Raw genomic sequence first — 56,610 nt, forward strand, 5'->3', positions numbered from 1 at the left:
AAATGTCACAAGTCTCATGTTCGTTCCTCGTTCGCGCTTTTGAAGTTGGTTCATGAATGGGCGTGCGGTGAAACACACGCCTGTAGGGTGTCTCTACCGGGGTGAGGCCTCAGGCATGAGGCGACGTATAGACGGGTTCCGGCTGCGCAAAGAAGGCGTGCAGGATGTGATACACCATCATGTAGTTCTTCTGCTGAAATGACGCGTGGGCGATTCCCGGCATCACGCTGAACTGCTTGTCCGGGTTGGGAAGCCGCGTGAAAAACTCGATGAGATCTCCGAAGCTCGCGATGCCGTCGAACTCGCCGCGGATGATGATCGTCGGCATCGTGATCTTCTCGGGACTGACCACGGGCAGTTTCGAGCACATGTCGACATAGGTTCCGGTCGGCACGGAATCGTCGAGCGACAGTATGGCCTTTGCAAAGGCCTCGACGACCCGATCGTCCGCCGTTCCTGGATGGTCGCGGGTGAAGATGCTCCTGACGAAATTCATATCGATGGGCCGGCGGTTCTTCGCCTGGTACTCCGGCAGTTTCTTGGTGCGTTCCGCCAGCGTCGGACTGCCCTGGCCGGTCCACACAAAGGCATCGAGTGCAAGCCGCTTGACGCGCTCGGGATGGCGCTCGGCGAAGAGTGCGGCGCGGAGGGCCCCCGAGGAGATCCCGTAGACGAGCAGGGGGCCACAGTTCCGCGTGCGGAGGATATAATCGGAGGCCGCAGAGAGGTCATCCGCACCATTTGCGATGTCGCAGTTGATATTCCTGTGCTTGTCCGATCGGCCATAGCCCTCCATGTCGACACACCAGGTGTCGAATCCCTTGCTTACGAACCAGTCCATCACCGACGAATAGGGGCGCCCCTCGACCTGCAGGTCGAAAGTCGGCTGTGAAGCCATTGACGACCCGTGCACGAAGAGGATGGTTCCTTTGGGTTCGTTCTGCCGCTGGGACTTTTCGAACAGAAACAGCCTGACGTCGCCCTTGTTGGTCCAGTGCTCGCGTCCTGTCACGACGGCTTTCGTAGAGTCTTCATTCACGGCAATCTCCCTGAGTGGTTGATCTGTTCGGCTACATTCCGGTCTGCGCTCGGGTCATGCGGCCTCTGAGTGGACGAAGCCGCTGTGGCGAAGAGCGGCCGTTCCTTCTGAGCCCCCGAGCAGATCGAGGAATGCCTTTGCGTCCTCTCGATCCGACAATGTCGCGGCCTGATAGCAGGTCCAGAGCTGATAGGGCTCCGGGAACAGCCCCAGGAACGAAACCTCGGGCCGGGGCACGATTTCCGTGGCCTGGCTGACGGCGATCTCGACCTCGCCGCGAGACACGGCCGAGACGGCATCGACACCGAAGGCAAAGACACTCAGCCGATCACGTAGCCGTACTGTCAGGCCGAGTTGATCGAGCGTACGCGCGAATTGTGTCCCAGCCGTTGCGCCTCGGGCCGGGTCGGCATAGCCGATGGAGTGTGCGTTGAGCAGGAGGTCGCGAAAGCTTTCCGGCGTTGCAATGTCCGTAGGTTCACGCCCTGCAGCTCCGGCAAGGCCGATGCCGGTCCGCCCAAGATCACGCGTCACGCGCAAAGTTCTGGGCAAAGCCTCGTCGACCACCCGCATGGCCGTATCGCTGAGGATCAGGATATCCGCCGGCTCGCCCTGCAAGGCGCGGTCGCGAAGTGCGCCAACCGTATCGAACGTGACATCCAGCATCTGCCCAAAGCGTGATTGGTGAAGAGGAGCGAGAGTCGAGACGACGGCTTTCGCCGCACCGGCAGCAAGCACACGAAGAGGTACGCGACGTTCGGGCAGATCATTTGGCAACGCTGTCTCCTGGAGTTACATCATGAGCCGAGTCGAGACCCAAGGGCATCGTGAAGGCGAGTGAACTTCGCGAGGTCGCAGTCGACAGAACTCGAATTGACGGCCTCCTGCGCTCTGGTAATTCCGGTCGGATCAGGGGAATCTCGGCGGAAGTCGATGCGTATGGGCGTTCGTCGAACAAGCAAGGAGCCAGCAGCCGGGTCATGACCCCTGGATTCGTCTTCGTCATCGGGCTCGTGGTTCTCGGCACCTCCTTCCTTTCCGGCATCTTCGGAATGGCGGGCGGCATGATCCTGATGGGTCTTCTGCTGATGCTGATGTCCGTTCCCGCTGCGATGATTCTCCATGGAATCACGCAGGCGGCCTCGAACGGGTGGCGCGCGTTCCTCTGGCGCGCCTATGTCGATTGGGCAATCCTCGCCCGCTACGGAGTGGGATCGGCGATCGCGTTCGGCCTTTTCATGGCCGTGCAATTCGTCCCTGACCGCGCGCTCGTCTTCATCCTGATGGGATTGATGCCGTTTCTGATTGCGGCGTTGCCCCATCGGTTCTCGCCGAGGGCGGATCGGCCCCTGGGAGCGGAGGCCTGCGGATTCATCGGCACGGCGTTGCAGCTTCTCTCCGGCGTCTCGGGGCCGGCTCTCGACATCTTCTTTGTCCGGACTCTGCTCGACCGGCGTTCGGTGGTGGCGACGAAGGCTGTCTGCCAAGTTGCCACGCACCTGATCAAGCTCGTCTACTTCGGGGGAGTCATCAGCGGTAACATCGCCGAGACCGGCTGGCCCGTGCTCGGTATTTCGGTCGCCACGGCCCTCGCGGGGACGAGCCTCAGCAGGGCCATTCTGGAGCGGCTGACGGACGTCCAGTTCCGTCTCTGGACGCAGAGACTCGTCCTGGCGGTCGGAGCGGTATATCTCATTCAGGGTCTGGCGGCCTTCGCGGGCGGCTGAGCGGGTGGGTGCTCCGCCGCTTTGGTGAAGGATCGCCTTTCGTCGCGCTGCGAGGTGGAGATGATCAGTCGCCGGCTTGGACCCACGGGTCTTCGCGTGTCCGCCATCGGACTCGGCTGTTCGGGAATGACTTCGGATTACGGTGTGCCTGATGATGTGGAATCGACCGCCACGATCCACCGTGCGATTGAGCTCGGGATCACCCTGTTCGATACCTCGGATGCTTACGGTGCCGGACGGAACGAGGAGCTTCTCGGGGCGGCGATACGCGACCGTCGAAATCGCCTGATGATCTGCACGAAGTTCGGCAATATTCGTGGACCGAACGGCGAGCGAGGCGGCACCAATGGACGACCGGATTATGTGCCGGTCGCCTGCGAGCGGAGTCTCCGCCGGCTCGGAATGGACGTGATCGACCTCTATTACATCCACCGGATCGATCCGACCGTTCCCATCGAGGACACGGTCGGGGCCATGGCTCGTCTCGTCGACCAGGGCAAGGTGCGGTTTCTCGGCCTCTGCGAGGCTGGCGCGAATACGATCAGACGCGCACACCGCGTCCACCCGATCAGCGCGCTTCAGACCGAATATTCGCTGTGGTCGCGGGACGTGGAAGCCGAAATCCTTCCCTTGCTGCGCGAACTTGGGATCGGGCTGGTTCCCTACAGTCCGCTCGGCCGCGGTTTCCTCACGGGGAGCTTTCGAAGTCGCCAAGACCTCATTCCCACGGATCGAAGGCACGCCCATCCCCGATTCCAGGAGGGCAATTTCGAGCGCAATCTCGCTCTCCTCGAGCCGCTGGCCAGGATCGCCTCGGCGAATGGGTGTTCTCCGGCTCAGGTGGTGCTCGCCTGGTTGCTTTCCCGCGACGAAGATCTTGTGCCCATCCCGGGTACAAAGCGGCGGCGATTTCTCGAGGAGAACGTGTCGGCCGTCGACGTCGCCTTGAGCGAACCCGAAATTGCGGAACTCGAGTCTGCCTTTCCGGTCGGCATTGCGGCCGGGCCTCGCTATCCGGAGGCGCAACTCAAGGGCCTGGGAATATAGATCGGCGGGAGCACGCCTCGTCATAACCCCAGGCGCTTCATCTGTGGTTCCGGATAGCGGGTGCCCGCAGCGATGCCCGGCGGGAAGGCTCGTGCGAGTTCCGCGAGACTTCGGTCCGACAATGCGATGTCGGCGGCCGACACGTTCTCCTCCAGCCAGCGCCTCTGCTTCGTGCCGGGGAGCGGCACGATGAAATCGCGCTGCGCGAGCAGCCAGGCAATGGCCACCTGCGCTGGCGTGCAGCGTTCCCGGGCCGCGACGGCGCGGATTGTGTCGAGGAGAGCCAGATTCCGTTGCAGATTTTCGCCCTGGAACCGCGGCATGTCTCTGCGCCGGTCGTCGGGCCCCAGAGAGTCCAGCCCCTCGACCGTTCCGGTCAGGAAGCCCCGACCGAGTGGCGCATAGGCGACATAGCCGATCCCAAGCTCCTCGCAGGTCAGGATCAGGTCCTGCTCGGCATCGCGGGTCCAGAGCGAATATTCGGTCTGAAGCGCTGAAATCGGATGGGTCGCGTGCGCGCGTCGCAGCGTTTCGACACCGGCTTCGGAAATCCCGAGGGCCCGAACTTTTCCCTGCTCCACCAGTCGCGCCATCGCGCCGACCGTGTCCTCGATCGGCACGGTGGGATCCACGCGGTGGATGTAATAGAGATCGATGACGTTCGTGCCGAGGCGGCGCAGGCTGGCCTCGCAGGCCGCGGTCACATATTCGGGCCGACCGTCGACAGCCGTCCGGCCGTCCGGGTGCCGGATATTCCCGAACTTGGTGGCCAGAATGACCTTGTCTCGAAACCCCTGCAGGGCGCGGCCAACGAGGTCTTCATTCGTTCCGAAGCCGTAGGCATCCGACGTATCGATCAGATTGATCCCGAGTTCTACGGCGCGGCGGAGCGTGGCGATCGCCTCGGGTTCGCTCGGCTCGCCGTAGATGGGCGTCATACTCATGCAGCCGAGCCCGATGGCGGATACTTCGAGATCTCCCAGATAGCGCCTCTTCATCTCACGATCTCCCGACCATGATCGGCTTCGGAGTCGGGCCGAGGCGGATCCGGATGATCACGCCGGACTCCGGCTCGGGATGAGTCCTCCGAGGCAGATTCCGGATCTTCGAAATGCTGCTGCTTCAGCAGGTTGCGCTCGACGGAGCGCAGGTGGGTGCGCATGGCCCCTGCCGCTTTCAGCATGTCGCGATTCTCGATCGCATCGACGATCGCTTCGTGCTCGGCGAAGCTGTGGTGGTCCGCAGCCGGGCGAACGGGGTGAGCCCGCAAGCGCCCCCAGGTCACCGCCTGGCGAACTGCGCTCAAAGTATCGAAGAGGCCAAGCAGCAGACTGTTCTGAGTGGCCTCTGCGACGAGGCGGTGCAGACGTCCGTCGTAGCTCTCGTATTGACGCCAGGTCGCCGCGCGCCGCGATTTTGCGATATAGCCCCGCATATCGGCGATCTGAGCCGGTGTGGCGTTCAGAGCGGCCATTCGGGCTAGTTCCGGCTCTATGGCGAGCCGGGCATTCATGACTTCGGCTGGATTGGTGCGGCGCGCCATGGCGGCCGCATCCAGGGCGGCGTCAGCAGGACGACTGCCGAGAAAGGTTCCCTTTCCGACGTGGCGCCAGACCTGGCCTTCTGCGGCGAGCGTCGCAAGCGCCTTCCGGAGCTCACCGCGCGTGAAACCGAGCGCCATGGCGAGTTCCCGCTCGGGTGGGAGCCGCTCGGTGCCGCCGAGTTGTGCTTGCGCGAGATAAGCCCGCAAGCGCACCAGCACGCCGCTGTTCTCCGATTCTTCCGCCGCCATTTCAGGTGACCATTTGCGAATTGGTTCGGTCATGCCGCCAACGAGCATGACCTTGACACAGGCAGACTTGTGCTGATCAATGTCAACCAAGACGCGATTGGTTTCAAGACGGGTGAATGGGACGTGCTTGGTCCTGGCTCATTCCTTGGGCATTGAAATTTCGAAGGAGCTCGGTCCGAAGTCTGAGTGCTGTTTTCGCGGGTAGCGAGGAAACCCTCCTGTGCATGCAGGCAGGTGGCGTGATGCTCGTGCTAGGCTACCCGGATACTCTTCTGCGAATGGAGACGCCAGACCGTTCGCGATGGGGCCGTCCTCACTGTGTCGAAGATCCCAGGTGATCCTCGATCCAGGGGCAGCATGACATGAATGCGGCGGCAAAGATCGCTCGCACATCGAAGGGAGAGAGACATGATCACAACGACCTTGTCACGTCGTGGATTCCTCGCGGGAGCGGCTGCAACGACCGGCCTTCTGGCCAGTGGAACGCTTGGCTTGGCTCAAGGCTATCCCGAACGCAATTTCCGTGTGATCATTCCGACAGGGCAGGGCGGCGGCGCAGAGCGGCTTGCGCGTGCTTTCGACGATGCCTGGTCGAAGCTCCTCGGCCGGAAATTCGAGTATTCCTTCCATCCCGGTGCCGCGGGGCAAATTGGTTACGAACTCTTCGTGAAGCGGAACCCTCGGGATGGCTATAACATGCTCTTCGGGAATATGGGTCCCGAGATGATCATGTACGCGGTCCAGAAGCCCGATTACAAGTTCCCGGAGGACTACATCTACTTCAGCCGCATGGACATCGACGACAGCTGTATTTTCGTGAAGCGGGACTCGCCTCTCAACGATGCGAAGGCGATCGTGGAGGCGGCGAAGAAGAAACCGCTGAATGTCGCAGTCAGCCGGATCCCTCACCCAGCCTCGATCGGGATGCTCGCGCTCGGAGAGGCTACCGGCGCGCAGTTCAACCTCATCCCATATGGCGGCGGGAATCCCACTTACATTGCTGTTCTGAATGGCGAGGCGGATATCGGAGCGCTTCCCATAGCCGGCGTTCTCGCGCTCAGCGATCGTCTCAAGGTGGTTGGCGTCTTCAACAGAGAAAATATCTTTGCCGCCGATACCGAGAACGCACCAACGATCAACGCAACGTTCGGCACGAACATTCCTGACCTCTACTCATCCAGAGCCTGGGCAGTTCACACGGAATGGGCCGACGCCCATCCGGCCGACTTCGACAAACTGCAGAAGACATCGGAGCAGGCTCATCAGGATCCTGTCTTCAGGGACGCGTTCGAGAAGTCTGGTGCGCCCGTTCGGGCGCTCAAATACGGTGACCGCAAGACCTGCACGGAATATGCAACCGCTATGGTTGACCTCGCCAAGCGGTACGAGAAGGTGCTGAGCGCGAGCAAATAGAGCGGAATCGAGCGTTCCATGAGCGGACCCGAAACGAACCCGATAACCGAGGAGAGCAGGCCAGGGCTCGGAGCCGACCTCATTATCCCGGCTCTCGCCGCAGCGTTTACGATCTACTACTTGGTCTCGACTTCCGGACTTGTATGGGAGGCCCGCGCCACCGGCACACTCATCGGCGTGTGCCTGCTGGTGCTGACTTTCCTGCAAATCCTGAAAGTGGTGGTGCAGGCCCGTTCGGGTCGCGCTACGCTCGGTTTTGGGTCACTCTTCGAACGCTCGACAGTTCAATCCCAGCGTCTTGCAATCCTGCTCATCCTGATCGTTTTCGTCGCGGTGATTCCCTGGCTCGGCACGACCCTGGGTTTATTCCTCGTCATGATGGCATCGATGTGGGTGCTCGGCGTCCGCGAATGGCGAACGCTCATAGGTATCGCTTTCGCGGTTGCTGCAACGGTCTATATCCTTTTCATTGCGCTTCTTGACTCACGCCTGCCGACCGGGCTGGTCGAGCGACTGCTCTCTTCACTTCTCGGATGAGGTGGCGCCGGTCATGGTTTGGACGGAGTGCACTTTGCCGAACCGATGATCAACGCGTTCGCGCTAGATCGGGATTCACATCAATCCTGCTCAATCGGCTAGCCCGACCCTGGTTCTCGCCAACACAATCTGTGTCGTCACGACGCAACACAATTGAAGGGCCTGCCGCATGACCACCGTAACGCTCTCCAGAAACCTGCGTCGCGTGGCCCATCTCGATCTCCCCGGCGGCGGACAGGTCGTGGTGCAGGGTGGATACGCCTATGTCGGGCATATGAAGCCGCCTCACGGGACCAGCATCATCGACGTCCGTGATCCCGCAAATCCGCGGCTCGCAACGACGCTCGAACTCTCCGACGACCGCTCCCATACCCACAAGGTCCGCGTGGTCGGCGACATCATGATTGCGAATGTCGAGCAGAATGATCGACATGCTCTGAGGAGAGGGCAGGCGCTTCGACAGGTGGAGGCGAAGCTGCGGGCAGAGAGCGGGCGGGAGCCTAGCGACGCGGAACTCGCGACGGTCCTGAATGTACCCGAGAATCTCCTCCCGCGCCTTCGCCACACCCTCGAGCACGGTTATCGCGATGGTGGGTTCCGGGTCTTCGATGTGTCGGACAAGACGCGTCCGCGGGAACTCGCCTATGTGCAGACATATGGCGTCGGAGTGCACCGCTTCGACATGGATGGGCGCTACGCCTACATCTCCACCGAGATGGAGGGATTTCTCGGCAATATCCTGGTTGTCTACGATATTGCCGACCCATCGCGTCCCACCGAGGTGTCGCGGTGGTGGATGCCCGGCCAGAACACGGCCAGAGGCGAGACGCCGCACTGGAAAGGGCTGTCGCACCGATTGCATCATGCAATGAGGTTTGGAGACGAGCTCTGGGCTGCCGTCTGGTATGCGGGCATCCGCGTCATCGATGCCCGCGACATCACGAATCTGAGGACTGCGGGCGAGTTCAACTACCACCCGCCCTTCCCGGAGCCGACGCATACCGTCGTTCCAGTTCCGGTTCGCTGGCAGGGACGGCAGGTCGCGGTTGCCGTTGACGAGGAACATGACCATCGCAAGGGGCAGCTTCATGGCGGCCTTTGGTTGCTCGACGTAGAGAATCGCAGCGAGATCAAACCGCTCGGGATGTTTCATCTGAGCGAACTTGACTCGCCTTTCAGCAGGATCGGGCGCTTCGGTGCCCATCAGTTCCAAGAACATGTAAAGGGCGATCGCCTATATTGTGCCTGGTTCTCGGGTGGCCTGCGGATGATCGACATCTCGGATCCGACGGCGCCGGAGGAGATCGGATGGTTCATCCCCGAGCCTGCTTCTGGGCAGGAGAGCCCGCAGAGTAATGACGTCTACGTCGATGAGCGCGGGCTCGTCTATGTCATCGATCGGAATGTCGGCTTGGATATACTCGAACCGGTCATTTAATTCGCGTCGTCCATTGCCCGATAAATTTTGGGGTGAGGAATGCTCGTATCCAGCGCAATGATCTATGACGTATTCGTGCAATCGATATCCCTCTGGTGGGTCATCGTGCCAGGGATGCTCCTGGGCATCATCGTCGGAATCCTGCCTGGCTTCAGCGCGCAGAACACCCTCATCATTCTACTACCGCTTACGCTCGAGATGAGCATCGAGGCCGCGATGGCCTTCATGATCTCGCTGTACTGCACGACGCAACTCGGAGGCGGCATACCGGCCATCCTGTTCAACATGCCCGGTGAAGGAGGTGCCGCTGCGACGACGCTCGACGGCTATCCGATGACGAAGAAGGGCCAGGCACAGCAGGCCCTCGTCCTGTGCTTCGCCGCCTCGGCCTTCGGAGGTCTCATCACGACAATTGGCGCGATGGTGCTTCTGCCGGCCCTTGGTCAACTCGGCTTCTACTTCAGAAGCGTCGAGATGGTCGTAGTCACGGTGTTCGGACTCACGCTGATTGCCGCGATTGCGGCCAAGGACATGGTCAGGGGTCTCATTGCCGGAGCCCTTGGGCTCATGATCGGCGCCGTAGGAGCGGATCCGATCTTCGGAACAGGCCGCGCAACCTTTGGAATGCTCGAACTGTATGACGGGGTGCCGATGATCCCCGTGCTGATCGGCCTTTTCGCGATCTCCGAAGCGTTCGTGATGATCGAGCACGAAACGATCGTGGACACGGCAGACCTGTCGGCAGCAAAAAGCGCCCGATGGAGCGACACGCTCGAAGGGTTGGTGATGACCGCCCGGTACTGGTGGCAGACCGTCTGGACGTCCATAATAGGCCTGATCATCGGCATTCTGCCGGGTGCCGGTTCAACGATTGCCGCGTTCCTCGCCTATCACTATTCCAAGGCCTGTTCCAAGACGCCGGAACTCTACGGGACGGGGCACCCGCCGGGGGTGATCGCTCCTGAATCGGCGAACAATGGCGTAACCTCCGGAACCCTGGTTCCAGTCCTGGCTCTCGGGATACCGGGTGGTACGACGGGCGCGATCATGATGGTCGTTCTCACCTACCAGGGAGTGCTTCTGGGGCCCCGGTTGTTCATCGAGCGTCCGGAACTCGTCTACTCGATCTACATGCAGATGCTGGTCTGCTACTGCTTCATGACGCTCATGATCCTGCCCCTGGCCCGGTACATGAGCCGGGTCGTCTGGGTCCCGACACGCTTCCTGGTCCCGCTCATTCTCTCAATGATCACGATCGCGGCATTCTCGGAGCGTGAATACATCTTCGACATGGGCCTGGCTCTCTTCTTCGGCGTGATCGGTTACATTGCGCGGAAGACCCAGTACGAAGTCACGGCTATTCTTGTCGGTGTGATCATGGGTCCGCTGTTCGAGCAGTACCTGCTTCGCTCGCTGCGCGTCGCCCAGGGCGATCTCACGGTCCTTTTCTCATCGACTCTCGGAAACCTGCTCTGGCTCATGGTGATTGCGACATTGGTGCTTCCATGGCTTCGGAACCGCCGGAAGGAGGGTGTCCTCGCCCGCACGGTTCAGGCCGGATACGAGTGACGTGACGAGGGCCGCCCGGTTGATGTGACAGGGCGCCCAGGCCGGCTCCTGAATTTTCAGGGGCCCTTTACCGCGAAGTCTGGTCAGACAGATGCCTCTCGAGGGCGAGAGCACTTGGCTGGCGGTACCGGCTCAATTTGAGAGAAGCAGTGGAACAGGGCACTTCTTCAGGAGAGATTGAGTCACACCTCCGAGGACCATCTGGCGCAGACGGTGGTGGACGTAAGCGCCCATCACGATCAAGTCGGCTTGGGAGAGAGCTGCCCGCCTGCGCAGCGTCTCCGCCACATCGCCGTTCTCGACGTCGAGCTCGATTACTGAGACGCTTACGCCGTGCCGTACGAGATGCGGAGCGACTTCCGCGCCGGGGACGCTCGTGCTGAGGTCCTTCTCGCCGGAAATGGAGACGAGTTCGACCTCTTCGGCCGCCTGCAGGAAGGGGAGGGCGTCATTCATGGCCCTTGCAGCCTTGGCGCTTCCGTCCCAGGCCACGATGACACGCCTGGTGCTGAAGGTGTCGCGACCCGGTGGAACCACGATCAGGGGACGGCCACTCTCGAACAGCATTTGCTCAATGAGACCGCGATCGAGAGCGATCGCGATCGGCTCCGCATCCAGTACCGTCAGGTCGTGGACCCTGGCTTGCGCCGTAAAGGATCGAAGCAGATCCGGGTAGGTGAGCTGGGGAGCCTCCGAGGTGGAGAGCACCCCCTCCGCCTCGGCGTCTCGGCGGGCTTTGTCCGCGGCCGCTTCTGCGAGCGCCCGAAGCCTCTGATTTTCGGCGGCAACGAGCCCCGCGGCAAATCTGCTCACGAAGGCTTGCGTCACGACGAGCTTGAGGGCCGCAGCCTGGATCGTCGCGTGAGCCCCGGCCTCTCGAGCAAGGGTAATTCCGTAACGCATGGCCGACGAGACCTCCCTCTCGTTGCCTTCCTCGGTGACCCCAATGAGGACACTCTTGATCTGCTGCAGCATACCGACCTTCTCCTTGCGTTCGCTGGCAGTCTAGCGGCGCAGCCGCGCCCAGCTTTGATCGATATCAAGAAGCCCGTCGGGGCGGTTCGCATCCTGCCCAGGATGGGCTGCGCTGCCGGTTAGCAGACATTCCAAAGCCACGCCTTCCCGGGCGAGAGGCTCGCCGACTTTTCTGGCCTTGTCGAATCCCCACCGCCCGAGAGCGCTCTACGTCTTTCCTGTGCTTCCACCGGAAGCGCCGGAGAGGCCCGCGCCGAGAGCGCGGGCGAGTAGGGAGGTGAGGATGAGTGGAGCGAAAGCCCTCGGGATTGCCGCGTCGGCGGCCCTCGTGTTGTCGGTAGCCGGTAGTATCGCGCAGGCCCAGGACAGTGCCGGCGCCGCGAACATGACATTCTTCGTAACCAGTGTGGGTTCAGGAAAGGGAGCCGACCTCGGCGGTCTCGAGGGTGCGGATCGCCATTGCCAAAATCTCGCCCAGGCCGTGGGAGCGGGCGGGAAGACCTGGCGCGCCTATTTGTCCACCCAGGCAACAGGCGGCGGCACGGCCGTGAACGCGCGGGATCGTATCGGGCGGGGACCCTGGCAGAATGCCAAGGGCGTCGTCATCGCGAAGGATGTGGCCGAGCTGCACGGCGCCAACAACCTCACGAAGCAAACGGCGATCACCGAGAAGGGCGAGATTGTCAAAGGACGTGGCGACACGCCCAACACGCATGACATCCTAACGGGATCTCAGCCCGACGGGACGGCCTTCGCGGCCGGCGAGGACCGTACCTGCGGGAACTGGACGAAGAGCGGCACGGAGGGAGCCGCCATGGTGGGTCATCACGATCGGATCGGCCTCGACGAGCAGCCGCCGGCGAAGTCGTGGAATTCGTCGCATTCGACCCGCGGTGGGTGCAGCCAGGAGGCGCTTCGCGGCACGGGCGGGGCCGGCTTGCTCTACTGCTTTGCCGCCAACTGACGGGAGCGAGGCAGCTTCGGCGATATCAATTGATTGCAATGCGGGCGGACAGGCTGACGCCTGTCCGCCCCAGGCGGCTCGAACGTTCCAACTGCCACGAAATCGACCAAGATTTCCCCCCAAGGTGCCGGGCTCACCCGTCGTTCATGAACGCGACGCTAACGTGACCGCCCCCGAATTCTCGAGCCCAATAGCGGAATGAGATCCCCGGAAATCACGCGCGAGGAGGAAGCCGCCCTTGCCGCCCTCGAGCCGCGCCTCGGACGGTTGCACGTCCGGCAGCGGCTCGGGCTGGAGCACGATTTCGAGGCGCAGGTCTTTCGAGAGGGCACGCATTTCTTTCACGTAGAGAACTGGTACTCTTTCCATGGCCTGATCCGCGGGAGCCTGCGTTTGACCGGCCTCCACCGGCGGGGACGTCGTAACGCGCTCGATATCAAGGTTCGCACGAACGAAGTGCCGATCCGGAATCTCCCGCCGGCATTCGACGGTTTCACGCTTCTCCAGCTTTCCGACCTTCACCTGGACATGAACACCAGGTTTCTCGATGCCTTGATCGAACGCGTTCGGCCGCTGGAATACGACATCTGCGTGCTGACGGGAGATTATCGCGCCCGGACCTATGGGAAATTCGGCGCCGTCCTGGATGGGCTCGAACGCCTGCGCCCGGTCATCAAGACATCTGCCTATGCAGTGCTGGGCAACCACGACACGATCCGACTCGTGCCGCGAATGGAAGCGGTGGGGTATCAACTTCTGCTGAACGAATGGACCAAGCTGGTCCGTGATGGCGAGGCGATCTATCTCGCCGGCATCGACGATGCGCACTACTACCGCATGGAGAACTTCCATCGCGCCGCACACGACATTCCGGGTGGCGCGGTCTCGGTTCTTCTCTCGCACACCCCGGAGGCTTACAGGCATGCGGCCCATGCCGGGTTCGACCTGATGCTGTGCGGCCATACCCACGGAGGCCAGATCTGTCTGCCCGGCGGGGTCCCGGTGCTGACCGATGCCGACAGCCCACGAAAGCTTGCTCGCGGCCCGTGGAGTTATCACGGCATGCTCGGCTATACCTCCGTCGGGGCCGGCACCTCTCTCGTCGATGTGCGCCTCAACTGCCCGCCCGAGGTCACCTTGCACCGGCTTCGGCGGAGCGCCAGCCGGTGAGACACGTTCAGTAGGGGTGGTCGCGAATGCGCAGCCTGAATAGAATCCGAGAGAGCAGGATCTCCAGCACGACAAAGACTACGACCAGGACGCAGATCTCCCACCAACTCAGATTCAATGGCGCCCTGAACACCAGGAGCGGCAGGAGGGCTTCGGGGACCTGATCGAGTCCGAAGGCCTGGGCGTGCGGCGGCAGTCGAAGCCGACGCTTGATGAAGCTCGATGCGAGATCGCCGAGCATCGACGAGGCCGCAATTCCGGCGCCGATCCGCCATTCCAGCCCCAGCAGCTCTGCCGCGAGCGCCGTGCATGCGACCGAGACGATGAGGCCACGAATGGTCTTACCTCGACCGAACAGCGGCTGGCCGTCAGGCAGGATCAGACCAAGATCGAGAGGCGTCACAAGCTTCTGCCCGAGAAGCTTCTTGGTGAAGATCGGAGCACCATTGGCAATGCCGAGGAGAAGGAGAAGGACGAGATACAGTTCAAGATCGTCCATGTCGGTGAGTTGCTAGGAGACGGGGGGCCTGCGAAAGAAGTAGTGCACCTGAGTTCACAGGATGAGGGTCGATCTCGAAGACTCCTGATGGATGCGGCAGTAGGCGTATCCGCGAAGCATTGAATCGGATATGCCGGCACTGGCAGAGTCTGCAGGATGTCTTTTCCCTCGAGCCGTTTTTGCAGACGGCGAGCATCTACTCTGGCCGATAGAGCGTTATCGCTTTGGCTATCGCACCCGGCCGTTCGGTGCCGCCGCCTTACGTCGGGAGGAATGATTCCCCCTATCGGTGACTCCCGAGGCGAGGTCCACACGGGTCACAGGCGGCGTGCCAAGGAGGACTTGCTCATGGAAACGTGGCGTCAGGTTTACGACCCCTTCGGCAACACGACCCTCTCGACGATCGCGGCCGCCGTTCCGGTCGTGATCCTTCTGGGCCTGATCGCTTCGGGCAAGGTAAAGGCCCATATCGCCGCGCTGATCGCCCTCGTGGCTGCTCTCGCAGTCGCCGTATTCCTGTTCGGCATGCCGAGCAGCTTGGCCTTACGCGTCACCGCTCTCGGCGGGATGACCGGCCTGTTCCCGATCGGCTGGATTATTCTGAATGTCATCTTCCTCTACCGCCTGACAGTGGAGAAAGGCTGGTTCCAGACCCTTCAGCAATCGATTGGTGGAATTTCAACGGACCGCCGCCTGCAATTGCTTCTCATTGCTTTCTCGTTCGGCGCGTTCTTCGAGGGAGCCTCGGGCTTCGGAACCCCTGTCGCCGTGACGGGCGCGATCCTGATCGGGCTCGGCTTCTCCCCACTTGCTGCGTCCGGGCTCTCGCTCATCGCCAACACGGCCCCCGTCGCCTATGGTGCGCTCGGCACGCCGATCCAGGGCCTCGCGTCGGTCACAGGCCTGGACCCTTATCTCCTTGGCGCCATGGTGGGACGGCAACTGCCGTTCTTTTCGCTTATCGTACCGTTTTGGCTCATCTGGGCCTTTGCGGGATGGCGCGGCATGGTCCAGATCTGGCCCGCCGTCCTGGTCTGCGGCGTTTCCTTCGCGATCCCGCAGTTCCTGATTTCGAACTACGTCAACCCCTGGGTCGTCGATATCGGAGCTTCCATTATTTCGATGGTTTGTCTCGTGGGATTCCTCAGGATCTGGCAACCGACGGAGCTTTGGACGTCTCCGGCGCTGCGGACGCGCGATGAATCCGCTGCCACCATGCCGGCACCCGTCCCGCCGGCGCGCCAGGCGACCCGGAACGAAGTGATCTGGTCGTGGGTGCCCTGGATCATCCTGTCCGTCATCGTCGTGATTTGGGGAGGCCAGTGGTTCAAGAACCTGGTCAATCCGATCTTCACCTGGAACTATCCGGTTCCTGGACTGCACAACGCAATCATCAAGACGGCGCCGGTCGTCTCGAAGGATGCTCCGGAGGCGGCGGTCTTCGCCTTCACCTACTTGTCCTATACGGGGACGGGTATCCTCATCGCCGCGATAGTGGCAGGCCTCGTGATGCGCTTCTCACCGCTTCGCCTGATCCAGGCCTATGGCGAGACGTTGTGGGTGGTGCGTTATTCGCTGATCACCATTGTCGCAATGCTGGCGATTGGCACTCTCACCCGCTATTCCGGCATCGATGCGACCCTTGGACTCGCCTTCGCGGGCACGGGCGTGCTGTATCCGTTCTTCGGGACTCTGCTGGGCTGGCTCGGCGTAGCGCTGACCGGGTCGGACACTGCATCCAACGTATTGTTCGGCAATCTGCAAAGGATCACCTCTGAGAAACTTGGACTATCGCCGATCCTGATGGCGGCGGCCAATTCGTCCGGCGGTGTCATGGGCAAGATGATCGATGCCCAGTCGATCGTTGTCGCCTCGACCGCGACCAACTGGTTCGGCCATGAAGGATCGATCCTGCGGTTCGTGTTCTGGCATTCGGTGGTGCTCGCCTGCCTCGTCGGCGGCTTTATCATGCTGCAGGCCTACGTTTCTCCGTTCACGGCCATGGTCATACACCCATGATCGAAGGGGTTTCCCGCTCCGGCGCAATGGCTCGGACCATGTAGCTCGTGGTCCAGTAGCCTCGGAGCTTTCAGCCAAAGACGGGTGGTCAACTGGGCGGAATCCGAAGCATCGCCAGAGTGGCATGGATTCATTGGCCGCAACGAGGGACGCGTTCGGGAGCCCCATTGCCTGTGCGTGTTGTTCAATCAGCATCGATTTGCTGGGCGGAGTAGCCCCGGACCCGCGTGAGATACAACGATAGAGATAGGTCAGGCCATAGAGGCCAGTGCTCATTACGAAGCTGAAGGCCGATCCGGCTGGTAAGTGGCGGTCGGCGAGGCGCGCAGGTCAACGACTGGATTTGGCGCCGTGTGAAGACACGGAAGAAAAAGGCAAGCGCCGAGCCTCCGCTCAGAATTGCGAGCGCAATACGATCTCGTCCTGGAACCAGTCATTCGCCGGTCCGTCTTCGAACACGTATTCGAGCGAGCCAAGGAAGAGCGCCATGAACCTGAGTCCGGTTCAATCGAAGCCCCGAACAGGCTGAAATCGGGCTCGTCGAAACCGACAGGAGATGCCGGTGCTGGAAGAGGAGGGTGGCCGGAGGCCGAAGCCTAGGTGCTTCCGGCCTCTGCCCGCCTTAGGTCATCTGCCTCTCGGCCGCTCGCTCTGCTTGGACCTCGTGCCGCGCGAGATCCGGGCGGCTGCTCGGCGAGCGGTAGACGAGCACCGGGATGATCGAATGCGTGAGGACTTTGACCGTTTCACTCCCCAGCACCAAGGCTGAGACTCCGCGGCGGCCATGCGACGCCATGGCGATGAGATCGCAGCCCCTCTCCTCAACGGTGCGGATGATGGCTTGGTAGGGCTGATCGTCTTCCGTCTGGATCACCTCGTGCGCCACGCCGGCAGTCGTCGCAACTCTGGCGGCCTCGGCCAGAATGCGTGTGGCGCGTTCCTGCATGTTCGTTTGATAGGTATCCGCCGTCTCCTGGAGTTGATCGACACCGAAGGAGAAGGTGTGGAATGGCTCGATGACCGTGAGGAACGTGACCTTGGCGCCGGTTTCGGCCGCGAGCGCGACGCCATGCCTGATCGCCTCATCGGAGAGGGGAGATCCGTCCGTTGGAATGAGAAGGTGGTTGTACATGTGCTCCTCCCGTGGGGAACCGCCCCACACGAACAGCACACCACGATCTGCCGGATAGCGCGTTGCGTTAAGTCAAAAACCGCTGGATCCGAAGGGAGCACGAAGGGCGGAGTGGGGCCGCCTCTATCCCCCCGCGCGGAAAAGGTGCCCCTTTTCCGTCACGGCGATGATCACGAGCGTGAGGGCGCCAAGCAGAAGAAAGCCGGTGCTCAGCGGGATTAGCGTGTGGTCATAGGCATGCCCCACGACCGACCCGATGCTGGCCGCGATCAGCGTCGTGATCGATCCGAAGAGGGAGGATGCCGTGCCCGCGATATGCCCCTGTGGCTCCATCGCGAGGGCATTGAAATTCGAGAAGATCATGCCGACGAGGAACATGACCGCGCCGAGCAGGACCATGAAGGGCAGAAGGCTAAGCGCGCCGAAAGAGGCGAGGAGTGCGAGCAGAGCGGAGACGCCCGTAAAGACCGTCACGGCTCCGTGCGACATGACCCGCATCCCGAATCGCCCGACGAGCCGCGAATTGATGAACGACGACACCGACATCGCGAGAGCGATGGCAGCGAAGGCGAGCGGAAAATAGGGACCGAGCCCGAAGATCTCGGTAAAGATCTGCTGCGCCGACATCAGGAAGCCGAACAGGGCGCCGAACATCGTGCCGCCCGCCAGAGCGTATCCGAGGCTTTGTCGCGTGGTCAGCACCTCCCGGAACGCGGATAATATCTGCTTCGGGCCAAGCGCCCGCCGCTTCGCTGTCGGGAGTGTTTCGGGCAGCCTGAGCATCACCCAGATCGCAATGAGAAATCCGTAAGCCGTCAGGAGGACGAAGATCGCCCGCCACGGTGCGAACAGGATGATGAGCTGTCCGATGGAGGGCGCCAGCACTGGGATGGCCATGAACACCATCATGGCGAGCGACATCACGCTCGCCATGGCACGGCCGCCGAAGCAATCGCGCACCACGGAGGTGGTGATCACCCGCGGTGCCGCCGATCCGAGCCCGTGGAGGAATCGCGCGGCCAGGAGCAACTCGAAACTCGGCGTCATCGCGCAGAGGCCGGCCGCGAGGACATAAAGTGCAAGGCCCCAGAGCAGGACGGCCTTGCGGCCGAACCGGTCCGAGACCGAGCCGATCAGAACCTGCCCGATCCCGAAGCCGATCAGATAGGAAGAGAGGACGAGTTGCCGATCGTTGTCCTGGAGGACTCCGAGAGCGTTGCCGATATCCGGAAGGGCAGGCAGCATGATGTCGATCGCCAGAGCGTTCAGAGCCATCAGGCTTGCGATGAGGACGACGAATTCGGCGAAGCCCATCGGAGAATGCGAGGGCGCGGCCGAGGTGCGGCTTGGGGCGGGCTGGTGCTGGGTCATCACGGAGATTCGGAAGGCCTGCCTTGTCGCCGCCCTGCCGCTTTCTGGCAATCCTGCAACTGGCCGATGGGATCTGGTTAGCGTCCGGTGTGAAGACTCGCTCGGATGTACGGCGGCGCCATGCCCGACTCCGCCATCACTCGCCGCGCATGAACCGGTCGAATGCTTCCTCGTAGTCGGGATGCCAGCGCGAGAGGGCAGGCCGGTTCTCGATCACGTCCTCGGCCGACCAGCGAATCCGTTTTCGGTCCATCTCGGTCGTGGTCTCGTTATCCGGGCACAGGATGTAGAAATCGCCGCGCGCCATGGCGGGAAGGAGCAGGTCGACGACTTGGTCCGGTGTCCAGGCTCCCGGAGGTCTCTCGGTAACGCCGCGGGCGCGGGTCAGCCCCGTGAAGACGAAGCCCGGGATCAGGAGATGCGCGGTGACGTGGCATCCGGGGATCGTCCGGAGGTGATGGGCCAAGGCCTCGGTCGCGACCTTCACGCCAGCCTTGGAGACGTTGTAGGCCGTATCTCCCGGTGGCGTCGTGATGCCCTGCTTTGATCCGGTATTGACGATGGCCGCCGGCGCTCCGTTCCCGATCATGGCGGGCGCGAAGACCTGGATTCCGTTGATGACACCCCACAGATTCGTGTCGAGGATGGAGTGCCAGCGCCCCGGGTCACTGAGGATCTGGCCACCGCCCTCGATTCCCGCATTGTTCATCAGGAGCGCGATCGGACCGAAGGTGCTCTCGACACGGTCCTTGAGCTGCTCGACAGCTTCGCGTCGGCGGACATCCGTCGGAACGGCGAGCACGGCATCCGTGCTATCGGGCGAGTCTGCCGCGACGTCTTCTGCCGCTCGGTCGAGCGCATCGCCGGGAAGATCGGCGAGGCAGACTCTCAGCCCGAGTGACGCCAGACGCCTCGCGGCGGCCAGTCCGATCCCGCTGGCGGCTCCGGTGACGACCGCCACGTTGCCGCGCGCAATTGCAGGATGATGCTCCATGTCGCTCTCCACATCCAATCGCTCGCCTCCAAGCGAGCGCAATGTTCAATGCTGAGGTGCGTTCGGAAAGGTCGCGACCCGGTAGACGTAAAGAACAAGGATGGCCGCGAGAATAACGTTCGTCACAGGATTGAGCCAGGCTTCGACGAGCTCGTACTGCGCCTCGAGCATATATCCGGCCGCGGCGAGCAGGAGGGTCCAAAGGGTCGTTCCTATCGTCGAGTACGCCAGGAATGACACGAACGGCATCCGAACGATCCCGGCCGGAATGGAGATCAGGGTGCGGATCGCGGGGATCAGGCGGCCGAGGAACACGGCCTTGCCGCTGTGCCGCAGGAAAAAGGCCTGGGCACGATCGAGATCGTCCAGAGAGACCGTCATCCAACGGCCGTAGCGGGCCGAGGCGGCTCGGAGGTGATCGTAGCCGAGAAGCTGCCCGACATAGTACCAGATCGTCGCGCCGGCGAGCGATCCTAGGGCGCCTGCGAGGACGGCGAGCGGCAGGCTGAGTTTGCCGCGCGCCGCCGTGAAGCCGGCCAGCGGCATGATCAGCTCCGAAGGAATCGGAGGGAAGACGTTCTCGGCGAACATCAGGAAGGCGATGCCGAGATAGCCGCTGCTCTCGACGAGCCCGGTGATCCAATCGAACATCAACTGCCCCTTCTTCGCATGCCTTCAATGCCGGATGGCCTGCACGGTATCGGCAACGGCATTCTTGGCATCATCCAGATCCGGTGCGTCGATCCGACGGAAACGGGCCTGGACCAGCCCGAACACTCCGAAAGCCAGGAGACCCGCCGCCGTGATTCCCAAAAGCACCTGGCCATAGGGCTGGGAGCCGAGCTTCGCGAGAGCGCCACCGAGCCCGATCGCCTCCTGGGACGAGCTGTACCACGCCGCAACGACGAGAAACCCGCCGATCAGGACGAACACCACGCCGCGAGCCATGAAGCCCATTCGCCCGACCGGAATGGCCCACCGAGATGTCTGCTGATCGCAGTGCAGCTTCTCGGTCACGTTCCCACGCCACCCTTTCAGGAGAAAGGCGATGCCTGCTCCGATGATCGCCAGCCCCACGATCCCGACGAGCCACTGTCCGAACGGCTTCTCCAGGAGCCACGCGGTCCAGTCGCGGGCCGACTGGTCGTCTCCACCCGAGTCTGGCCGGCCGAGGGCGAGACGCAAGGCTGAAAGGGCGAGACCGGCGTAAACCAGCCCGCTCAGGAAATGGGCACCGCGTGTCGCCAGCGCTTTCCCGGAACTGCCCCGATGGTCGGCGTCGGTAACGGGCTCGATCAGCCGCCATGCTGCGAAGAAGGCCAATCCCAGCGCGATTGCGATGATGATCAGGTCTCCGAAAGGCTGGTCGAGAAGGGTGCGCAATGCGCTCCGGCTCCCGCCCGTCTGGCCACCGCTTCCGATCGCAGCAAGGACTGCAAGCCCACCCACGAGGCAGTAAACCACTCCGCGCGCGCCGTATCCGAGGCGCGCCATGATTTCCAGCGGGTTCGACGAACTCACCACACGCCTCCCGATTGCCGCAAGCCAGGCAGTCGGCAACGAGGGGAGGGGCGCAAGTGTTCCGCCGGAAGGCCACTCCCTTGGGTCCTCTGATCGGGCGTGCCGGCGGGCCGGGTCCCCGGGAAACCATTCTCTCGATTGCGGATCCGATCCGCCTGCTGCAGAGAGGCAGCGCGATCAGGCCCGGGACCGCTGAGCGTTGGCGGTCGTCCGCCGGGTTCGCCACGAGATCGCAGGGTTCGGTTTTTCTGGCAGGGTGTGGAGACCACGATGACAGGCGTGTGGGATTTCTGGATCGACCGCGGGGGCACCTTCACGGACGTGATGGCGCGCGATCCCCTCGGCAGGGTCCGGAGCCGCAAGGTTCTGTCGGAGAACCCCGGCGCCTACCGGGACGCTGCAGTCCACGGCATTCGGCTCCACCTTGGTCTCGGTCACCAAGATCCGGTCCCGGCCGGCCTGATCGGCGAAGTCAGAATGGGCACGACGGTGGCGACGAATGCCCTTCTCGAGCGCAAGGGCGAGCCAACCGCTCTCGTCACGACCCTGGGCTTCCGGGATGCTCTCGAGATCGGCTACCAAGCGCGGCCCGACATCTTCGCCCGCCAGATCGTCAAGCCGGATCTTCTCTATGGCCGTGTCGTCGAGGTCGACGAACGGGTCCTTGCCGACGGGACGGTTGAGCAACCGCTAGACAAGGACGAGGTGCGACAGGCCCTGGCGAGGTTGCAGGAGGATGGGTTCCGCGCGCTCGCGATCGTCTTCATGCACGCCTATCGCTACCCGGATCACGAGGCGCGGGTGGCGCGCATGGCTCGTGAGATGGGTTTCCAGCAGGTGTCCGTGAGTCACGAGGTCAGCCCGCTGATCAAGCTCGTCGGGCGCGGCGACACGACGGTCGTGGACGCCTATCTGTCGCCGATTCTGCGTCGCTACGTGGCGCAGGTCGCAGCGGAACTCGATATCGGCCGCACTGGCGCCCGCCTGATGTTCATGATGTCGTCCGGCGGACTCACCGCAGCGGATCTGTTCCAGGGCAAGGACGCCATCGTCTCCGGGCCGGCGGGCGGCGTCGTGGCTCTCGCGCGGACAGGCGCGGCCGCAGGCTTCGGGCAGGTCATCGGCTTCGACATGGGAGGGACGTCCACGGACGTCGCCCATTTCGACGGCCAGTTCGAACGGACCTTCGAGACCCAGGTTGCGGGCGTCCGCTTGCGCGCGCCGATGATGCAGATTCACACGGTCGCAGCAGGTGGGGGCTCCATCCTTCACTTCGACGGCTCGCGCTTCCGCGTCGGGCCGGATTCGGCCGGCGCATATCCCGGACCGGCCTGCTACCGCAATGGCGGGCCCCTCACGGTGACGGATGCGAACGTGATGGTCGGCAAGCTCGTGCCGGAACTCTTCCCCGCCATCTTCGGAGCGAACCACGACGAGCCACTCGACCGCGATACCGTCGTGGCAGCCTTCACCGATTTCGCCGAGCAGATCGGCGACGGCCGCACGCCCGAAGCCGTTGCCGAAGGATTCCTGCAGATTGCCGACGCGAACATGGCCGAGGCGATCAAAAAGATCTCGATTGCGCGCGGCCATGATGTGACCCAATACGCGCTCAACGCCTTCGGAGGGGCCAGCGGCCAGCACGCCTGCCGGGTCGCAGATGCGCTCGGGATGACGATGGTCCTGATCCATCCGTATTCCGGGCTCCTCTCGGCCTACGGAATGGGACTCGCGGATATCCGGGCGCTGCGTCAGGTCTCGCTCGAAGAATCCTTTACCGAGGCGGTCGTGGGGCGGATCGCCACGGCTGCCGAACCGCTCATCGAGGAGGCACGCCGGGAGTTGCTGGGCCAAGGCGTCGAGCCCGGCGAGATCCACGTCGATGTGCGCGCTCACCTGCGCTACGCAGGGACCGACACCGCTCTGGAGATACAGGCCATTCGCCGCCATGCGGGAGGCGAGGGCGCTGTCGAACAGGCGAGCTTCGTGCATCTGCAAGATATGTTCGAGGCAGCACATCGCGGACGTTTCGGTTTCATCGACCGCTCCAAGAGCATCGTCGTCGAGGCCATCTCCATCGAGGCTGTCGGCGGTGGAGCGGCGGATGTCGAGGCCGATCTCACGGTTACTGAAGAGCCGCTCGGCCCGCCATCGATGCGCACGCGGCTTTATTCGGATGGGGTCTGGAACGAGGCGCCGGTCTATCGCCGGGAGGAGATCAGGCCTGGTCAGGCGGTCATCGGGCCGGCGCTGATCATCGAGGCGAATCAGACGGTCGTCGTCGAGAACGGCTGGAGGGCGACACTGACGGCGCGGGATCATCTCGTCCTCGATCGTGTGACCGCGAAGGTGCGCCAGAGATCCGTCGGAACCGACGCGGACCCGGTCATGCTCGAGATCTTCAACAATCTCTTCATGTCCATCGCTGAGCAGATGGGCGTCACGCTCCAGAACACGGCCTATTCCGTGAACATCAAGGAGCGGCTGGATTTCTCCTGCGCCGTGTTCGACCGGGGCGGACGGCTCGTCGCGAATGCGCCCCACATGCCGGTGCATCTTGGCTCGATGGGCGCCTCCGTCCAGAGCGTCCTGCGCAACAATCCCGTTATCCGGCCCGGCGACGTGTTCACGTTGAATGCGCCCTATAACGGCGGCACGCACCTGCCGGATATCACTGTCTGCACGCCGGTCTTCGACGAGAAAGGCACGACGATCCTGTTCTGGGTCGCGTCACGCGGGCATCATGCCGATATCGGAGGGACCGCGCCGGGCTCGATGTCGCCTGATGCGCGCGTCATCGAGGAAGAGGGCGTCTATATCGACAATTTCAAGCTCGTCGACCAAGGCGACTTCCGCGAGCGCGAACTCATCGAACTGCTCACTGGCGCCAGATATCCCGCGCGGAACTACGTGCAGAACGTAAACGATCTCAAGGCGCAGATTGCTGCGAACGAGCGCGGTGTGGCGGAGCTCTTGAAGGCGATCGATCACTTCGGGCTCGATGTCGTCGAAGCCTATATGGGCCATATCCAGGACAACGCCGCCGAGAGCGTGCGGCGCGTGGTCGACCGGCTCAAGGATTCGAGCTTCGTCTACCCGATGGATCAGGGCTGCGAGATCAAGGTCCGTATCCAGGTCGACCGGGAGCGACGGGAGGCGGTCGTCGATTTCACCGGCACGTCTCCGCAGCGCTCCGATAATTTCAACGCTCCGGAAGCCGTGACGCGCGCCGCCGTTCTCTATGTTTTCCGCGTCATGGTCGATGATGCGATCCCGATGAACGACGGATGCCTGCGCCCGATTCACATTGTCGTGCCGGAGGGCTCGATGCTCTCGCCGCGCTATCCGGCTGCCGTGGTCGCCGGTAATGTCGAGGTAAGCCAGGCCGTCACGAATTGCCTGTTCGGTGCGCTCGGCGCGCTCGCGGCCGCGCAGGGGACGATGAACAATCTCACCTTCGGCAATGATACCTATCAATATTACGAGACGATCTGCTCGGGAGCCCCGGCGGGCCCGGGCTTCGACGGAGCCGCCGCGATCCACACGCACATGACCAATTCCCGCCTGACGGACCCGGAGGTGCTGGAGAGCCGGTTTCCCGTCGTGCTGGAAGACTTCCACATCAGGCGCGGTTCCGGCGGTCGGGGCCAGTGGAACGCCGGCGACGGGACAAGTCGCACCATCCGCTTCCGCGAGCACATGACCTGCGCCCTGCTTTCGGGGCATCGGCGCGTTCCGCCCTTCGGCCTGGAGGGAGGCGAGCCCGGGCAGGTCGGCCACAATCTCGTGCGCCGGAACAGCGGAGCCATCGAGGAACTCGGCGGCTGCGACCAGACGGTCCTCGAGGCCGGAGAGGCGATCACCGTCGTCACGCCGACGGGTGGGGGCTTCGGGCGGCCTTAGCTTCGGTCCTGAGGAGGGGCCCAGACCGTCATACGAAGCAGGCAGGGCCGTCCGGATGGCCGAGTGACCGGCCCGGCGAGGAACAGCGCTGGGTCGAAGCCGTTGTTTGCGGTAAACCGGAGCCGCGCAGGCTGGCCGGTCTGTGTGCTATTGTGCTCAGCAGCGGGAGGAAAGTCATGTCGGATGTGGTCGTGCGATCGCCCATGCAATATCTCGACCGGGCAACGAATGCGCTCCGCGAGCTCGGGCTCATGCCCGAGCGCACCGAAGACGCGCCGATCAACGCTCTCCTGCACAAGATTTCGGATCTGGACGAGGACCGGATCACGATCATTGCACGGACGCTGGCGCAGGCCTCCGTCTTCAATGACGTGGTGCGCCGGCAAACCGAGGCGATGGATATCGGGCAGCGCTATCGAGACATTGCCGAGTCGTTCAACTCGATCCGGGACGACGCCAAAAGGATGGTCGACCAGCTCGATGACGGCACGCTCGATTTCCGAGAGAGAGTGGTCAATGCCTGGATGAAGATCTCCCGCGGGGATGTCGCGGATCGCTTCGACAAGATTCGCGACACCTTCCTCGACGTGACCCGGGCCACCAGGGACCAGATCGAGCGCGAGAACGTCATCCTCGAAGCCTACAGGGATTTTCGCGGCGCCCTGAAGCAGGCCGAGGTCATGGCTCTGGAAGTCCTGGAAAAGGCTCAGCAACGGCTCGATGCCGAGAAGGCCAAGCTCGCCAAGGCATCCGAGGACGTTGCGGGTTTCCAGGGCCCGGAAGTCGCCGAGCGGGCCCGCCGTGAGCTGACGCGCGACGAGCAGTTGCGGCGCACGCAGGATGAGGAGAAGCGCTATCAGATCGCGAAGGATCTCTCCGACAATCTTACGGTGAGCTACAACACGTCCGAAGTCATCATGGCTCGCCTGATGCAGACCACGAATGCCAAGGAGCGGGTCTATTCGCAGGCAGTCTCGTTCTTCTCGACCAACGATTCCGTCCTGACAGCCCTGAGGGCCTCGTTCACGGGGCTGTTCGGCCTGCATGAATCGACGCAGACGCTCGACGTCATGAAGGAGGGAGTCTCGAAGAGCCTCGAGGTCCTCGCGGAGATCGGCGATCAGGTCGGAGAGGCCGCGGTTCGCTCCGGATACGGCCCCACGATCCGTGCGGATGCCGTCAAGAAGCTGGTCGATTCTGTGGTCACGTTCCAGGAAAGGTCCCTCGAGATCGTGGCGGAGATGCGCCACCTCGCGACGCAGAACTCGGCGGAAATCCGCAACGCGGTCGAGGACGGGAAGCGGCGCATCGCCCGCCTCGTTGCCGAGGGACAGGCGCTGCCCGCCAATGGCTGACGAGACAGATCCGGCGGACGAGCGAGGCGGTTCGGACTACCGTCTCGACGACGTGATGCTCGCGATGGACGTAGTCGACACGCTGCGGCATCGCGAGGACTTGGCGGCGCGGGAACTCGACGAGGATCGCCGGGAGGCCGCCCTGATCGAGCGCCTTCGCCAGATCTACAGAGGGCAGGGGATCGAAGTCCCCGACCGGGTGCTCGCCGATGGTGTCGCGGCGCTCAAGGAGAGCCGCTTCGTCTATACCCCGCCGGAGCCCAGCTTCGCCGTTTGGCTCGCGCATCTATGGGTGTCCCGCCTTCGAATCGCCCGGACGGTTTTGGCCGTCCTGGTCGCGGCAGGGCTCATCTTCGTGGTCTATGACTGGTTCGTGAACCGGCCTCTACGCGAGGTCGCGGGCTCCCTCGAGGCAACACACGCGACCTTCGCACAAGCATCGGGACCGGCGCGCGAGCGGGCGGACCGCCTCTTCGCCGAGGGGGAGCAGGCAATCGAAAGGGGCGACGCGGATCAGGCCAGGGCGGCGCTCCGGAACCTCGAGGCGTTTCGGGACGAACTGCCGCGAGCCTACTTCCTTCGCATCGTCGCCGAGGTCTCTCGACCCGTACGAACCGCGCTCCACCGCCGGGACTATTTCCTGATCGTCGAAGCGGTCGCTCCCGACGGCGGAATCCTGACCCTTCCTATAAGGGGGGCGGACGGGGAGATCCGAATGGTGAACCGCTGGGGAATCCGTGTGCCGGAAGAGACCTTTATCAGCGTCGAGCGGGATCGGCAGGCGGATGGCGTGTTGCAGCGGGATCGTCTCGGTGAGAAGCGCGCGGGCGAGGCGGATGTCGACTACGCCATGCCGGTGCTCGGCGATACGATTACCGAGTGGTGAGGCGCCACATGCCGGCTGCTGACAGCGATGTTCTGCGCTTGAGGCTCGAGCGAGCGGAAGCCCTGCGCGAGTTGGCGACTCTGCGTCTCGACGAGCCCGAGAGGTTGCGCATCCTTTCCGAACTCGACGCTGCCATCGACAGGGCGCACGGCACGGGGCTGCTGCCCGCACCAACCGGGCAGACCGACAGCGCACGGGCCATGACGATTGCCGAGGCCGAACAGAAAGTGAAGCAGGCCGAGGCGGATCGCGAAGAGAAGCGACGGCCCTATGAGGCCGATCCACTCTTCATGTATCTGTGGCGACGTGGCTATGGAACACGCTCGTATCGGGCAAACCGGTTCGCTCGCTATTTCGACCGCAAGGTTGCGCATCTCATCGGGTTCGAGACGGCAAGGATCAACTACGTGATGCTGATGCAGCTTCCCATCCGCCTGCGCGAGCATGTCGACAGGCTCAAGGAAGAGGCCTCGGATCAGGGCCTCTCCCTTCGCCTGCTCGAGGAGGTGGAGCAGAAGCCCGAGCTGCGCGATTTGCTGCAGGGCCCGGCTCCGGAGCCGGATTCACAGGCGGCGCGCTTGATCGAGCATATTCACGCGATTGATCAGGAGCTTAGTGAACGCTCCTGAAGCACCGGAGATTAGGGGTGCTAGTCAGGGGTCGCCTCTAGTGTTGCAACTCTCAGCACGGTGCAAGAGCGTGAATTACGCGGCTTAGAACCAAATCCTTCGTCTTTTCCGCATAGACCGCCATGTGCGGCGCTGCCAAGTGGGCATTCAACGCCTCGACAGTATCCCACTTTTCAACGATAACGAAAACGTCTGGGCCGAGTGTCGTCTGAACCGCACCAGCTCTTTCTGCATCGATGGCTGGGCCGTATTCGACGCAGCCGTTCTCGGCATGCACGGCTGGAATGATGGCGCGAAGCTCTTTCAGAACCGTTTCGCGCAGGCCAGGCTTTGTCGTGATGATTGCTAGAACGTGGATCACGTCAGACTTCTTCCATGTGGTGATGCCCCGACCACCCGGCTCCGCCGCTCTCCCATCCCAAGATCAGGCTGATGGCCGGGTGGGCACTGCAGCCGTCTTGTACATCAGCCCAGCAGCCTGGAAACCACCGTCGACGTTCAACGTGTGGCCGTGCACGTAGCGGCTCTCGTCCGACGCGAGAAACACCGCTGCATCCGCAATCTCGTCCGGCGTCCCATAACGACTCATCGGAACGAGATAGTGATAGGCTGCCCGCGTGGCCTCGTCGTGAGCGAGATGTGCCATTTCCGTGTCGATCGGGCCAGGAGCAATAGCGTTTACATTGATCCCAAAGGGGGCCAACTCCACCGCCATCACCTTGGTGAGAAGTTCGAGGCCTGCCTTTGCTGCACCGTAAGCCGCTCGACCGTCGCCGCCGCGCTGGCCGGAAAGGGAGGCGATATTGATGATCTTCCCACTACCCCCTTTGACCATTTCCCGGGCGACGCCCTGGGCTACGAGAAACGCTCCCGTCAGGTTGGTGCGCAGAATCAACTCCCACTCGGCAAGTGTCGTCTCCAGGAAAGGCGTGTTGCCGCCGACACCGGCGTTGTTGGAGAGAATGTCGATCCGGCCGAAGGCGTCCAGGATAGCTCTCAGCATTTGGTCGATCGAGGCCGGATCTGCTACGTCGACGTGAACTGCAAGACCGCGACCTCCGAGCTTCTCCAGGCCTTGCACGGCGGACTTTGCGCGCTCTAGGTCGATATCTGCGATGGCGACCGTGGCGCCCTCGCGCACGAATGCTCTCGCTGTCGCAAAGCCGATGCCACGGCCTGCTCCTGTGATCAGTGCGTATTTGTCAGCTAGACGCATCGTCTCCTCGCCAATCAGGGTTCCGCAGCACGGCCGTCGCGCAGGCGGGTGAAGAAGTCTTCGTCTCCAACCTGGCCTCCCTTCAGGGTGATCTCGAGTCCGTCGACAGCGCCATCGCCCGCAAGGCGAAAAACGTGCGCGCCGGTCGCGTAGTCGCCGGATGCAACTGTGAGCCCGTCCGGCCGCATGGATCGCAGCGTGTAGCTCGATGTGTCGCCACCCGCGATCACGACGCGGCCGAGACCGTGTTGCCGGATCAGGCGGAGGGCCACATCCCCGAGGGCAGAGCCGACCCGTTCTGAGACTGCACCATGATCGAGGCCCATTCTCGCAGCAACTTCACGCAGCCCCGGCGCTTCCTCATCGTCCGGGCCGAGGGCCGTGAAGATGCAGACGCTTCTGCCAGCCGAAAGAGCCTCGGCTGCCGTGTCCAGGGCAGCAGAAGCGGCGCTCGCTGCAGTGGCGGGATCGACGACCGCGGAGACCCTCAGCCGAACGGTCACGGCTCCGGAGCGAGCGAAGGCATCGATCTGACGTGCGGTCAGTGGAGCGGCGGAGCCGGAGACGACGAGCAAGCGGTCAATCGCCGAGAGCGCTTCCACAGGCGGCTCTGCGGTTGCAAGCCGCTTGTTCCAGAAACGTCCGAAACCGTGCGCGAAGCCCTGTGCGGACATTACGACCACAGCCTCTGTTCTGCTGACCTTCCAGATTGCGTCTGCCACGAGAGGACAGTGGTCATCACGGATGCCGTCAAACACGACGGGACCGTTCGCGCGCGCACGCTCTCGCGCTATCGCCTGCTGTATTGCGGCATCGCCGGCATCCAGAGCGCGAATGTCGACGAGGCCTGCTGAAGGTGTGCCCTGTTCTTCGAGAATGCGACCGAGGTCTGCCTCGGACATTGGGGTCGTCGGATGCCGCGACATCGAGGGGTGGCGGTCGAGCCGGAAGACTTCGTCGCCATGCCGGGCGAAATGGTGGCCGAACACCGTATAGCGCCCGAACTCTGGAGTTGCCGCAAAAACGGGAAGGAAGCAACCCGGAAAGATGTGGCGCGCGAGGTTCGCAGCCACTGCGAGGTTGCCGACCTCCCGGGACGAGTCAAAGGTTGAGCAGAGCTTGTACTGGACGAGGCGGATTCCCGCTTCGGCGAACAAGCGGAAGGTGGGTTCCACTTCGCGGACCATGGCCTCAGGCCCGAGTGAACGTGCGATGCCGGCGATCCCGACGACCTCGAACTCCGCCGCCTTTCGGGCGAACAAATCAGGGTTCGGCCGCTCGAGGAACATGAACGTCCTCAGCCCATGGCGATGGTACTGAGCCATGTTTTCCGAGGCGCCGGTGAAATCGTCGCCATAGAAGGCGAGGAGTGCGCGACACTTCCGGTCCGATGCCGACGGTGTCATGATCGTCCTGCCCAATCGCCCTCCGAGAAGCCCATGAACACCGAGCGATTCTCCGCCACCTATCTGATCGAGACCGACATCGACGTGGCCGATGCTGCTGCCGTGATTGCGGGAGAAGCCTCGACGGCGACCTTCGTGAAGCTGACGGGCGAGGCCGCCGAACGGGTAGAGCGCATGCACGCGGCGCGGGTGGAGCAGATCAATGAGTTTGGCGCACGCGATGCGCCGAGTCTGCCGGTCGCGCGCCCGGTAAAAGGCGCGATCCGACTGGCTGAGGTGACGATTTCATGGCCGCTCGCCAACACCGGTCCTTCTCTCCCCAATATTCTCGCGGCAGTTGCCGGCAACCTTTCCGAATGCCGCGAAGTGACGGGACTTCGTCTCGTCGACATCGATCTCCCGCCGACGTTGCTCGGCCCTTATCAGGGACCCGCCTTCGGCATCGACGGGACGCGCCAATTGACAGCCGTCCACGGCCGACCGCTGATCGGCACTATCATCAAGCCGAGTGTCGGCCTGACGCCACGCGAAACGGCGGAACTCGTGGAGAGACTTGTCGAAGGAGGCATCGATTTCATCAAGGATGACGAACTCATGGCCGATCCGCCGCATTGCCCTTTCGAGGAGCGGGTGAAGGCCGTGATGACGGTGATCCGCCGTCACGCAGAGCGAACCGGACGGAAGACGATGTTCGCTTTCAATATCACGGGCGAAATGGACGAAATGCTCGCCCGTCACGATGTGGTCGTGCGGGAGGGTGGGACCTGCGTGATGGTCAGCCTGAACTGGGTCGGTATGCCCGGTCTTGCGAGTCTCCGCAAGCACGCGGCGCTGCCGATCCATGGTCACCGCAACGGATGGGGTTTTCTCAGTCGCTGCCCCGCCCTTGGCTTCGAGTTCAAAGCCTGGCACAAGGTGTACCGCCTCGCGGGGGCCGACCACATTCACGTCAACGGACTGCGCAACAAGTTTTCGGAGAGCGACGAGTCGGTCATTGCCTCCGCACGGTCCTGCCTTGCGCCGCTGTTCGGCGACGGATATCCGCCGCTGGAGGTGATGCCCGTGTTTTCGTCTGGGCAGACCGTATGGCAAGTAGCCGACACCTTTACCGCAATCGGCACCGTCGATCTTATCCATGCTGCAGGCGGCGGCATCATGGCTCACCCGGGCGGCATTGCAGCTGGAGTGACGGCGCTTCGCCAGGCCTGGGAGGCAGCGGTTGCAGGCGTGCCGGTCGAGAAGTTCGCCAGATCGTATCCTGAGCTCCGGCAGGCTCTCAACAAGTTCGCTTGAACGACTTATCATCCGAGAACGAGGTTCGGTAGCCACAGTACGAGCATCGGGACATAGGTAATGAGAAAGAGGATAATCAATCCCATTACGAGGAATGGGATCACTGCCACGATTTCATCTTCCAACTTGATCTCGGCAAAGTTGGCACAGATGTAGAGCAGAATCCCAACGGGAGGAGTGAGGAGGCCGAGCATCAGGTTGAACACCATGATGAGACCGAAATGAATGAGATCGATCCCTGCAGCTTGTACGATGGGAATTAGCACCGGGATCAGAATCAGCATCGCGGCGATGGCTTCCATGAAGCAGCCGACGATGAGAAGTAGAATATTGATGAGAAGGAGGATTACATGGGGGTTCGTCGAAACCGACGAGATCCAGGCGGCTATGTCACGCGGTAGGCCGCTTATGGCCATCAGATAACCGAACCCAGAGGCCAAAGCGATGATGAACATCACGAGTGCCGAGTCGAGCGCCGTCTGCACTAGGATAGGAACGAGGTCCTGAATCTTCAGTTCGCGATAGACCACGAGACCGATGAAGGCAGCATAGAGCACGGCTACGGCAGCGCTCTCTGTGACGGTGAAGATCCCGCCAGTGACGCCGGCGAGAATGATGACCGGCATCATGATGGCCCATAGAGCAGGCATCGCCCTGCGCGGAATTGCGCGCCACGGAACCTGCTCGAAGACCGGATAGTTTCGCTTGACTGAAATGTAATAGGCCATTCCCATCAGCGAAAGGCCGAGAAGCAGCCCGGGCACGACGCCGCCGAGGAACAATGCTGCAATGGACACGCCCTTACCGACCGAGAGCCCGTAAATGACCATCGGAATCGAGGGTGGGATGATAGGGCCGTTAACAGATGAGGCAGCCATCAATGCCCCTGCGAAAGGCGCGCTGTAGCCCTGCTTTTTCATCGCAGGAATCAGCACCTTGCCAAGGGCCGTCGCATCGGCGACAGCCGACCCCGAGATGCCTGAGAACAGCATCGTTGAGAGCACGGTCGTCTGAGCAAGTCCACCTCTGAATCGGCCGACCACTGCGTTCGCAAATTCGATAAGGCGGGAGGTGATCCCGCCGTAGTTCATGAGGTTGCCGGCAAGGATGAAGAATGGGATCGCGAGCAGCGAATACGAGTCCGCGCCAACGAGGGCGCGTTGCGCAAGGAGCGAAAAGGGCAACCCGCCGTGAGCTATGATTGCCAGGAGACTGGCAAGGCCCATGGCGAATGCAATCGGAACACCGATCAGGATCAGCGCCACGAAGCCGAACATCAGAGCGGCGCTCATGCGAACTCCCTAGCTGGTGCTGGCGCCGGCGTGCACGTCGATTGCCGCGCGCCGATCAGATGTTGCAATGCTCTCGATGAAGTACAGGATCATCATCGTAGCCGCGACGGGCGCGGCGAAGTAGAAGCTCGCTGGCGTGATGTCGAGAGCTCCAAAGGTCTGGTCCAGCGTGTCGATCGAGAGCTTCAGGCCGAAGATCAGGAGCACGAGATTGAAAGCGAGAATGGTGAGTTCGACCCCCCATCCGAGGATTCTTCGTGCGGTGTGCGGAAGAGCCGCCACGAACATGTCGATGGCGACGTGGAGCCGCTCTCGGTAGAGTACGGCCGCACCGACAAAGGTAACCCAGACAAACATGATACGCGACACTTGCTCGGGCCATGCGAGAGGCGCGTTGATCACGTAGCGCCACCATACGGCCGCCAGCGTGATCACGACGATCGCGCCGACGAGCGCACCGATCATTAGCTTGGCGATCCGAGTTATGGGATCGCAGATTGCAGTCAGAGTAGAGGCCATGCGCAGAGGGCAGGGGAGGCAAAAGCCTCCCGAAGTAAGATTTAGGAAATCGTGGCGATACGGTCGACCCAGACCTTCCCGGCCGGGAACTCCTCGACAAGCTGTGCCACCGATTTGCGGAAAGCGTCCTTATCGACCTCGGTGATCGTTATGTTCTTCTTCTTGATCTCCTCGAGGATGCGCTTGTCGTCTGCTTCCACCTTGGGTCGAAGATCCGCCTCCATGTCGCGAGAGGCCTGGTCGACGTAGCCCTTCAGTTCCGGGGACAGTTTCTGATAGACACTCTCGGCCATCACGAGACAGTTGTCCTGCATCATGTGCTCGGTGAGCGACAGATGGGTGTTCACCTCGAAAATGCCGGCATTGTAGGTCAGCGCGATCGGGTTTTCCTGGCCGTCGATGATCCGTGACTTGAGGGCCTGGAACACTTCCGGGAATGGCAGCGGGGTCGGGGACGCTCCCATGAGCTCGAAGGTGCGCCGCCAGAGCGCTGTCTCCGGCACGCGGATCTTCAGGCCCTTCATATCGTCGGGGTTCTTGACGACCTTGTTGCACGAAAGCTGCCGCGGCATTCGGGGGATCGCTGCGATGGTGCGGAGCTTCGCCTCGGAGGCGATCGCTTTGGTGTATTCGTCGCGGATCGTGTCCCAGACCCGATTTTTATGCGGCACGTCCTTGAAGAGGTAGGGGTGAGTCCAGACCTCGGCAGGTCGATACCATCCCGCGAGGAGTCCCTGTCCGGGTGATGCGATATGGACGGAGCCCTGGAGCAGACCCTCTACGTGTTCCCGCTCTCCACCGAGCGAAGCGGCATGGTGGTTCGTGACACTGATCTGACCCTTCGAGAGTTCGCCGACCCGCTTTGCGAAAACATCGAGGGCTTGCGCGATGAAATCGCTCGCCGGGGTCGCCGAAGCGCCGATCCAGTTGTACGTCTGCGCCCGCAGAACCGCCGGCATGGCGACGAGTCCAACACCCCCGGCGACGCCGCCCATGAACATGCGGCGACTTATATCCTTGAAAGCCATGTAATTCCTCCAGCAGCGTTTCCGTAGGTCGTGCCCCGTATCGGGGTCTGGTTATACAAGTCAGGTGTTGGGGCGTGTGAAGACGGCCTCCATTTCCCGCCGCGTCCTTACGGCGAGATCATGCTCGTCGATCTCGACGTCGGTCCACTTCAGGCGCTGTCCCTCTTCAATGTCATGCTTGAGCTTCACGTTATGGGCGATGCCAAGCGGCAGGTAGCCGTTGCTGAGTGATGCGTCTGCAGGAGTCTGCTTACCCCAGACACAGAACCCACCCTCGCCGTCAAGAATTTCTCCAGCCTTCAATTTCCGTTTTGCGGTCGCGACCACGTCAGAGTTGAAGCAGACCGGCGCGCCGGTCGCTTCCTTGCGAAGCGCCGCCGAGGCAACCGATATCCCGAGCTCTAGCCCTATCATATGGATCGGCCGGTACAGTGCCGCGTAGCGCCCGCTCTTGTCCGGCAGCATCGAATACTCGACAAAGCAACGTCGGCTGTAATCGTTGTCCTCCGCCGCCTCGAATACGACATAAGTGCCCATGACGAGATTGTGCGGCACGTCCGAGCCGTCGCGGTAGACCGATGACGTGACCTCCGTCACGCCGCTCGCCTCGAGAACGCCGCCCGCGCTCCTGGGCTTGCAGATCTCCGCCAACTCGAACCGCGTCGCTGGCGGGAATGACAGGCCCTCGCTTTGTGCATGCAGGCCGGTCGCATTGCAGATGGCCGTCATCTCGATGCCCGACTTCGTCCCGTCAACGAACGAATTGAACATCTTCGGGTTGATGGAGCCGCGATCCTCATCCCTGATCCGCATGTAACGGTTCAGGATGTCCCAGACGGTATCCGGGGTCGACTGATGGTAGGTCGGGTGATAGCGCGTGCCCTTGCCTGCCGCCACGATCTTGAAGCCACAGGCACGAGCCCAGTCTACATGCTCGCAGACGAGCGCGGGCTGATCGCCCCAGGCAAGCGAATACACGACGCCGGCATCGCGAGCCCTGCGGGCGAGGAGTGGCCCGGCCAGTGCGTCGGCCTCCACATTGACCATCACGATGTGCTTGCCGTTCTCGATCGCCTTCGTTGCGAGCCGAATGCCTGTCTTCGGGTCTCCGGTCGCCTCAACGATGACTTCGATCGCAGGATGGGCGATCATCGCTTCCGTCTCGTCGGAAAGATAGGTCTTACCCGTCTTCAAGGCGTCGTCGAGGGAGGACGCGTCGTATTGGGCCTCTGGCCACGAGGCCATCTTCAGCTGCGATCGGGCTCGGGCGACGTTCAGGTCGGCGACTGCGACGACGTGCATCCCGGTGGTGGTTCTGGCCTGAGCCAGGAACATGGTCCCAAATTTGCCGGCCCCAACGACGCCGACAGTGACAGGGCGGCCCTGCGCTTGCCGCTCCAGCAACATCTTATGGAGGTTCAAGCCCCAGCCCTTCTGATTGTTGGCGTATTCCTCTAGGGAAGATCCGAGCACATACGATTGAGAAAAACAAGATGGCGTGAGTCCGGCGGCCGATCTTTCGCGGAAGAGCAGCAGAGCCGTCCCTAGACGCCCGCCTTTGCGTGGAGGCCGCCGTCGACGGGGAGCTCGACCCCATTGATGTAGGCGGCGTCGTCGGAAGCCAGGAATACCGCGGCATTGGCTACGTCCCAGGCGGTACCCATCCGGCCTGTGGGGGACAGCTTGTGACGGGCCTGGACCATTTCCTCGACGCTCGCATAGAAGGTCGTGATCTGCTGGTAAATGTGAGGCGTGTCCATCAGCCCTGGCAAGATCGAGTTCGCCCTGATCCCGCGTGCCGCATATTCGATGGCAACCCCCCGAGTGAAGTTGATCACCGCGGCCTTGGACGCATAGTAGGAACTGTAATTGTAGCCCGTCCAGCGGATGCCCGCGAGCGATGAAATGTTGATAATCGCCCCGCGGCCCTGCTCGACCATGATCGGAAGCGCGCACTTGCATGTAAAGAACATGCTCTTCACATTGACACTCATGACCCGGTCCCAGGACTCCTCCGACGCCTCCACCGGGCCGCCGGCAGCAGTGATCCCGACGTTGTTGTGAAGGACGTCGAGCCGACCGAGCGCTCTGACGGTTTCCTCCGTTGCCGCCCGGACCTCGTCGAGCCTCGTCACGTCCGCCCTGAGGGCGATCGCTTTTCCACCTTCGCCGGCGATGATGTCGGCCGTAGCCCTGGCAGCAGTCTCGTTCATGTCGACGCATGCGACCCTGGCGCCTGCTCGTGCGTAGGCGACGGCGCTCGCCTTGCCGTTGCCCCAGCCTTCGCCGACCGAGCCTGCACCGAATACGATGGCAACCCGATCTTGGAGCTTGCCTGTCATTGATTCCCTCCCGGCCTGTCTTTGCCCGTTTCCCGCCATTGCTTTCGGGACGTCGAGTTCGACAGTATCAAGGCCACTCGCGCAGGTGACAACCCGTCAGATGACCTAACTGTCAGCATGTTGACGTGATCGGAGATTCTATGTCAGCGTTGGTGTCCTAAGGCCGAAGCCCTCTTGCACAACATGAGCCTACGAGGGCGGGTCAATAAGAAATGACTAGGGAAGAAACGGTGCCCCAAGAGACCATCGGTTTCGTCGGGCTCGGCGTGATGGGACGGCCGATGGCTCGGAATCTCATCAAAGCCGGGTTCAAGCTCATCGTTCATGACCAGAGCGCGTCGGCAGTCGCCAATGCTGTCGCAGCCGGGGCTCAAGACGGCGGAAGTCTCATGGGCGTCGCTGAAGCCGAGGTCGTGATCACCATGCTCCCCGACACGCCAGACGTGGAGACGGTGCTGCTCGGGCCGCAAGGGCTCCGCGAATCGATGCGACGGGGAAGTATCCTGATCGATATGAGTTCGATATCCCCGATCGCCACGCGAACCTTCGCACATCACCTCGCCGAAAGAGGGATTCACATGATCGATGCCCCCGTCAGCGGGGGTTATCAGGCGGCCGAAGCGGGTACGCTTTCCATCATGGTCGGGGGCGACGCGGATGTGCTCGAGCGTTGCCGTCCTATCCTCGGCTCCATGGGAACCACCATCAATCATATCGGTGCTGCCGGTGCCGGTCAGGTCTGCAAGGCTTGCAATCAGGTTGCAGTGGCGATCGGTATTCAGGCAGTCGCCGAGGCCATGACGCTGGCTCGCAAGAACGGTGTCGATCCGGCCAGGGTCCGGCAGGCTCTCCTCGGCGGATTTGCCCAGAGCCGCGCGCTGGATTTGCACGGCCAGCGTGTGCTCGATGGCAATTACAAAGCGGGGTTTCGGGTTCAGCTCCAGCGCAAGGATCTCAAGATCGCTCTCGACACAGGAGGCGCGAGTGGCACGCCTCTGCCCGCAACGGCGCTTGTCCAGCAACTCTATGGAGTCCTGGATGCCACCGGTCGCGGAGACCTCGACAACTCATCGCTCGCCCTCCTCATGGAGGAGATGGCTGGACTGGGGCAGGCGAGCGCCTGATGGTTGCGCAGGTCTTCGAGATGCGGCGACGGGTGCTCGAGGAGCACCGGCGCGGCCGGATCGTGATGGTCGACACGATCGCTCACGTTCATCCTGATGATGCCGGTCATATCGTCGTGTGCGGCTCCCATGGCGGGATCAGCTCCGGCGAATACGCCGCCCGGGTGAAGGTCGCAGCCGTGTTCTTCAACGACGCCGGCGGCGGAAAGGATGGTGCCGGGCGAGCAGCACTCCCCTTCCTGAATGAGCGTGGCATCGCGGCCGGGACGGTCTCCCACGAAACGGCAATGATTGGAGATGGCCTCGAGACCTTCGAGAGTGGGGTTTTGTCAGGTGTCAACGATCGTGCCCGCGCAATAGGATTCGTCTCGGGTGTTTCATTGCGTGAGGCAGTTCGCAAGTTCCTCGGAGGGGACTCCGATGCGCAATGAGATCGTCGCCGAGATAGGCGGATGCCCCGTGCTGGTCATGGACAGCATTTCGCTGATAGCCCCGAGAAATACCGGAACCGTCGTGATATCCGGTTCTCACGGCGGCGCGATCTCGGGGGCCTTCGCCGCGAAGCATCCGCCAGTGCTGGTATTCTTCAACGATGCAGGTATCGGCAAGAATGACGCCGGCGTGGCTTCCCTTGCCATGCTGGAGCGGGACGGCATCCCTGCCGCAGCCGTGTCCCACGTCACGGCTCGCATCGGCGATGCCCTCGACGCATGGTTGAATGGTGTCGTGAGTCGGATCAACGGGCCCGCCGCCGGCAAAATCACGATCGGACAACCCGTACGCGACGCAGTTGAGTCTTTCATATCCGCGAAGCTCCTCGAGAAAGCGGGAGCGTAGCCACCAACACGGATCCCGCTGAACGGGGCGCAGATAACACCGACAGGGAGAAACAGATGATACGAAAACTCTTGGCTGCAGCCGCAGTCGGAATTGCCGTGTCGACGGCATCGGCAATGGCACAAAGCGTCGAACTTGGCTTCGCACTCCACACCTCGCCGCCAGGACCCGAATTCGCGGCCGTCGACAAATTCATCGAACTCCTCCAGAAGCGCAGCGACGGAAAAATCAAGGTGAAGACCTTTCCGTCTGCGGTGCTCGGCGGAGAGCGCGACAATATCGAGCAGCTGACCGTCAATCAGGTCGCGATGACCCTCAACGGTGATCTTCTCCCGAACGTAGCAGCCCCCGAATATGCCGCGACTGTTGTTCCCTTCGTGTTCCCTGATCCCGAGGCCGTTTACGAGTACTGGGCAAGCCCGATCGGGGAGAAGGCAAAGGACGCGATCCGGAGCAAGGTCGGCATCGAGGTTGTGGCCTTCATGCGCCGGGGCGATCGCCATCTGACTTCAAAGAAGCCGATCAATACGCCGGACGACATCAAGGGCGTGAAGCTGCGGGTGCCGGAAATCCCATCCTGGGTGAAGGCATGGACCGCAGTCGGAGCGCGGCCGACTCCGGTTGCCTGGCCGGAGGTCTTCAGCGGATTGCAGATGGGTGTCGTAGATGCGCAGGAGAACCCCTGCTTTAACGTCAATCAGGCGAAGCTCTATGAAGTGCAGCAGTACCTGATCTACACCAGCCATGTGCCTGCTGTCTGGCACTGGTCGATCAGCAAGAAATTTCTCGACGGATTAACCCCCGAACTGCGGAAGGTCGTCATCGACTCTGCCGTCGAGGCCGCGAAGTTCGGTGACGAGCTGACCAAGGGCGAGATCGACAAGACCTGCAGCGAGCTGGAGACAAAGCACAAGATGAAGCCGATCAAGCCGGATCGCGCTGCCTTTGTGACGGCGGCACGTCCAGCCATCGACGAACTCGCGAAGGGTTGGGCTCCTGGTGTCCGCGAGGCCGTCTCGAAATACCTGAACTGATTGCAGTCCGTAGACGAGGGCGCGACCTGCTCGCGCCCTCCCGAACCAAGGATCCGCCTCAATGGTCGTCGCACCGGCACGGCGCGCGCTCTTCCTCGTTTTCGAGACGATCGCCATCACCTCCTTTCTGGTCATGCTGGGATCGTCGGTTCTGCAGGTGGTGTTGCGATATCTCTCGGATGTCTCACTCATGTGGACCGAGGAGCTCGCACGGCTGATGTGCGTGTTCACCACCTATTTCGGCGGAGTGGTGGTGCTGATGCTTCGTGAACACATCCGGGTCGATGCAATCGACGCCCTTGTGGGGGCAAGAGGTCGCGCAATCGCTGCTATCGTCTCGGATGTGCTCGTGACATGGTTTCTGGTGGTATTCGCCGTCGGCTGCTGGCTCATGGCACAGGCAACCTGGCAGACTGAAACGGCAACCATGGCCTGGTTTCGAATGGGATATGTCTATGCGGGTGTCGGAATTGCTGTGCTGGCCATGATTGCGGTCATGGCGTTTGACGCGGCGACCCGGATATCCAATTTCGTGCAGGGCGAGCGATTGATATCATGATACTCGCCCTCTTCGTCGGTCTTCTTGTCGCTCTTTTTCTGCTGGGAATTCCGGCAGCCTTCGCGCTCGGGCTCACAACACTGGTCGTGACCGTGTTCGAGCGCGGCCTGGACGCGATCCCCTATACGATCATCGCTCAACGGATGATTTATGGTGTGAACAGCTTTCCGCTGCTCGCGATTCCGTTCTTCATTCTCGCCGGGCGGATCATGAATACAGGAGGAATCACCGATCGAATTTTCGATTTTTCCCATCGCCTGGTAGGACATTGGCGCGGCGGTCTCGGACAGGTGAACATCGCGGCGTCCATCATCTTCTCGGGAATGTCTGGTTCGGCGGTGGCAGACGCCATGGGGATCGGGCAGATCGAGATTCGTGCGATGCGGCAATCAAAGTACCCGGACGATTTCTCGGTCGCGGTCACAGCGGCATCTGCCACCATTGGGCCGGTGATCCCGCCGAGTATCCCGCTCATTATCTACGCGGTCATCGCGAATGTCTCCGCGACCGCGCTCCTCATCGCCGGTATTCTGCCGGGCCTGCTCATGGGCGCGCTGATGATGCTCGTCGTAGCAGTTCAGGCGAAGCGCCTCGCGCTCCCGACCGAGACTTGGTCGGGCTGGGACGCCCTGTTTCAGAGTTTTATCCGCGCTCTCCTGCCGCTTCTTGCTCCAGCGATTATCATCGGAGGAATGTGGTCCGGCATATTTACCCCGACCGAAGCTGCGGCTGTAGCGGCCCTATACGCGATCGCAATCACGATGCTGGTCTACCGCGAGCTCACTTTTCGCGACCTCTTCGATATGATCCGGGCGACGATGCGCGATACGGCGATCATCCTGATCATCGTTGCAGCCGCTGCCCTCTATGCATGGTTCCTGGTGTTTGCTCAAATTCCGCAAGTGCTGGTGGCATGGATCTCGGGCTTGCAGCTCGATCCTGTCACCATTCTCCTCGCTCTCAATCTCTTCCTGCTGATCGTCGGCCTCTTTATGGAGACTAACGCGGCCATCACGGTCTTCACGCCGATGCTCCTGCCGGTCGCGGTGACAGCTGGTGTAGATCCGGTCCATTTTGGGATCATCATGATCCTCAACCTGATGATTGGGCTCTTGACTCCTCCCGTCGGCATGGTGCTGTTCGCGGTTGCGAAGGTGGCTGATCTGCCGCTGAACAAGGTCGTGCGGGCGATCGTGCCCTTTTACCTGCCCCTTTTCATTGCGCTGCTGCTCGTCACTTATGTGCCTCAGATTTCCCTGCTCCTGCCTGGGTTGTTCAGATGACGGCATGCGCCGACAGGCATCTGAAGCCAATTTGGTTCACGACGCGAGTCGAGTGGGATTGAGGGCGGGCCCGGATTCGGGTGGATCCGCGGTGAAACGGGAGCCCACGGGCTCGGACGGAGCAGGGTCCAAGCGGTTGGAGAAACCTCATGCACAAGGAAACCCTGAGCTACGAGGCTGACGGTCTGAGGATGGTCAGCCACCTCTATCAGGACGGAAGCGGGTCCGGGCGGGCCGGCGTGCTGGTTTTCCCGGAGGCGTTCGGGCTCGGAGACCACGCCAAGTCGCGCGCGGAGAGGCTCGCCGCTCTCGGCTATGTTGCCTTGGCCTGCGACCTGCATGGGGAGGGCCGGGTTGTCGGTGAGATAGAGGAAGCGATTGGATTGATCGGACCGCTCCGGTCGGATCCATTACGCACACGTGCCCGTGCCCTGGGCGGTCTCAGCGCTTTGCGCGTGCGTCCGGAGGTCGATCCCGCCCGGATCGCAGCGATCGGGTTCTGCTTTGGCGGAACCATGGCTCTGGAACTGGCACGCAGCGGCGCCGACCTTCGCGGGGTCGTCGGCTTCCACAGCGGACTCACGACTGGTGCGCCCCAGGACGCGAAGAATATCAAGGGCAAGGTTTTGGTCTGCATCGGTGCAGACGATCCTGGCATACCGCTGGATCAGCGCATCGCCTTCGAGCAGGAGATGCGGGAAGGCGGGCTCGATTGGCAGATGAACATTTATGGTGGGGTGGTGCACAGCTTCACCAACCCCGAGGCCGACAAGAGGAATCGGCCCGAAATGGCGCGCTACGATGCAAAGGCCGATGCCCGCTCCTGGGCGGAGATGTGCGCCTTCTTCGACGAGATTTTCGGAGTGCCGTAATTGCTTCGATGGGGAGCGGGTCGGGATTTCACTCGGCGACTTCGCGCCCGCCACCCGGCGAGCAGGTCCTAATCTACCGGCGTCGGCACCTTGTCTAGGTCCGAGCAGGGCGACTGATTCACGCCGCCACAAGCGTGAGAAGAGCAACAGCTCCCAGGGGAGCTTGGAGCGGAGAGTGCGGCCTCCATGATCGCGCGGATCGACCGCGCGCAGCGCCCGCATTGTGGCGAGCATCCGAGGCATTCGTAGACCTGTGCCGGAGTGCGGGGGCAGCCGGGGCCGGGCGTCAAGCAGGCTCGCACCGCCCCGTCCGACAGGACGTTGCAGGAACAGACAATCATCGCGGTCGTAGTTTGGAATTACTCTAAGCTACTGATTTCCAAGTGACTTTGCCTGAAACGGCGCCGTCTGGCCATGCCTCCCGGTCGCACCTCGCATGCGTCCGGTTGACCCATTCGGGCATGCATCGGGAGGGAGGTGCCTCGGGATCGAGCTGGCCGATGGCCATTTCTGCAGGAGCCGGTGGCCGGGCCTACTCTCCTCGCGACCACCCGTAGGCCCCGATCAGGGGCACGAAGGCCACCGGCCCGAGGTCGTCACGGGAGACCCGCCCGCCGAAGTCCCGGACATAGCGGAACAGGCGCTGGTCGCTCCGGGGGCCGACGGGCACGATGAGGCGACCTCCCGGGGCGAGTTGCTCGATCAGAGGGGCAGGGACCTCGGGCGAGCCTGCGGCCACCACGATGGCGTCGAAGGGGGCAGCTTCTGGCCAGCCCAGCGTGCCGTCCCCGACCCTGACCGTCACATTGCGATAGCCCATGTGGCGGAGCCGGTCCGCGGCCTCCTCCGCGAGCTCGGCATGGCGCTCGATCGAGAAGACGTGCGCGACGAGCAGGCTCGCCACTGCCGCGGCGTAACCCGATCCCGTGCCGACATCCAGCAGACGCTCATGCGGGGCGGGGGCGGCTGCCTGGAGCATCAGGGCGACGATCAGCGGCTGCGATATCGTCTGGCCGGATCCGATGGGGAGCGGCCGATCCTCGTAGGCGAGAAGCTCGTGGGGCGTGGGCACGAATGCCTCTCGGGGAACGGCAGCCATCGCATCGAGGACGCGCCGATCCGTCACGCCGCGGCCGGCGAGATCATGCTCGACCATCCGGGCCCGTTCGCGGCCTGTGGGGCGTGTCAGTTCCGGTCCGGCCATGGCCCTGTCCGGTGGCTCGACGGACAGGATAACCCCAGAGGCTCGGCGCGGTTGCACGCCAGCCCTGCCGGGTAACCGGGCCGGAGCAGGCCCGGCGCAGCAATCCTCCGCCCGCCGCAAGCGGGACGGAACATCCCCCGGAATGCCCAGTTGTCTGTCGCGCGGGTTTCGGGCGCCCTCCGGACAGGAGCCATGACGAGAGAGAATCCAAACGGCCAACCGAAAGCGCCGATCGATGTCCCCTCGATGCATGCGAAGGCGGAGCCGACACTCAAGAATCCCGAGGCCGAAGCATTCTATATCGACGCATTGCGCGAGCTGAACGCGATGGGAATCCCGTTTCTGCTCGCAGGCACGTATGCGCTGTCTGCCTATACGGGGATCACCCGCGAGACGAAGGACCTCGACATTTTCTGCAAGGCCGGTGACTACACACGGATTCTCGCCCACTTCCGGTCTCTCGGGCACGCCATCGAAGTTGAGGACGACCGCTGGCTCGGAAAAGTCTTCAAGGGCAAGCACTTCTTCGACGTGATCTTCGCCTCGTCGAACGGAACGATGCCGGTCGGCGACGAGTGGTTCGAGCATGCGCGACAGATCGAGGTCTTCGGCATCCCGGTTCGCATCGTGGGGCCGACCGAACTGGTCTGGTCGAAGTGCTTCATTCAATTGCGCCATCGCTACGACGGCGCCGATATCGCGCACACGATCCTGAAAGCGCACGACCAGATCGGTTGGGAGCGTCTGCTCGCCTACATGGAGGTCCACTGGGAGGTGCTGCTCACGCAACTCCTGAACTTCCGCTGGATCTATCCGACGGAGCGCGACAATGTCCCGGCCTGGCTGCTCGACGAGCTCCTTGATCGGCTCGCAAAGCAGCGGCAGCTCCCACCACCCCAGATGAAAGTCTGTCGCGGCCGCATGTTCTCGCGGATCGACTATGAGCCCGACGTGAAGCTGTGGGGCTTCGCGGATGTCGGCGGGGAGGGCGACTGGCGGAACGACTGACGGGAGTGGGCGTTGCTGCCACGATTGCCACCGTCAGCGGGATGAGAATGCCTGAGCCCAGCGAAACACTCCGCGTCGCCGCTATCGGAGACCTCCACGTCAAGGAGGACCATACTGCACCGTATCGCGAGCTGTTCGGCGAGATCTCGCGCGACGCGGACGTCCTCGTCATCGCGGGTGACTTGACCGATCTCGGCAAACCTCGGGAGGCCGAGGTCCTCGCCGAGGATCTGCGGGCCTGCTCGATCCCGGTCATCGCCGTGCTGGGCAATCACGATTACGAGTGCGGTTGCGAGCAGGAGGTGACGAATATCCTGCGCCAGGCCGGCGTCCGAATTCTCGATGGACAGGCCATCGAGATCGACGGCGTCGGCTTTGTCGGCGTGAAGGGTTTTGCGGGCGGGTTCGGACGCCGGATGCTCGGCTCGTTCGGCGAGCCCGCCATCAAGGCCATGGTGGCGGAAGGCGTCAATGAGGCGATGAAGCTCGAGAACGCTATGCGGCAGGTGCGGGCGAAGCGCGCCGTTGTCGTTCTCCACTACTCGCCGATCGTCGAGACCATCGAGGGCGAGCCACTCGAGATTTTCCCGTTCCTGGGCTCATCCCGCCTCGCAGAAACGATCGACCGCTTCAAGGTCTCCGCAGTGGTCCACGGCCATGCACACCGCGGCTGCTATCAGGGGCACACGCTCGGCGGTGCGGCGGTCTACAACGTGGCGCAGCACATCGAGAAGCCGACGGGCAAGCCTTATGCGATTCTGGAGATTTGACAGGGTGCATCATCGGATGGTGGCGCTAACGCAGCAAGTACAGCGCAGCTCCTGAAACCACGTCCTGTCATGAGTCATGCGAGAGGACCGGAACCTCCCGCAACGGCCAGCCGTTGCAAGGAATCCCGTCTTCCTCGCCACGTCGGAGGTCCAGCATGGAAAACGCGATGTTCAGAACGCGTGATCCCCTCTGCGAGGACGTGGTCGCCACCATTCGCACCCATGCGGAGCCGCTGCCGCCGCTCGACGACGCGGAGGCGTTCGGGCGCCTTTTCGACCGCTTCGCCGATGCAAAGGTCGTCCTGCTCGGGGAGGCGACGCACGGAACCTCGGAATTCTACCGAGCCCGCAGCGCGATCACGCGCCGGCTCATCGAGCGGCACGGATTCCGGATCGTCGCCGTCGAGGCCGATTGGCCGGATGCTGCGCGCATCGATACCTATATTCGCGGTCGGCCCGCCCGCGACCACGCAGAGCCGGCCTTCACGCGCTTTCCGACCTGGATGTGGCGAAACCAGGAGGTTGTGGAACTCCTCGAATGGCTGCGCGCCTACAATGAGGGGCAGGCCACGCGGCACCAGGCCGAGTTCCGCGGGCTCGACATCTACAGCCTTCACGCGTCGATCCGGGAGGTCCTGGGCTATCTGGACCGGGTCGACCCCGCGACCGCGTCCGACGCTCGCGGACGCTACGGATGCCTCAGCCCCTGGCAGTCGGACCCGGCGCGCTACGGGCGGGCCGTGCTTTCCGGACAGAAGCGGCCCTGCGACCAGGCACTGCTCACCCAGTTGCAGGAACTCCTCGCCAAGCGCATCGAATACAGCCGCGCGGAGGCGGATGGGGAAAGCTACTTCGATGCCGTTCAGAACGCGCGGATCGTGAACGCCGCCGAGCATTATTATCGGATCATGTATGAGGGCTCGACGGAGTCCTGGAACCTCCGGGACCGGCATATGTTCGACACCCTCCGGCACGTTCTGGACCATCGCGGTGACGATGCGAAGGCCGTCGTCTGGGCGCACAACTCGCATATCGGCAACGCCTCGGTGACCGCCATGGGATGGCAGGGAGAGTTCAATATCGGCGAGCTCTGCCGCGTCGCCTTTCAGGAGGATGCGGTGCTCATCGGCTTCGGGACCGATCGGGGCACCGTGGCGGCAGCGAGCGACTGGGGCGAGCCCATGGAGGTGAAGACCGTGCGTCCCTCACGCCCGGATAGCCATGAACGGGTGTTCCTGGACGCAGGCGTCCCATGTGCCCTGCTGGACTGGCGCGAGGGGCCCGACGACTTGCGCGAGGCCCTGTTCCCGCGCCGTCTCGAACGGGCCATCGGGGTCGTCTATCGCCCGGAGACCGAGTTCTACAGCCACTATTTCGAGGCGGTGCTCGCCGAGCAGTTCGACGCCCTGGTGTGGTTCGAGGAAACCCGGGCGGTCACGCCGATCGATGCCGGCGCTGCATCGGCTCTCCCCGTCGGACATCCATTCCGGAGGTGAGGATGGCCCGGGCGCGGCCGGGCCCCTTTGTCGCTCCGCCTTGCCGCTCGGCGGGCGCCCTGTTAACTGACCGCCATCCATCCATCGCGGTCACGTTTGGCAGGGCTTTCACCGATGTCCCGACAGTTCATTTATCATATGCGTGGTCTCTCGAAGACCTATCCGGGCGGCAAGAAGGTCCTCCAAGACATCCACCTCTCCTTCTATCCGGACGCCAAGATCGGCGTGCTCGGCGTGAACGGCGCGGGTAAATCCACCCTCCTGCGCATCATGGCGGGAATCGACAAGGAGTGGACCGGCGAGGCTTGGGTCGCCGAGGGCGCCCGGGTCGGCTATCTTTCCCAGGAGCCACAGCTCGACCCTTCGAAGACCGTCCGTCAGAACGTGATGGAGGGGGTTGCCGCCCAGCAGGCCGTGCTCGACCGCTACAACGACCTCGCGATGAACTACTCTGACGAGACGGCGGACGAGATGACCCGCCTCCAGGACGAGATCGAGGCCAAGGGGCTCTGGGACCTTGAATCGAAGGTCGACCAGGCGATGGATGCCCTGCGGTGCCCGCCCGACGATGCCGACGTGAACAATCTGTCAGGCGGTGAGCGCCGCCGCGTCGCGCTCTGCCGGCTCCTTCTCGAGCAGCCCGAGCTTCTCCTCCTCGACGAGCCGACCAACCATCTCGACGCGGAGACCGTGGCTTGGCTTGAGGGGCATCTTCGCACCTATCCCGGCGCGATCCTGATCGTGACCCACGACCGCTACTTCCTGGACAACGTGACCGGCTGGATCCTGGAGCTCGACCGGGGGCGTGGGATTCCCTACGAGGGTAACTATTCCTCATGGCTGGTCCAGAAGCAGAAGCGCCTCGAGCAGGAGGGTCGCGAGGAGGAAGCTCGCCAGCGCACGATCGAGCGTGAGCGGGAATGGGTTTCGGCGTCGCCGAAGGCCCGGCAGGCCAAGTCCAAGGCCCGTATCAATCGCTATGAGGAACTCGTCGCCAAGGCGAACGAGAAGGGCCCAACCACGGCGCAGATCATCATCCCGATTGCCGAGCGGCTCGGCAACAATGTCATCGATTTCGACCATCTCAACAAAGGATTCGGCGACCGGCTCCTGATCGACGATCTCAGCTTCAAGCTCCCGCCCGGCGGCATCGTCGGCGTGATCGGGCCGAACGGCGCCGGCAAGACGACGCTGTTCCGGATGATCACCGGCTCGGAGAAGCCGGATTCCGGCACGATCTCTATCGGCGAGAGCGTCAAGCTCGGCTATGTCGACCAGTCGCGCGACAGCCTCGACCCGAATGCCACCGTCTGGGAGGAGATCTCTGGCGGGAACGAGGTGATCTATCTCGGCAAACGCGAGATCAATTCACGAGCTTACTGCGGGGCGTTCAACTTCAAGGGGTCGGATCAGCAGAAGCGCGTCGGCGTTCTGTCCGGCGGTGAGCGCAACCGCGTCCATCTTGCGAAAATCCTGAAGTCCGGCGCAAACGTCCTCCTCCTCGACGAGCCGACGAACGATCTCGACGTCGACACGCTGCGTGCTCTCGAGGAGGCGCTTGAGGATTATGCCGGCTGTGCCGTCATCATCAGCCACGACCGCTGGTTCCTCGACCGCATCGCGACGCATATCCTGGCCTTCGAGGGCGACAGCCATGTCGAATGGTTTGAGGGTAATTTCGCGGATTACGAAGAGGACAAGAAGCGCCGTCTCGGGATCGATTCCACGATCCCGCACCGGATCAAGTACAAGAAATTCACGCGGTGATCGGGGCTGGCCGGGTGCGGAACGCCGCACTCGCCTCGTCTTTGTGAATGGGATGGTACGCCGGCTTTGTGCCGGCCTTGCGAAAAGGGGTGTAACGTAGCGGCTTGGGCTTCTGCGTAGGTCCCGGGCTTGGCAGGTGCGAAGGTCGTTCCCGATCTCGGCCAGTGAAGCCACACACTTGCAGGCTGGCGGCCATCGGGGGATCCTGCCCCGGCGCGAGTGAGTTCTTCAGGCAAGCGCGCTGCCAGTTCTCAAGCGAGACAGGAATTCTCTTGCCCGTCGAATTCGGATCTTCGTTCCAGCCTGCCGCCACTCCCGAGAAGGCGGTGGATCGCCTCGTCCAGTTGCACGATACGGCTGTCACGAGCCAGCGAGAGGCGCTCGAGCGCTTCTTTGCCGACCGGACCCCACCCACGGAGGCCGAGCGAGCCCGGTTCCGTTATCCCTGCCTGCGTGTGACCTATCGGTCCTCGTCACCGGCCCCTCGCACCCAGCGTGCGTTCGCCAAGTTCCAGGGGCCGGGCGTCTATGCGACGACCATCGCGCAACCGGCCGTGTTCCGCAGCTACCTCCTTGAGCAGCTTCATCCCCTCGTCACGGACTACGGCGCCACCCTCGAGGTGGGAGTCAGCAATCAGGAAATTCCCTATCCATATGTCTTCGAGCGGGGCGATGAGCTGAGCAACGGCGCCGTATCTTCAGCGGAACTCGCCCGCTTCTTCCCGACGCCGCTGCTCTCCGTCGTGGGCGACGAGGTGGCCGACGGAACCTGGGTCACCGCCGATGACGAGCCACGCCCCCTGGCGCTGTTCGACGCCGTCCGGGTGGACTATTCCCTGCGGCGGCTCGTGCACTATACCGGCACCGACTGGCGCAACATTCAGCCCTGGATCCTGCTCACCAACTATCACCGCTACGTCGATCAGTTCATCCGCTGGGCTGTCGAGCAGCTGCACCAAGGCGGCTTCGAGAGACTCGTTCTTCCGGGCGGCGTGGCCGTAGAGCCCGGACTCAACTCGGCAGCGCTCGCGCAGGCGATCGCCGCTTCGCCCTGGCACCGCTATCAAATGCCGGCCTACCACCTTCTGCGGAAGGGTGGACAGGGAGTCACGCTGGTCAATATCGGCGTCGGTCCGCCCAATGCGAAGAACATCACGGACCACCTCGCAGTTCTGCGCCCACATTGCTGGCTGATGGTCGGCCATTGCGGCGGTCTGCGACAGTCGCAGTCGATCGGCGATTACGTGCTCGCCCACGGCTATCTGCGGCGCGATCGCATCCTCAATGACCTCGTGCCGCCGGAAATCCCAGTCCCTGCACTGGCCGAAGTGCAACTCGCATTGCAGGAGGCCGCGGCCCGCGTGACCGGAGAGCGGGGCGACGCCCTGAAGGCTCGCCTGCGCACCGGTACGGTCGTCACCTATGACGACCGCAATTGGGAGCTGCAGTTCACGAAGGAGCGCCGGCAGATCAATCTCTCGCGAGCGATTGCCGTCGACATGGAAAGCGGCACGATTGCAGCACAGGGCTACCGGCTGAGGGTGCCCTACGGCACTCTGCTATGCGTCTCCGACAAGCCGCTCCATGGAGAGATCAAGCTACCGGGCGCGGCGAATGCGTTCTACGAGCGCGCCGTCGGAGAGCATCTGCTGATCGGACTTTCTGCGCTCGATATCTTGCAGGAGAACCGGCGCGGACTTCATTCCAGAAAGTTGCGGAGCTTCGACGAGCCGCCGTTCCGGTAGGATAAACTGTCGGCTTTTTCCGGAATTGCGGGCGAGGTAATCCAAGTCTGCGCCCGCTTCCTGGATTGCCTCGCCTTAGGCGCGCAAGGACGGCAGTGGGTGAGGCACTACTTCGTTTCCGACAGTGCTCTTCCCGTGCTCACGCCCTCTTCGTCATTGCGAACGAAGTGAAGCCGTCCAGGAGCGCCTCCGTCGACGGATAGATTGCGTCGCCTCCGGCTCGCAAGGACGGGAGTGCGGTGGGATGGGCGGTGCATTCCCGTTATGGCTCACAACAACGAAATCCACTGGCGCAAGAATCCGGTCTACTGCGCTGACAAGACCTGCAAGGCCCGCTCTGCAAGGCGCTCATGGGCCTTTGTCGTCGGGTGAACGCCATCCCAGAAGAGATACCCATCGCATGTCGGCAAGTACTCGCAAGGCGTCGTGACGTCGACGAATCCGAGTGCGGCCGGATCGGCTCTTGCGCGCTCCGCCATGGCTCGCACGTCGAGAACATGCAGCCGGACACCATTGATCGACAGAAGCGCACGTTCGACCTGGGTGTTGAAGCGCTCCGCCAGGACGCCCGCTTCAGCGACGGCTCCGTCACCGCGTGCCCGCACCTGCGGAGTCATGCCGACATCGGGCAAGTTCGGGAGGAGAATGTCGGTCGCGCCTTGGCGGGCCAGATCGGATACGATGCTCGTCAGGGACGCGACCGCCGTATCAACCATCTTTCCCGCATGCGGCGTGCCGATTGCGGCGAGGATATCGTTGCCGCCGCCGAAGACAATGTAGAGCACGCGGCCTTTCGGCGGAGGCTCGGCGAGATACAGGTCCGCTTGGGCGCGCAGATTGTGAGGGCCTGAATTGGGGTCGAGGCGCGCTCCACCGACGGCGAGGTTCAAGCCGCCTGCTTGGCTGGGGGCGAGCGGCAGCCCGAGCCGGTAGGCCAATTGCTCGACCCAGACCGGGCCGTTCGAGAACCGCCCGGCATTGCCGGAATCGGACAGGCTGTCGCCGAAGACGACGATGTGGTCGAAAGCCAATACTGCCGGCGCTGATACCATCAAGCCAAGTCCCGCAGCTAACAGGACCCTGAACCATCGCCTGAAACGTCGAAGTGCCAGGAGACTCTCGAGGTGTTCTGCTATCGGTTTGAGGCTCTCTCCCCGCGAGAGGCCTGTTGGGAGCGGATGTGCGGAACTACCGTCCATCCCGTTTCAGCGAGCCAGAGTCGCGGTTCTCGGTCTGGCCTCCGCCGGTGCCGATCGAGCCTGTGGATGCACCAGGACCGCCGCCCGGAACAGTGCCGCCCGGCTGCAGGTCCGACCCGAGGCCGGATGGTGCCCGAGGCGGGTTGCTCGAAGAGAATTCCGTATTCTGCTTGTCTTTGTCCGTCGGCGAGGTCTGGTTCGCCGACTCGCTGCGGTCGTGCTTCTCGTCAGCCATGAGCGTCTCCTGATGCCGGAGTCCAAATGCCGACGAGAACGCCCGCCGGGCCGCGAGGGTTGCGGCCGAGCCTGCGGGAGCCATGCGGTTATGACGGGAACGCCTTTCCCCGCGAGGTGGCGAAAGGAATCCGAGTTGCCGGGTTTCAGAGTAGCACTGCACAGTACAATGCTGCACCAGCGCGACAGAAGCCTGCAGCTTCAATCAGAGCAACGAGGCATACTCTGATGATGGATTCGACCGGATCCGTTCGCCTCAATGCCCGAGAGCGCGAATCGCCCGCATCAATGGGCCTCGTGCAGGCATTCGCCATGATCGGCGAGGACCTCGATGACGCGGCACTCTGCAATCCGATCGTGCGTGCACTCCTCCGTCATGCGTTGCACTTCGGCGCGCAGAGCGACCAGTCGCGCGATCTTGTCGTCGATGCTCTGAAGGTGTTCGCGAGCGATCGAGTCGGCCTGCTCGCAGGAGCGATCCGGATCGTCCGCGAGAGCCAGGAGCTGTCGGATAGCCTCGATCTCGAATCCAAGATCGCGGGCATGGCGGATGAAGCGCAGGCGCCGCACCGCTTCGTCATTGTAGGTGCGCCGATTGCTGTCGGTTCGCGGTGCAGGCGGAAGCAAGCCCACGCTCTCGTAGTAGCGGATCGTCGGAACCTTCACTCCTGTCCGGTCAGCAAGCGCACCGATCGCGAGTGGCTTCATCGCTCTACCCCTTGATCCTCTAGTCGCTAGAGCATGTAGGTTCGCGCCGACTCGATATGAAGGGCGCGTGATGGGCAGGATTTGCGACGGCTCGAGAGCAATCTCCGCCGGGGATCATGTGGATCATGGAGGCGAGCGCCTCCGTTACCGCGTGACCGGAATGGATTGCGCCTCCTGCGCAGCCAAGGTTGAGACCGCGGTGCGGCGTCTCGCCGGCGTCAGCGACGTCGTCGTGTCCGTTCCGGCCGAGACTGTCACGGTCGTCCATGATGGCACCACCGCCTCCGCAGCAATCGCCAGCCAGATCGCGGCCCTCGGCTACAAGGTAGGGCGACACGAGGAGAGTTCTGGTCTCGGTCGGGAGCGGGGCCGGGAAGGCGAGCCCGGACACCACCTGCATTCGCACGGCCATGAGGAAGAAGGGCCGTGGTGGCGCAGCCGCAAAGGGTTGCTGACGATCGGCTGCGGTGTCGCTCTTCTGGCTGCCTATGCAGTCGGTCTCCTGTTCCCGTCCATCGAGCGAGGGGCCTTCCTGGCTGCCCTTGCGGTCGGGCTCCTCCCGATCGCCTGGCGCGCGCTCACGGCGGCACGCTATGGCTCGCCCTTCACGATCGAAACCCTCATGACCATCGCGGCAACCGGCGCGGTGATCATCGGGGAGGTCCAGGAGGCGGCCGTCGTTGTCCTTCTCTTTCTCGTCGGAGAACTCCTGGAAGGCGTTGCGGCGGGCCGGGCGCGAGCGAGCATCCGCAGCCTGACGAGACTGGTCCCGAAGACCGCATTTCTCGAAACCGATAGCCGCGCAGAGGAAGTCCCAGCCGAGAGCCTCAAGGTCGGCTCGACCATTCTGGTTCGGCCCGGCGACCGCATTCCAGCGGACGGAATCATCCTGTCGGGCACCGGCAGCATCGACGAGGCACCCGTCACGGGTGAGAGCGTGCCGAAACAGAAGACAGCCGGGGACAAGGTCTTCGCCGGCACGATCAACCTCGATGCGGCTCTCCGAGTCGAGGTCACGGCGGCAGCCCAGGACAACACCATTGCGCGGGTGGTGAGGCTCGTCGAGGAGGCGCAGGAAGCCAAAGCGCCCACGGAGCGCTTCATCGACCGCTTCTCGCGATATTACACGCCCGGCGTTCTTCTGGTCGGTTTTCTGGTCGTCATCCTGCCGCCGCTCGCCCTCGGAGCATCCTGGGGCGAGTGGGTCTACAAGGGTCTCGCGGTTCTCCTGATCGGATGTCCCTGTGCGCTCGTGATCTCGACGCCCGCAGCCATTGCGGCCGGTCTGTCGGCCGGGGCGCGGAAGGGGCTTCTGATCAAGGGAGGCGCCGTTCTCGAGACGCTCGGAAAGATCACGATTGCGGCCCTTGACAAGACCGGCACGCTGACCGGAGGCCAGCCGCGGGTCACGGATGTCATTCCCTTCGGGCGCTCGGAACGCGACGTCATCGCACTCGCCGCGGCTCTGGAAACGAGCTCGAGCCACCCGCTCGCTCGGGCGATCCTCGATCATGCGGCCGCGACGGGAGCCCCGATTCCACCCGCTGCAAGCGTAACGGCAGTGGCGGGCAGAGGCGTGGCCGGAAGCGTCGGTGGCCTCGATCTCTTCCTGGGATCGCCACAGGCAGCCGCCGAACGCGCCTCCCTCGGCGAGGACGGGATGGCGCGCATCACGACCCTGGTCCAGGCAGGCAAGACGGTTTCCGTCCTGCTGGCCGGAGACAGGCTCTCCGGCGTGATCGCGATGCGCGATGAGCCCCGCCCCGATGCCCGCGAAGGCATTCAAGCTCTGCATCGCGCGAGCGTCAGCACGCTGATGATCACGGGCGACAACCACCGGACGGCCGGCGCCATCGGGACGGCACTCGACATCGAGCCACGGGCCGAACTGCTGCCGGAGGACAAGCAGCGGATCGTGCGCGAGTTGCAGAGCCGAGGTCACGTCGTCGCAAAAATCGGGGACGGCATCAACGATGCCCCAGGCCTTGCTGCCGCTGATATCGGAATCGCCATGGGTGGAGGCGCCGACGTCGCCCTGGAGACGGCCGATGCCGCCGTTCTGCACGGGCGCGTCCTGGACATTGCGCGCATGGTCGATCTCTCACGCAAGACCATGACGAACATTCACCAGAACATCACCATGGCGTTGGGTCTCAAGGCGGTTTTCCTGGTCACCACGATCATCGGAATCACGGGGCTCTGGCCTGCGATTCTGGCCGATACGGGTGCGACCGTGCTCGTGACGATGAACGCGCTCCGCCTTCTCAATGTCAGGCTGGAGGTATGAGGTGATCGGCCGCCCATTACTGCGTCGCGGCACCGCGAGCGCAACAGAGCAATCCAGATTTGCGGATCTAAGTCTAGATCGCTTGTGCGCGGGGCAAGCTGGCGCAGTCCTGCCGGTGGAGATCCGGTCCGGATAAGGGGCACGAAAATTGGGAATCAACAGCCAGCAACGGAATACGGGAATGCGTTGACTTGGTCGAGCACCTCACCAGAATGAAGCGGGACTTTCGGCTTCAGGCGAGACGCGCGATGGGCAAGGGCAGCGAGAAGCATCGTAGCACTGCGAAAAAGAACAAGCTCCGCAAAAAGGCGGCGAAGTGGATCGACGAGGGCAAGAAGCTTCGCGGGAAGCTCCTCCGATTCGATCCTCGCCATAAGCGTGCAGCCTAGAAGAACACCGATTGGTCCGCACCCAGCAGCCTGGGGCGCCCGAGGATCCCCGTTCCGGAGGGATCGAATGGGCTGCTCGAGCAGGCGCTGGCTGGTGCCGGGCGCGTCACGCCTCAGGGCGCTAACCCTCGACCCGTAGTTCGGGATCGATCATGCGCCATCCTTCGCGAAGAGTGAACCGCTCCCGGTCGATCACGAAATAGCAGCCTCCACCGCGATGCGGCTGCGCGAAAGGGCGAGCGTGATCGGCCCCTCTGAGATACGCCATGAGCAGGGTCGCGACGCCGCCATGGGACACGATTGCGATGTCGCCCTCTTCGCCGTGCTGCGCGATCCGGCGCACCGCGCTGACGATGCGGCTCTGGGCATCGGCTGCGCGCTCCCAGCCTCGGATGCTCTCGGTTGGCCGGGCGAAGAACTGATCGACCACCTCCCAGAATTCGGGCGGAGCGATGTAGCCGGTCGCCGACCGGTCATTCTCGCCGAGTGCCTCGTCGACCGTGAACGGAACGGAGAGATGGCTGGCCAGAATGTCGGCGCCGTCGATCGCTTTGCGCTCGCCGCTTGCGTAGATCGCGCGAACTCGGCGGAGGACCGGGTCGGAAGCGAAGGCCTCCATGCGCGCCCTCCCTTGCTCGGAGAGCGGCCATTTGGGAACTGGAACCTTCGGGTCGATCACGACCTCGGGATGGGTGACGAACAGAATAACGGCCACGAAACCTCCTCTCGCTTCAGATGCGAGAACTTGTCCGGTTGGAAATCGAGCAGGTCGAGCTTTCTATGGGATTTGCAGGGATCTTGTGACCACCGAAATCGGGTCTGTTTGCGTCGACGACCATGATCGGCCAGCGGCCGATCGGTTGTGCTGTACTATTGTCACGCGACCTGTTCCTCCCGATGCTATGGCAGGAGCACACGAAGTGAACGGAGGAGCGTCGTCATGAGCCATGGGGAGCCGAACAACGATCAGGGCGCACCGGACGGTACGAATGCCACTCTGTCTTCGCCGATCTCGCCG

54 protein-coding genes (2 of these 54 running past the window's edge) are annotated in these 56,610 nt (G+C 62.8%); 28 read left to right on the plus strand and 26 right to left on the minus strand.

Annotation, left to right across the window (positions count from 1 at the left end):
• The 3 genes from BN1233_RS08280 to BN1233_RS08290 form a co-directional block, all read right to left on the minus strand.
• Positions 1-18: the beginning of a fumarylacetoacetate hydrolase family protein gene (locus BN1233_RS08280; RefSeq protein WP_046862983.1), read on the minus strand. Its footprint begins 861 nt before the window's first position; only the first 18 of its 879 coding nucleotides appear in the window; it begins with the start codon at positions 16-18; the stop codon falls past the left edge of the window.
• A gap of 91 nt (positions 19-109) precedes the next feature.
• Positions 110-1,039 (minus strand): alpha/beta hydrolase, encoded by a 930-nt coding sequence (locus BN1233_RS08285; RefSeq protein WP_048709579.1) that lies wholly within the window; start codon positions 1,037-1,039, stop codon positions 110-112.
• A gap of 54 nt (positions 1,040-1,093) precedes the next feature.
• Entirely contained in the window at positions 1,094-1,816 is a 723-nt protein-coding gene (locus BN1233_RS08290) for a molybdate ABC transporter substrate-binding protein (RefSeq protein ID WP_046862984.1), read from the minus strand.
• 203 nt (positions 1,817-2,019) lie between these two features.
• On the opposite strand from BN1233_RS08290, the gene BN1233_RS08295 reads away from it, so the two are divergent.
• A complete protein-coding gene (locus BN1233_RS08295; RefSeq protein ID WP_046863232.1) occupies positions 2,020-2,766 on the plus strand; it encodes a TSUP family transporter in 747 nt (248 codons plus the stop codon).
• A 60-nt stretch (positions 2,767-2,826) separates the two neighbouring features.
• Complete coding sequence (locus tag BN1233_RS08300) at positions 2,827-3,813, plus strand: aldo/keto reductase (RefSeq protein WP_046862985.1); 987 nt, start codon at positions 2,827-2,829, stop codon at positions 3,811-3,813.
• Positions 3,814-3,833: 20 nt separating this feature from the next.
• Here BN1233_RS08300 and BN1233_RS08305 read toward each other — a convergent pair whose 3' ends face one another.
• The gene (locus tag BN1233_RS08305) at positions 3,834-4,811 is read right to left on the minus strand and encodes an aldo/keto reductase (protein WP_046862986.1); all 978 of its coding nucleotides are present in this window, start codon (positions 4,809-4,811) and stop codon (positions 3,834-3,836) included.
• A complete protein-coding gene (locus BN1233_RS08310) occupies positions 4,808-5,605 on the minus strand; it encodes a FadR/GntR family transcriptional regulator (RefSeq protein ID WP_147707092.1) in 798 nt (265 codons plus the stop codon). The genes BN1233_RS08305 and BN1233_RS08310 overlap by 4 nt, the downstream gene beginning before the upstream one ends.
• A gap of 408 nt (positions 5,606-6,013) precedes the next feature.
• On the opposite strand from BN1233_RS08310, the gene BN1233_RS08315 reads away from it, so the two are divergent.
• The 4 genes from BN1233_RS08315 (at position 6,014) to BN1233_RS08330 (ending at position 10,562) form a co-directional block, all read left to right on the plus strand.
• On the plus strand, positions 6,014-7,018 hold the full coding sequence (locus tag BN1233_RS08315) for a Bug family tripartite tricarboxylate transporter substrate binding protein (RefSeq protein ID WP_048709581.1): 1,005 nt from the start codon (positions 6,014-6,016) through the stop codon (positions 7,016-7,018).
• Between the two features lie 18 nt (positions 7,019-7,036).
• Entirely contained in the window at positions 7,037-7,555 is a 519-nt protein-coding gene (locus BN1233_RS08320; protein ID WP_046862987.1) for a tripartite tricarboxylate transporter TctB family protein, read from the plus strand.
• 169 nt (positions 7,556-7,724) lie between these two features.
• Complete coding sequence (locus BN1233_RS08325) at positions 7,725-8,993, plus strand: LVIVD repeat-containing protein (RefSeq protein WP_046862988.1); 1,269 nt, start codon at positions 7,725-7,727, stop codon at positions 8,991-8,993.
• A gap of 39 nt (positions 8,994-9,032) precedes the next feature.
• Positions 9,033-10,562 carry a tripartite tricarboxylate transporter permease gene (locus tag BN1233_RS08330; RefSeq protein WP_046862989.1) on the plus strand — a complete coding sequence of 510 codons (1,530 nt, stop codon included), beginning with the start codon at positions 9,033-9,035 and terminating at the stop codon, positions 10,560-10,562.
• A 132-nt stretch (positions 10,563-10,694) separates the two neighbouring features.
• On the opposite strand, the gene BN1233_RS08335 is transcribed toward BN1233_RS08330, so the two are convergent.
• On the minus strand, positions 10,695-11,537 hold the full coding sequence (locus BN1233_RS08335) for a universal stress protein (RefSeq protein ID WP_046862990.1): 843 nt from the start codon (positions 11,535-11,537) through the stop codon (positions 10,695-10,697).
• 283 nt (positions 11,538-11,820) lie between these two features.
• Here BN1233_RS08335 and BN1233_RS08340 point away from each other — a divergent pair, with 283 nt between their 5' ends.
• The gene (locus tag BN1233_RS08340) at positions 11,821-12,501 is read left to right on the plus strand and encodes a hypothetical protein (protein WP_046862991.1); all 681 of its coding nucleotides are present in this window, start codon (positions 11,821-11,823) and stop codon (positions 12,499-12,501) included.
• Between the two features lie 198 nt (positions 12,502-12,699).
• Positions 12,700-13,671, plus strand: a complete 972-nt coding sequence (locus BN1233_RS08345) for a metallophosphoesterase (protein WP_046862992.1) — start codon at positions 12,700-12,702, stop codon at positions 13,669-13,671.
• Positions 13,672-13,678: 7 nt separating this feature from the next.
• Here BN1233_RS08345 and BN1233_RS08350 read toward each other — a convergent pair whose 3' ends face one another.
• Positions 13,679-14,170, minus strand: a complete 492-nt coding sequence (locus BN1233_RS08350) for a CDP-archaeol synthase (RefSeq protein ID WP_046862993.1) — start codon at positions 14,168-14,170, stop codon at positions 13,679-13,681.
• Positions 14,171-14,518: 348 nt separating this feature from the next.
• Here BN1233_RS08350 and BN1233_RS08355 point away from each other — a divergent pair, with 348 nt between their 5' ends.
• Positions 14,519-16,189: an L-lactate permease gene (locus BN1233_RS08355; protein ID WP_046862994.1), complete on the plus strand. Its 1,671-nt coding sequence runs from the start codon at positions 14,519-14,521 to the stop codon at positions 16,187-16,189.
• A gap of 622 nt (positions 16,190-16,811) precedes the next feature.
• On the opposite strand, the gene BN1233_RS08360 is transcribed toward BN1233_RS08355, so the two are convergent.
• From BN1233_RS08360 to BN1233_RS08380, 5 genes are all read right to left on the minus strand, one after another.
• Positions 16,812-17,321: a universal stress protein gene (locus tag BN1233_RS08360; RefSeq protein ID WP_063776731.1), complete on the minus strand. Its 510-nt coding sequence runs from the start codon at positions 17,319-17,321 to the stop codon at positions 16,812-16,814.
• A gap of 123 nt (positions 17,322-17,444) precedes the next feature.
• The gene (locus tag BN1233_RS08365; protein WP_244470973.1) at positions 17,445-18,692 is read right to left on the minus strand and encodes a multidrug effflux MFS transporter; all 1,248 of its coding nucleotides are present in this window, start codon (positions 18,690-18,692) and stop codon (positions 17,445-17,447) included.
• A 136-nt stretch (positions 18,693-18,828) separates the two neighbouring features.
• Positions 18,829-19,686 carry an SDR family NAD(P)-dependent oxidoreductase gene (locus tag BN1233_RS08370; RefSeq protein WP_046862995.1) on the minus strand — a complete coding sequence of 286 codons (858 nt, stop codon included), beginning with the start codon at positions 19,684-19,686 and terminating at the stop codon, positions 18,829-18,831.
• Positions 19,687-19,731: 45 nt separating this feature from the next.
• Entirely contained in the window at positions 19,732-20,337 is a 606-nt protein-coding gene (locus BN1233_RS08375; protein ID WP_046862996.1) for a DedA family protein, read from the minus strand.
• Between the two features lie 24 nt (positions 20,338-20,361).
• Entirely contained in the window at positions 20,362-21,180 is an 819-nt protein-coding gene (locus tag BN1233_RS08380) for a DUF1206 domain-containing protein (protein ID WP_046862997.1), read from the minus strand.
• 297 nt (positions 21,181-21,477) lie between these two features.
• Between BN1233_RS08380 and BN1233_RS08385 the strand changes: the two genes are divergently transcribed.
• The 4 genes from BN1233_RS08385 to BN1233_RS08400 all read left to right on the plus strand — a co-directional run bounded on the left by BN1233_RS08385 (position 21,478) and on the right by BN1233_RS08400 (position 27,980).
• On the plus strand, positions 21,478-25,110 hold the full coding sequence (locus BN1233_RS08385) for a hydantoinase B/oxoprolinase family protein (RefSeq protein ID WP_046862998.1): 3,633 nt from the start codon (positions 21,478-21,480) through the stop codon (positions 25,108-25,110).
• 176 nt (positions 25,111-25,286) lie between these two features.
• A complete protein-coding gene (locus tag BN1233_RS08390; RefSeq protein WP_046862999.1) occupies positions 25,287-26,465 on the plus strand; it encodes a hypothetical protein in 1,179 nt (392 codons plus the stop codon).
• Entirely contained in the window at positions 26,458-27,351 is an 894-nt protein-coding gene (locus BN1233_RS08395) for a DUF6384 family protein (RefSeq protein WP_046863000.1), read from the plus strand. Before BN1233_RS08390 ends, BN1233_RS08395 begins: the two co-directional genes overlap by 8 nt.
• 8 nt (positions 27,352-27,359) lie before the next feature.
• Complete coding sequence (locus tag BN1233_RS08400) at positions 27,360-27,980, plus strand: hypothetical protein (protein ID WP_048709586.1); 621 nt, start codon at positions 27,360-27,362, stop codon at positions 27,978-27,980.
• A gap of 52 nt (positions 27,981-28,032) precedes the next feature.
• Here BN1233_RS08400 and BN1233_RS08405 read toward each other — a convergent pair whose 3' ends face one another.
• The 3 genes from BN1233_RS08405 to BN1233_RS08415 form a co-directional block, all read right to left on the minus strand.
• Positions 28,033-28,341, minus strand: coding sequence for a putative quinol monooxygenase (locus BN1233_RS08405; RefSeq protein WP_046863001.1), 309 nt, complete (start codon positions 28,339-28,341; stop codon positions 28,033-28,035).
• 63 nt (positions 28,342-28,404) lie between these two features.
• Positions 28,405-29,196, minus strand: a complete 792-nt coding sequence (locus BN1233_RS08410; protein WP_046863002.1) for an SDR family NAD(P)-dependent oxidoreductase — start codon at positions 29,194-29,196, stop codon at positions 28,405-28,407.
• Between the two features lie 14 nt (positions 29,197-29,210).
• Positions 29,211-30,602: a four-carbon acid sugar kinase family protein gene (locus tag BN1233_RS08415; protein WP_046863003.1), complete on the minus strand. Its 1,392-nt coding sequence runs from the start codon at positions 30,600-30,602 to the stop codon at positions 29,211-29,213.
• A gap of 33 nt (positions 30,603-30,635) precedes the next feature.
• On the opposite strand from BN1233_RS08415, the gene BN1233_RS08420 reads away from it, so the two are divergent.
• Positions 30,636-31,895 carry a ribulose-bisphosphate carboxylase large subunit family protein gene (locus tag BN1233_RS08420; protein ID WP_046863004.1) on the plus strand — a complete coding sequence of 420 codons (1,260 nt, stop codon included), beginning with the start codon at positions 30,636-30,638 and terminating at the stop codon, positions 31,893-31,895.
• Positions 31,896-31,903: 8 nt separating this feature from the next.
• Here BN1233_RS08420 and BN1233_RS08425 read toward each other — a convergent pair whose 3' ends face one another.
• From BN1233_RS08425 to BN1233_RS08445, 5 genes are all read right to left on the minus strand, one after another.
• Positions 31,904-33,187 carry a TRAP transporter large permease gene (locus tag BN1233_RS08425; protein WP_046863005.1) on the minus strand — a complete coding sequence of 428 codons (1,284 nt, stop codon included), beginning with the start codon at positions 33,185-33,187 and terminating at the stop codon, positions 31,904-31,906.
• 9 nt (positions 33,188-33,196) lie between these two features.
• Positions 33,197-33,652: a TRAP transporter small permease gene (locus BN1233_RS08430; RefSeq protein ID WP_046863006.1), complete on the minus strand. Its 456-nt coding sequence runs from the start codon at positions 33,650-33,652 to the stop codon at positions 33,197-33,199.
• Between the two features lie 95 nt (positions 33,653-33,747).
• Positions 33,748-34,734: a TRAP transporter substrate-binding protein gene (locus BN1233_RS08435; RefSeq protein ID WP_046863007.1), complete on the minus strand. Its 987-nt coding sequence runs from the start codon at positions 34,732-34,734 to the stop codon at positions 33,748-33,750.
• A gap of 60 nt (positions 34,735-34,794) precedes the next feature.
• Positions 34,795-36,156, minus strand: a complete 1,362-nt coding sequence (locus BN1233_RS08440) for an NAD(P)H-dependent oxidoreductase (protein WP_046863008.1) — start codon at positions 36,154-36,156, stop codon at positions 34,795-34,797.
• A 122-nt stretch (positions 36,157-36,278) separates the two neighbouring features.
• Positions 36,279-37,076 (minus strand): SDR family NAD(P)-dependent oxidoreductase, encoded by a 798-nt coding sequence (locus BN1233_RS08445; RefSeq protein ID WP_046863009.1) that lies wholly within the window; start codon positions 37,074-37,076, stop codon positions 36,279-36,281.
• A 230-nt stretch (positions 37,077-37,306) separates the two neighbouring features.
• On the opposite strand from BN1233_RS08445, the gene BN1233_RS08450 reads away from it, so the two are divergent.
• From BN1233_RS08450 to BN1233_RS08480, 7 genes are all read left to right on the plus strand, one after another.
• Positions 37,307-38,200: an NAD(P)-dependent oxidoreductase gene (locus BN1233_RS08450; protein ID WP_244470974.1), complete on the plus strand. Its 894-nt coding sequence runs from the start codon at positions 37,307-37,309 to the stop codon at positions 38,198-38,200.
• Complete coding sequence (locus BN1233_RS08455; protein ID WP_048709593.1) at positions 38,200-38,631, plus strand: hypothetical protein; 432 nt, start codon at positions 38,200-38,202, stop codon at positions 38,629-38,631. The genes BN1233_RS08450 and BN1233_RS08455 overlap by 1 nt, the downstream gene beginning before the upstream one ends.
• On the plus strand, positions 38,621-39,037 hold the full coding sequence (locus tag BN1233_RS08460) for a hypothetical protein (protein WP_046863011.1): 417 nt from the start codon (positions 38,621-38,623) through the stop codon (positions 39,035-39,037). Before BN1233_RS08455 ends, BN1233_RS08460 begins: the two co-directional genes overlap by 11 nt.
• Positions 39,038-39,093: 56 nt before the next feature.
• Entirely contained in the window at positions 39,094-40,071 is a 978-nt protein-coding gene (locus BN1233_RS08465; RefSeq protein ID WP_046863012.1) for a TRAP transporter substrate-binding protein, read from the plus strand.
• 61 nt (positions 40,072-40,132) lie between these two features.
• On the plus strand, positions 40,133-40,630 hold the full coding sequence (locus tag BN1233_RS08470) for a TRAP transporter small permease (RefSeq protein WP_046863013.1): 498 nt from the start codon (positions 40,133-40,135) through the stop codon (positions 40,628-40,630).
• Positions 40,627-41,913, plus strand: coding sequence for a TRAP transporter large permease (locus BN1233_RS08475; protein ID WP_048709596.1), 1,287 nt, complete (start codon positions 40,627-40,629; stop codon positions 41,911-41,913). Before BN1233_RS08470 ends, BN1233_RS08475 begins: the two co-directional genes overlap by 4 nt.
• Before the next feature lie 149 nt (positions 41,914-42,062).
• Complete coding sequence (locus BN1233_RS08480; protein ID WP_046863015.1) at positions 42,063-42,785, plus strand: dienelactone hydrolase family protein; 723 nt, start codon at positions 42,063-42,065, stop codon at positions 42,783-42,785.
• Positions 42,786-42,853: 68 nt separating this feature from the next.
• On the opposite strand, the gene BN1233_RS44500 is transcribed toward BN1233_RS08480, so the two are convergent.
• Positions 42,854-43,126: a (2Fe-2S)-binding protein gene (locus tag BN1233_RS44500; protein ID WP_074078262.1), complete on the minus strand. Its 273-nt coding sequence runs from the start codon at positions 43,124-43,126 to the stop codon at positions 42,854-42,856.
• Positions 43,127-43,317: 191 nt separating this feature from the next.
• Positions 43,318-43,989, minus strand: coding sequence for a protein-L-isoaspartate(D-aspartate) O-methyltransferase (locus tag BN1233_RS08485; protein ID WP_046863016.1), 672 nt, complete (start codon positions 43,987-43,989; stop codon positions 43,318-43,320).
• 192 nt (positions 43,990-44,181) lie between these two features.
• Between BN1233_RS08485 and BN1233_RS08490 the strand changes: the two genes are divergently transcribed.
• The 5 genes from BN1233_RS08490 to BN1233_RS08510 all read left to right on the plus strand — a co-directional run bounded on the left by BN1233_RS08490 (position 44,182) and on the right by BN1233_RS08510 (position 50,775).
• Positions 44,182-44,997 (plus strand): nucleotidyltransferase family protein, encoded by an 816-nt coding sequence (locus BN1233_RS08490; protein ID WP_046863017.1) that lies wholly within the window; start codon positions 44,182-44,184, stop codon positions 44,995-44,997.
• Between the two features lie 47 nt (positions 44,998-45,044).
• Positions 45,045-45,767, plus strand: a complete 723-nt coding sequence (locus BN1233_RS08495) for a metallophosphoesterase family protein (protein ID WP_046863239.1) — start codon at positions 45,045-45,047, stop codon at positions 45,765-45,767.
• 167 nt (positions 45,768-45,934) lie between these two features.
• Complete coding sequence (locus BN1233_RS08500) at positions 45,935-47,263, plus strand: erythromycin esterase family protein (protein WP_244470975.1); 1,329 nt, start codon at positions 45,935-45,937, stop codon at positions 47,261-47,263.
• Between the two features lie 114 nt (positions 47,264-47,377).
• A complete protein-coding gene (ettA, locus tag BN1233_RS08505; RefSeq protein WP_046863019.1) occupies positions 47,378-49,030 on the plus strand; it encodes an energy-dependent translational throttle protein EttA in 1,653 nt (550 codons plus the stop codon).
• A 272-nt stretch (positions 49,031-49,302) separates the two neighbouring features.
• Positions 49,303-50,775, plus strand: coding sequence for an AMP nucleosidase (locus tag BN1233_RS08510; RefSeq protein WP_046863020.1), 1,473 nt, complete (start codon positions 49,303-49,305; stop codon positions 50,773-50,775).
• Between the two features lie 305 nt (positions 50,776-51,080).
• Here the strand turns inward: BN1233_RS08510 and BN1233_RS08515 are convergent, their stop codons facing one another.
• The 3 genes from BN1233_RS08515 to BN1233_RS08525 all read right to left on the minus strand — a co-directional run bounded on the left by BN1233_RS08515 (position 51,081) and on the right by BN1233_RS08525 (position 52,916).
• Positions 51,081-51,827, minus strand: coding sequence for an SGNH/GDSL hydrolase family protein (locus tag BN1233_RS08515; protein ID WP_082145262.1), 747 nt, complete (start codon positions 51,825-51,827; stop codon positions 51,081-51,083).
• Between the two features lie 136 nt (positions 51,828-51,963).
• Entirely contained in the window at positions 51,964-52,209 is a 246-nt protein-coding gene (locus BN1233_RS08520) for a hypothetical protein (protein WP_147707052.1), read from the minus strand.
• Between the two features lie 284 nt (positions 52,210-52,493).
• The gene (locus BN1233_RS08525) at positions 52,494-52,916 is read right to left on the minus strand and encodes a MerR family transcriptional regulator (RefSeq protein WP_046863022.1); all 423 of its coding nucleotides are present in this window, start codon (positions 52,914-52,916) and stop codon (positions 52,494-52,496) included.
• Between the two features lie 70 nt (positions 52,917-52,986).
• Here BN1233_RS08525 and BN1233_RS08530 point away from each other — a divergent pair, with 70 nt between their 5' ends.
• Positions 52,987-55,203 carry a heavy metal translocating P-type ATPase gene (locus tag BN1233_RS08530; protein ID WP_082145264.1) on the plus strand — a complete coding sequence of 739 codons (2,217 nt, stop codon included), beginning with the start codon at positions 52,987-52,989 and terminating at the stop codon, positions 55,201-55,203.
• A 510-nt stretch (positions 55,204-55,713) separates the two neighbouring features.
• On the opposite strand, the gene BN1233_RS08535 is transcribed toward BN1233_RS08530, so the two are convergent.
• Positions 55,714-56,307: a histidine phosphatase family protein gene (locus BN1233_RS08535; protein ID WP_046863023.1), complete on the minus strand. Its 594-nt coding sequence runs from the start codon at positions 56,305-56,307 to the stop codon at positions 55,714-55,716.
• A 225-nt stretch (positions 56,308-56,532) separates the two neighbouring features.
• Here BN1233_RS08535 and BN1233_RS08540 point away from each other — a divergent pair, with 225 nt between their 5' ends.
• Positions 56,533-56,610, plus strand: the 5' portion of a protein-coding gene (locus BN1233_RS08540) for a DUF1989 domain-containing protein (RefSeq protein WP_046863024.1). Its footprint extends 615 nt past the window's final position; only the first 78 of its 693 coding nucleotides appear in the window; the start codon lies at positions 56,533-56,535; its stop codon lies beyond the right edge, outside the window.

Origin of the sequence: Microvirga massiliensis, from assembly GCF_001006805.1 — a bacterium.
Taxonomy (GTDB): Bacteria; Pseudomonadota; Alphaproteobacteria; order Rhizobiales; family Beijerinckiaceae; genus Microvirga; species Microvirga massiliensis.

Excerpts from the sequence above, each read along its gene's own strand:
- BN1233_RS08295 (WP_046863232.1), top strand. The coding sequence starts at position 2,020 with ATGACCCCTGGATTCGTCTTCGTCATCGGGCTCGTGGTTCTCGGCACC.
- BN1233_RS08300 (WP_046862985.1), top strand. The coding sequence starts at position 2,827 with ATGATCAGTCGCCGGCTTGGACCCACGGGTCTTCGCGTGTCCGCCATC.
- BN1233_RS08305 (WP_046862986.1), bottom strand. The coding sequence starts at position 4,811 with ATGAAGAGGCGCTATCTGGGAGATCTCGAAGTATCCGCCATCGGGCTC.
- BN1233_RS08310 (WP_147707092.1), bottom strand. The coding sequence starts at position 5,605 with ATGGCGGCGGAAGAATCGGAGAACAGCGGCGTGCTGGTGCGCTTGCGG.
- BN1233_RS08315 (WP_048709581.1), top strand. The coding sequence starts at position 6,014 with ATGATCACAACGACCTTGTCACGTCGTGGATTCCTCGCGGGAGCGGCT.
- BN1233_RS08320 (WP_046862987.1), top strand. The coding sequence starts at position 7,037 with ATGAGCGGACCCGAAACGAACCCGATAACCGAGGAGAGCAGGCCAGGG.
- BN1233_RS08325 (WP_046862988.1), top strand. The coding sequence starts at position 7,725 with ATGACCACCGTAACGCTCTCCAGAAACCTGCGTCGCGTGGCCCATCTC.
- BN1233_RS08330 (WP_046862989.1), top strand. The coding sequence starts at position 9,033 with ATGCTCGTATCCAGCGCAATGATCTATGACGTATTCGTGCAATCGATA.
- BN1233_RS08335 (WP_046862990.1), bottom strand. The coding sequence starts at position 11,537 with ATGCTGCAGCAGATCAAGAGTGTCCTCATTGGGGTCACCGAGGAAGGC.
- BN1233_RS08340 (WP_046862991.1), top strand. The coding sequence starts at position 11,821 with ATGAGTGGAGCGAAAGCCCTCGGGATTGCCGCGTCGGCGGCCCTCGTG.
- BN1233_RS08345 (WP_046862992.1), top strand. The coding sequence starts at position 12,700 with ATGAGATCCCCGGAAATCACGCGCGAGGAGGAAGCCGCCCTTGCCGCC.
- BN1233_RS08350 (WP_046862993.1), bottom strand. The coding sequence starts at position 14,170 with ATGGACGATCTTGAACTGTATCTCGTCCTTCTCCTTCTCCTCGGCATT.
- BN1233_RS08355 (WP_046862994.1), top strand. The coding sequence starts at position 14,519 with ATGGAAACGTGGCGTCAGGTTTACGACCCCTTCGGCAACACGACCCTC.
- BN1233_RS08360 (WP_063776731.1), bottom strand. The coding sequence starts at position 17,321 with ATGTACAACCACCTTCTCATTCCAACGGACGGATCTCCCCTCTCCGAT.
- BN1233_RS08365 (WP_244470973.1), bottom strand. The coding sequence starts at position 18,692 with ATGACCCAGCACCAGCCCGCCCCAAGCCGCACCTCGGCCGCGCCCTCG.
- BN1233_RS08370 (WP_046862995.1), bottom strand. The coding sequence starts at position 19,686 with ATGGAGCATCATCCTGCAATTGCGCGCGGCAACGTGGCGGTCGTCACC.
- BN1233_RS08375 (WP_046862996.1), bottom strand. The coding sequence starts at position 20,337 with ATGTTCGATTGGATCACCGGGCTCGTCGAGAGCAGCGGCTATCTCGGC.
- BN1233_RS08380 (WP_046862997.1), bottom strand. The coding sequence starts at position 21,180 with ATGGCGCGCCTCGGATACGGCGCGCGCGGAGTGGTTTACTGCCTCGTG.
- BN1233_RS08385 (WP_046862998.1), top strand. The coding sequence starts at position 21,478 with ATGACAGGCGTGTGGGATTTCTGGATCGACCGCGGGGGCACCTTCACG.
- BN1233_RS08390 (WP_046862999.1), top strand. The coding sequence starts at position 25,287 with ATGTCGGATGTGGTCGTGCGATCGCCCATGCAATATCTCGACCGGGCA.
- BN1233_RS08395 (WP_046863000.1), top strand. The coding sequence starts at position 26,458 with ATGGCTGACGAGACAGATCCGGCGGACGAGCGAGGCGGTTCGGACTAC.
- BN1233_RS08400 (WP_048709586.1), top strand. The coding sequence starts at position 27,360 with ATGCCGGCTGCTGACAGCGATGTTCTGCGCTTGAGGCTCGAGCGAGCG.
- BN1233_RS08410 (WP_046863002.1), bottom strand. The coding sequence starts at position 29,196 with ATGCGTCTAGCTGACAAATACGCACTGATCACAGGAGCAGGCCGTGGC.
- BN1233_RS08415 (WP_046863003.1), bottom strand. The coding sequence starts at position 30,602 with ATGACACCGTCGGCATCGGACCGGAAGTGTCGCGCACTCCTCGCCTTC.
- BN1233_RS08420 (WP_046863004.1), top strand. The coding sequence starts at position 30,636 with ATGAACACCGAGCGATTCTCCGCCACCTATCTGATCGAGACCGACATC.
- BN1233_RS08425 (WP_046863005.1), bottom strand. The coding sequence starts at position 33,187 with ATGAGCGCCGCTCTGATGTTCGGCTTCGTGGCGCTGATCCTGATCGGT.
- BN1233_RS08430 (WP_046863006.1), bottom strand. The coding sequence starts at position 33,652 with ATGATCGGTGCGCTCGTCGGCGCGATCGTCGTGATCACGCTGGCGGCC.
- BN1233_RS08435 (WP_046863007.1), bottom strand. The coding sequence starts at position 34,734 with ATGGCTTTCAAGGATATAAGTCGCCGCATGTTCATGGGCGGCGTCGCC.
- BN1233_RS08445 (WP_046863009.1), bottom strand. The coding sequence starts at position 37,076 with ATGACAGGCAAGCTCCAAGATCGGGTTGCCATCGTATTCGGTGCAGGC.
- BN1233_RS08455 (WP_048709593.1), top strand. The coding sequence starts at position 38,200 with ATGGTTGCGCAGGTCTTCGAGATGCGGCGACGGGTGCTCGAGGAGCAC.
- BN1233_RS08460 (WP_046863011.1), top strand. The coding sequence starts at position 38,621 with ATGCGCAATGAGATCGTCGCCGAGATAGGCGGATGCCCCGTGCTGGTC.
- BN1233_RS08465 (WP_046863012.1), top strand. The coding sequence starts at position 39,094 with ATGATACGAAAACTCTTGGCTGCAGCCGCAGTCGGAATTGCCGTGTCG.
- BN1233_RS08470 (WP_046863013.1), top strand. The coding sequence starts at position 40,133 with ATGGTCGTCGCACCGGCACGGCGCGCGCTCTTCCTCGTTTTCGAGACG.
- BN1233_RS08475 (WP_048709596.1), top strand. The coding sequence starts at position 40,627 with ATGATACTCGCCCTCTTCGTCGGTCTTCTTGTCGCTCTTTTTCTGCTG.
- BN1233_RS08480 (WP_046863015.1), top strand. The coding sequence starts at position 42,063 with ATGCACAAGGAAACCCTGAGCTACGAGGCTGACGGTCTGAGGATGGTC.
- BN1233_RS44500 (WP_074078262.1), bottom strand. The coding sequence starts at position 43,126 with ATGATTGTCTGTTCCTGCAACGTCCTGTCGGACGGGGCGGTGCGAGCC.
- BN1233_RS08485 (WP_046863016.1), bottom strand. The coding sequence starts at position 43,989 with ATGGCCGGACCGGAACTGACACGCCCCACAGGCCGCGAACGGGCCCGG.
- BN1233_RS08490 (WP_046863017.1), top strand. The coding sequence starts at position 44,182 with ATGACGAGAGAGAATCCAAACGGCCAACCGAAAGCGCCGATCGATGTC.
- BN1233_RS08495 (WP_046863239.1), top strand. The coding sequence starts at position 45,045 with ATGCCTGAGCCCAGCGAAACACTCCGCGTCGCCGCTATCGGAGACCTC.
- BN1233_RS08500 (WP_244470975.1), top strand. The coding sequence starts at position 45,935 with ATGTTCAGAACGCGTGATCCCCTCTGCGAGGACGTGGTCGCCACCATT.
- ettA (WP_046863019.1), top strand. The coding sequence starts at position 47,378 with ATGTCCCGACAGTTCATTTATCATATGCGTGGTCTCTCGAAGACCTAT.
- BN1233_RS08515 (WP_082145262.1), bottom strand. The coding sequence starts at position 51,827 with ATGGTATCAGCGCCGGCAGTATTGGCTTTCGACCACATCGTCGTCTTC.
- BN1233_RS08520 (WP_147707052.1), bottom strand. The coding sequence starts at position 52,209 with ATGGCTGACGAGAAGCACGACCGCAGCGAGTCGGCGAACCAGACCTCG.
- BN1233_RS08525 (WP_046863022.1), bottom strand. The coding sequence starts at position 52,916 with ATGAAGCCACTCGCGATCGGTGCGCTTGCTGACCGGACAGGAGTGAAG.
- BN1233_RS08530 (WP_082145264.1), top strand. The coding sequence starts at position 52,987 with ATGGGCAGGATTTGCGACGGCTCGAGAGCAATCTCCGCCGGGGATCAT.